This window comes from Bacillus mobilis (assembly GCF_001884045.1).
Lineage (GTDB): Bacteria > Bacillota > Bacilli > Bacillales > Bacillaceae_G > Bacillus_A > Bacillus_A mobilis.
Window position 1 is genome coordinate 173,015 of sequence record NZ_MACF01000025.1, and the last position, 57,671, is coordinate 230,685.

The window sequence follows — 57,671 nt, forward strand, 5'->3', positions numbered from 1 at the left end:
GAAAGTATATCCGTTTAATAGAAAAAGTGCAGGAGGTGTAACGTATGTTAAGATTAGATCTTCAGTTTTTCGCATCTAAGAAAGGTGTAGGTAGTACAAAGAACGGTCGTGACTCTCAGTCAAAACGTCTTGGTGCTAAACGCGCAGATGGTCAAACGGTTTCAGGTGGTTCAATTCTTTACCGTCAACGCGGTACAAAAATTTATCCAGGTGTTAACGTTGGTCGTGGTGGCGATGACACTTTATACGCGAAAGTTGACGGCGTAGTACGCTTTGAGCGTCTTGGCCGTGACCGCAAACAAGTGAGCGTATATCCTGTTGCTCAAGAAGCATAAGAACTCACGGAAAACTCTAACCTGAGTGCAGGTTAGAGTTTTTCTATATTAAGGGGTATCTAAATGAATAAAAAATGGACAATTATAGATGCATTGCGCCATTCAAGACATGATTGGCTCAATCGTATGCAGATGGTGAAAGGAAACCTTTCCCTTGGAAAAGTGGAAGAGATTCATAGTCTCATCGATCGTTTTGTCCAAGAAGCGAGACAAGAATCCAATCTGATAGGGCTATCAATGCCTTTATTTTCAGAGTGGATTTTAACATATAATTGGAAACAGCAGCCGTGCTTATTGGAGTACGAAGTATTAGGGAAATTACATAACTTATCTCACTTAGATGAGACTGTATGTACATGGACGAATCAATTTTTCTCAATGCTTCAGCATAGTTTAGACGTATATGTTGAAAATTATGTTTGTATCACAATTGAATGTGACGCGGAGAATGCTCGTTTCTTTTTTGATTTTCGTGGTAAGCTAACGAGTGTAGAAGAACTACAGAATTGGCTTGCGACCCAAAACAATAAATGGTATTCCATTTCTTATACAGTACGAGACGAAGAAGTCTCAGTTATATTACAACCAATTGAAAAAAGTGTGGTGAAATAATGTTTGTAGATCAGGTCAAGATATATGTAAAAGGTGGCGACGGTGGTAACGGAATGGTTGCGTATCGTCGTGAGAAATATGTACCTAAAGGTGGCCCAGCAGGTGGCGACGGTGGTAAAGGTGCAGATGTTGTTTTCGTTGTTGAGGAAGGCTTACGTACATTAATGGATTTCCGCTACCAACGTCATTTCAAAGCTGATCGTGGTCAGCACGGAATGAGTAAAGGTCAGCACGGTCGTAAATCTGAAGATTTAATTGTAAAGGTTCCACCAGGAACAATAGTAAAAGATGAAAAAACAGGACAAATTCTTGCCGATTTAGTAACGCATGAGCAAACAGCTGTAATCGCAAGAGGTGGTCGTGGTGGCCGTGGTAACTCACGTTTCGCAACAGCAACGAATCCAGCGCCTGAAATCGCTGAGAACGGGGAACCAGGTCAAGAACGTGATGTCATTCTAGAACTTAAAGTGCTAGCGGATGTTGGACTTGTTGGATTCCCAAGTGTAGGTAAATCTACATTATTATCTGTTGTATCATCAGCGCGTCCGAAAATTGCAGAGTATCACTTTACAACAATCGTTCCAAATCTTGGTGTTGTTGAAACGGGTGATAACCGCAGCTTCGTTATGGCTGACCTTCCTGGACTAATTGAAGGCGCACATGCCGGCGTCGGACTTGGACACCAATTCTTACGTCATATTGAGCGTACACGTGTAATCGTACACGTTATTGATATGTCTGGTTTAGAAGGCCGTGAACCATATGAAGATTACGTAACAATCAATAATGAATTAAAAGAATACAATATGCGTTTAACAGAGCGTCCACAAGTTGTTGTTGCAAACAAAATGGATATGCCAGATGCAGAAGAAAACTTACAAGCATTTAAAGAGAAAGTGGGAGACGAAGTAAAAATCTTCCCAATCTCAGCTGTAACGAAACAAGGTGTTCGTGACTTATTATTTGAAGTAGCGAACTTATTAGAAACAACACCAGAATTCCCAATGTACGATGTTGTCGAAGAGTCTGAAGCAAGTGTAATGTACAAATTTGATGCTGAAAGCCTTAAATTTGAAATTACACGTGAAAGTGACGGCACGTTTGTTATTTCTGGTTACGATATTGAGAAGACATTCAAAATGACAGACTTCTCACGTGATGAATCTATACGTCGTTTCGCTCGCCAAATGCGCGGAATGGGTATTGATGAAGCGCTTCGTGCACGTGGTGCAAAAGATGGAGATATTGTAAAAATTCTTGAATATGAATTTGAATTTATCGACTAAGACTGCCGAAATATGGCAGTCTTTTTTTATGTAAATGTCTGATTCGTATAGGAAAAAATACCCACTAATTAAATTTTCAATTTATAATAGAACAAGGAGTGGTGTTGGAAGAATTTTTTTATGGGGAGAAAACGAACATGTATAAAATATTAATTGTAGAAGACGATGAAAAAATAGCGGGAATATTAGAGGAGCATTTAGAAAGGTATGGGTATCAATCATTTAGAGCAAGTGATTTACGTCATATAAAAGATGAGTTCGTGAAAATAAATCCGCATCTCGTATTACTGGATATTAATTTACCATACTTTGATGGGTTTTATTGGTGTCGTCAAATTCGTACTGTATCGAATGCGCCGATTATTTTTGTTTCTGCAAGAACAGGGGAAATGGATCAAGTAATGGCGATCGAAAATGGCGGTGATGATTACATTACGAAGCCTTTCCATTTAGATATCGTAATGGCAAAGGTGAAAAGTGCACTTCGCCGTGGGTATGGTGAGTATGCCTCTGTTGCGGAGAGTGATTGTTTAGGTGTAAATGGACTGTTGTTATTCCCGTCACAACACATTGTTGAGTGGCAGGGGCAACAAACGGAGCTGACAAAAAATGAATTTTACTTATTAGAGTGTTTAATGAAACAAGCAAATCAATATGTAACGCGCGAAGAACTGTTAGAAGCCCTGTGGGATGAGGTAGCTTTTGTTGATGATAATACATTAACCGTTAATGTAAAACGCGTAAGGAAGAAACTAGAGGAGCTAGGCATTAAGAATGCAATTGTAACGAAACGTGGATATGGTTATGCGCTTCTTACAGAGTGGGGCGAAGGGCATGAAGGTTAAAAATTACCTCGTGGACCGCTTTTCTTTACTTCTTTCTTATATTGTTAGCCTTTGTTTATTTGGGCTTGTAATGCAGTTGCAAAGTCTTTTAGAAAAGCGATCCATTGATTGGAGTACGTGGTTATATGGGCTTTTATTAGGGACAGTTGTATTTACTGTATACCTCATTTACGATTATCGAAAACGAAGTGTGTTTTTAAAAAGAATTGAAAAATATGTTGCCGGCGGAAATACATTACACGATTCTTTACTTATTGATACTTCTTATACGTCAGAGCAAGAGATGGTCGTTGAATCGTTTACGCTATTAAGGCAGCAATATATGAATGAAATTCATAAACAACATGCGAAAGAACAACAGCAAATGATATTTATGAACCAGTGGATTCATCAAATGAAAACACCAGTATCGGTTATAGAATTACTATTACAGAAATTTGGTAAAGAGCATCGTGAAGCAAGAGCAACAGTTGAAAGTATTCGTGAAGAAAATAACCGTATACTAAATGGTTTAGATTTAGCGTTACATATGGCAAGGTTAGAGCAGTTTGCGAAAGATTATAAAGTAGAAGTAGTAAATGTAGTAGATATTATTCGAGGTATTATTAATGAAAACAGAAAGTCGTTTATTCAATCGTCTGTATTTCCGAAAGTAATGTTTGATGAAGATACTTGTATGGTTGCATCTGATAGAAAATGGCTCAGTATTGCTATAGGACAAATTGTTGTAAATGCAATTAAGTATACAAAAATTTCAGAAGTAGAGAAAAAGGAAATTCATTTTCAAATTGAAGAGAAGGATCAAAAGGTGTTACTACATATTAAGGACAATGGAATTGGTATTCCAGAGCAAGATGTAAAGCGAGTATTTGATCCGTTCTTTACAGGAATAAATGGCCGCAAAACGAGAGAAGCGACTGGAATGGGTTTATATATTACAAAGGAAATTTGTGATAATTTACACCACGGTATTTATGTGCAATCGGCTGAAGGGGAAGGGACAACATTCACGTTCCAATTTGCAAAAGATGAAGAATATCATACATTAATGAGAAAAATGACAAAACTGTAAGATAACAAAACGTTTTGTAAGGGAAATCACTCGTTTCTATTTCTTATTTTTCTTATAGTAAATGTAAGAAGAAAACACATAGGGGGATTAGAAATGAGTGTTCTTGAAGTAAAAGGATTAACGAAGGTGTACCAATCAAAAGGTTCAGTAGCGACGACTGCTTTAAATGATATAAATTTTAAAATAGAAGAAGGCGAATTTGTAGGGATTATGGGTCCTTCAGGAAGCGGGAAAACAACGCTTTTAAATTTATTAGCAACAATTGATAAGCAAACTTCAGGTCATGTGCTTGTAAATGGCGAAGAAATTAATCAAATGCGTGCTGCAAAATTAGCGGAGTTTCGCCGTACACATTTAGGGTTCATTTTCCAAGATTTTAACTTACTTGATACGTTATCGATTAAAGAAAATATCATTTTACCACTTGTCATGGCGAAGAAATCTGTAAATGAAATCGATGCAAAGGTGCTTGAGATTGCAAAGTTTTTAAATATCGAAGAAATTTTAAATAAAAAAGTATATGAAGTATCAGGCGGACAACAACAACGTGCAGCAGCAGCGAGAGCAATTATTCATGAGCCTACGTTAATTTTAGCGGATGAACCAACTGGAAACTTAGATTCGAAGTCAGCAAAATCATTAATGAGCGCGTTGCAAGACTTACATGAACAAAAGAAAGTAACAATTGCAATGGTAACGCATGATCCGGTAGCGGCGAGTTATTGCGAACGTATTCTATTCATTCGCGACGGAGAAATTTTCTCAGAAATACATAAAGGAAGAACGAAACAAGCCTTTTTCCAAGAAATTCTGGACGTACTTGCGATGCTAGGAGGAGAATATCATGAACTTTCGCCAGCTCGCGCTTAATAACGTAAAAGGGAATTGGCGTAATTATAAAGCCTTTCTTATTAGTAGTTGTTTATCAATCGTAGTATTTTTCATGTATGCTTCCTTCATTTATCATCCAGATGTCGTAAGCGGTAATATTAGTATGAGGGATATGATCTCAAAAGGGCTAGAATCGATGAATTATATTGTAGTCATCTTCTCAGCACTCTTTATTTTATATGCAAATTCAACATTTTTACGAGCAAGGAAAAAAGAGTTTGGTCTACTAACATTAATAGGCGGAACAAAATCTCAACTTGGACGAATGATTATATTAGAGCAGCTTATGTTAGGTAGTATTGCAATTGTAGTAGGTATTGGGCTTGGTATGCTTTGTTCCAAATTATTTTTCCAAGCATTAAGTGTAATATTGAAAATAGATAAAACACTTCCACTCGTATGGAATAGTAAAGCAGTTTTGATTACAGCGGGTGTATACTTTATTCTATTTTTAATCTTATCATTGTTTAGCGTTTGGACAGTAGGACGCTTGCAAATTATTGATTTATTAAGAGAAGCAAGAAAACAAAAAGTAGAACCTTTTGCATTTACATGGTTATGTATAGCGGGGATAGGATGTATTATTGTTGCATATGTACTTAGTTTCCAAGTGACATTTATGAATTTTATCATTCTATTTTTACCGATTGTAGGGCTGACGATAGGCGGAACGTATTTACTGTTTACACAAGGCAGTACAGTCGTATTAAAGGCGTTACAAAAACGAAAAAAATCTTTTTATACATATCCAAATATGTTCGTACTTAGCAATCTGATTTATAAAATGAAAGATAATGCTCGTTTTCTATTTGTAATTTCTATCATTACGGCCGTTGTATCTTCAGCAGTTGGTACACTATACGTATTCTTTGAGGATATGAGTTATAAGGCAGTAACTAGTACCCCGCATGCTATTTCGTATGAGGAAAAAGGAATAAATACGCATAATGTCATAAAAGAAGGAAAAACAAAAGAATTAATAAAAAAACACGGATTTGAAGAAGCGCGAGAAGTAACGTACGTAAAACTCCCTGGAACTCAAAAAATCACGATGTTTAACGGTGAACATGAAGTACCAATGGCGATTGTTTCAGAAAAAGAATATAACGCTGAAGTACGTAAACAAAAGAGAGAGCAAGTTAGAGAAGTTCATAATGCACCAGGTAGTACAACGATGGTCATAATGGATATGGCGAAAGATATGATGAAGATAGATCTTGCGAAACCATATGAATTTAAAGTGAATGGGCAAATGCAGTCTGTTCAATTAAATGAGCCAACTTCATTTTCTGTTTTTAATGATAGTGAATATCTCATTGTGAATGATCAAGATTTTGAGAAATACGCAAAGCTCGTACCAGATGAAGAAAAGACGAAATATTACGGTTATTATATAGAAGATTGGAAAAGTACCGAAGATCTTGTGTTAGATTTGAAAAAGGAAATTGCACCAGAAAAGCAAGGTGAATTGAGAAACTCAGTGTTTGCTTATAAAGATATAAGAGAAGGTGGAGCAATTACAATGTTCATCGGTTTCTTTGTAGCTGTACTGTTCTTCTTCTTCGCTTGTAGTATGACATACTTTAAATGGTTTAACGATAAAGAACAAGATCGTATTCAATTTAAGTCGTTAAAGAGAATCGGTATGACAGATAAAGAAATACGTAAAATTGCAATTCGACAAATGGGTGTTATCTTCTTTATCCCAATTTTAATCGGTGCCATTCATAGTGGATTTGCTCTTCATACGTTAGGGAAAATGCTTTATCTCGATTTATGGAAATCAGGTGCGATTGTAATTGGGGCATACATTGTAGCTTCTGCGATTTACTTTATGATTGCACAAAGAGGATATTTGAAACACGTGCAAAGCTAGAGAAACCTCTAGCTTTTTGCCTATGTAGTAAGTTATAGGAGGACGATAGATGAACATTCGGCAACTAGCGCTACAAAATATAAAAGGAAATTGGCGTAATTATAAAGTGTTTTTCTTAAGTAGTTGTTTCGCAATATTTGCGTCTTTTGCATATATGTCTGTCATTGTACATCCGTATATGCAGGAGACGATGTGGTATCAAAACGTACGCTGGGGACTTATCATATGTAATGTTATAATCATTTCTTTTTTCGTCATATTTATTTTGTATGCTACTTCTATTTTCATAGAGGCACGTAAGAAAGAATTAGGATTATATATGTTAATGGGAGCAACGAAATCTAACGTAATAGGAGTGATTATGACCGAGCAAATATTGATCGGGGTATTTGCTAATATTTTCGGTATAGGGATTGGCATGATCTTTTTGAAACTCTTTTTTATGGTGTTTAGCATGCTAATGCGTCTTCCAAAAGAACTCCCTGTCATATTTGACGTGAAAGCGATTGGGGTAACGTTTATTACATATATGGTTGTTTTTATTCTGTTATCTTTTATCAGTGCTTTACGTATATGGAATATAAAAATCATTCGGTTATTGAAAGAATTTCGAACTGATAAAAAAGAGAAGAAACCATCAATGTGGCTTTGTATATTCGGTTTTATTTGTTTAGGGATAGGGTATACGTTAGCGTTACAGGCGACGATGCCAACGATAGCATTCTATTTTTTCCCTGTGTCTATACTTGTCTTTTTCGGAACGTATTTTTCTTTTACACACGGAACTGCTCAAATATTAGAAATGATAAAACGAAATAAAAAGATTATGTATACATATCCGTATTTATTTATAGTGAATCAATTGTCACATCGAATGAAGGAAAATGGTCGCTTTTTCTTTATGCTTTCTATGGCAACGACATTTGTAGTTACGGCAACAGGTACGGTGTTCTTATATTTTTCTAGCATGCAAGATATGTGGCGGGATGGGGGCGCACACTCATTTTCATACATAGAAAAAGGTATTTCTACCCATGAAGTCTTTGAGGAAGGTACGGTTGAAAAATTATTGCACCAATATGGGTATGATGATTTTCAAACTATGAGTTTTGTTGGAGTGTATGCATCTTTTCAGTCCAATAAAGGAGAAACAGAAGTAGCGCCACTCATTAAAGAAAGTGAATACAATCAGGAGGCAAGAAAACAAAAACAGAAAACGTATCATCCGAAAAAAGGAACAGTTACACTTGTTTATTATAATAAAAGTAAGTATCCGAATGTATATAATCAAACAGAGATTCAATTACAAGTAATGAATCAAACGTATCAATTCGTATTTAACGGTCAGAAAGAAGGGGCGCAATTTAATTATCATCTCGCGCACATTAACGGTTTGTTTTTCGTTATGAATGATGAAGATTTTGACAGTATAGCAAATAAGATTCCTGATTCTGAAAAAATGATGTATCGAGGATACACATTATCAAATATCGAAAATACGAAAAAATTAAATGAAGATTTACGGAAACATATGAAACAAGATGATAATAACGCATTTCGAAGTAATATGGAGTTATATGTGAATATGAAAGAGTTCGGCAATATTACTCTATTTATAGGCTCATTCATTAGTATATTATTTTTCCTTACATCATGTAGTATCGTATATTTTAAATGGTTTCATAATATTTCATCGGATAGAAAGCAGTACGGGGCACTCTCTAAACTGGGAATGACGAAGGAAGAAGTATGGAAGATTTCTCGCTGGCAATTGTGTATGCTATTTTTTGCGCCAATTATAGTAGGGAGTATGCATAGTGCAGTTGCGTTATATACGTTTCATAATACGCTCTTTATGGATGGCTCATTAAGAAAAGTAGGCTTGTTTATTCTATTTTATATCGCTGCATGCATCATGTATTTCTTTTTCGCTCAAAGAGAATATAGGAAACATTTAGACTAGCAAATGCTAGTCTTTTTTTAATATTCGAAATTTACATAGAAGAATATAAAAAAGTATGGTATAACAGTAAGAAAATGAAAAAGAGGGGAAAAGACGATGATTCGAGTAGGATATTTAGGACCAGAAGCAACATTTACAAATATGGCGGTGAGTCGTTTTTTTCCGGAAGCAGAGCATGTACCGTATCGCACGATTCCAGATTGTATTGATGCAGCTGCAAATGGAAATGTAGACTATGCAGTGGTACCACTAGAAAACGCCATAGAAGGTTCAGTGAATATAACAGTTGATTACCTTGTACATGAACAACCACTTTCTATTGTAGGAGAAATTACAGTACCCATTCAGCAACATTTACTTGTACATCCGCAGTATGCAGAAGTGTGGGAAGAAGTATATGCAGTGCATTCTCATCCGCACGCTATTGCGCAATGTCATAAGTTTTTAAATGAAGAATTAAAAGGGGTCACTGTCCGAGATATGACATCAACAAGTGCTGCTGCGCAATATGTGAAAGAACATCCTGAAGAAAAAATCGCTGCTATTGCAAATGAAGCAGCTGCAGAAAAATACGGATTAACGATTGTAAGACGTAGTATTCATACGCATAAAAATAATCATACACGCTTCCTCGTGCTCCATAAGAAAAAGAAAGCGATACTCCCAAATAACGGAGAAAACCGCGGAGAGAAAACGACGCTTATGATAACGTTACCTGCTGATTATGCAGGGGCACTATACCAAGTGTTATCAGCTTTCGCATGGAGAAAATTAAATCTATCAAAAATTGAATCTCGCCCGATGAAAACAGGTCTTGGAAATTACTTTTTCTTAATCGATGTCGATAAAGCATACGATGATGTATTATTGCCAGGCGTAACGATGGAACTTGAAGCACTCGGTTTTTCTGTTACTGTGCTGGGGAGTTATTCTTCTTATTGGTTGTAAGGGGGAGTTAGGTTATACCGTCTGATAGATAAATAAAGTCCCACCTATAAATGGTGGGATTCTTTATTTTAACTTCGCAAGACGGTCTTCTAACTGACCACGCCAAATATCAGCTAGTTCTGGAACGGCAAGAATCCTTTCAATGCCATCTTTATCTTTTCTATTATGAAAATAAATTTCGTTAGAAAATAAAACAGATACATTGCTCGGTTGACGTTCTAGTAATGTAATTTTTGAATCTTTACGTACAGTACCTTCTTGAAGAACACGGCATAAGTAGCCAGTAAATCCAGTTGCTACGATGCGCGGCAAAATGCCAGGGATGCCAAGACGTTTTGAAATTGTGCTACAAGGTACGCGGGCTTGCGTCACTTGAATGATTGCTTCACCTAGTTGATATGTATCTCCGATGCAAACATCACGCTCTAACATATTTGTTACGGTAATGTTTTCACCAAATGTGGAAGCTGGAAGCGTTGTTTGAAATTCCTCTTCCCATAGTGCGTAATGCTCATGTGGGTATACACAAACGGCGCGATCAGGCCCACCGTGATGTTTTAAATCTGCTACGTCATCACCAAGGAAGCCATCTTTTGAGAGAAAAGCTTCTTCTGTAGAATCTTTACATATACCTGTTATCATTTCTTTATCTTCGCCATATTTCATTTGTTTCGGTTTGCCAATGCTAAAGTGAACGAGTTCAATTCCCATATGTGATCTCCTTTACGATTGATTACAATATTATAGCACTAAAAAAGCACAGAGAATGATAAAAACTCTGTGCTTTGCATGAATTAATAAACGAGAAATCCTGCTTTATCTAGCGCCTCACAAGCAGCGTCTAGCTTTTCTTTAGAATCTGCTTCAATTGTATGTAAGTGAATACCATCTGTTAGTTGCGAAAGATAGGAAGCATTTGTGTTTTCGATTTTTTGTAAATATTGCTCTACATCAAAGCGATTACTTACCATGATGGATGCTGTTAAGTCACCGTATACAGGATGCTCAACTTTTACATCTTTAATCGTAACGCCGTGGTCAACAAGCATTGTAAGTTCCTGACGTACTTCCGCTGGTTTATGTTGGCATACGATTACGCGTTCGAAAGCTTGTTGTTTCTCTTGTGGTTTTAAATATAAATATCCTTGAGCAGTTGCAATAATCGGTTCGTTTCGTGCTTTGAGTAAGGAAATATCTTGCACGATCACTTGTCGACTTACGTTTGTCTTTTTCGATAGTTCATTCCCAGATAACGGTTCATTTGCAGCAAGAAGCCACTGAAGGATAAGCTGTCGTCTTTCTTCGCCTAAAATCTTTTTTTGTTCATTTTGTTTCATTATGATTTAACACCTCTATAAAATTGATTTCCAATTGTGTGTAGTGCATGAATAGTAGTATCAATTTGATCTTTCGTTGTTTGTTGCCCGAAAGAGAAGCGGACATATTGTTTCGCCTCTTCATACGTTTTTCCAATTGCAAGCATTGTTTTCGAAGGTTCTTGTTTACCGACTTGGCAAGCACTTCCGGTGGAAATGGCAATACCATGGCGATTACATTCTAGCATTGTATATTGACCTTCTATTTCTTTTATTGTAACCCCAATAATATGTGGTAAACAAGAAGTAGAATGACCTTCCACTTGAATTTCTAGAGGAAGTGTTTGTAATCGCTCTAAAAAGTAGGATCGTAACTCTTTAAAACGTAAGTTTTCTTCCTGTTGATTTTTTAATATATTCTCAGAAGCTGTTAAAAAAGATGCGATGCCAGGAACGTTTACTGTACCTGGGCGAAACCCTTTTTCGTGAGAAGTTCCCGGAAATATTTGTGTCCAGCGAACTTGCGGATTTATATAGCAAGCACCAACACCCTTTGGTCCGTATATTTTATGTGCTGAAACAGAAAGACTATCAATTCCCATCTCAAAAACATTGATAGGAAGTTTACCAAATGTTTGCACACAATCTGAATGAAATAAAACGTTATATTTTTTTAAAAGTGCTCCGATTTCTGCGATGTTTTGAACGGTTCCAATTTCAGAATTTCCGTGCTGTATGCTTGCTAGAACAGTATTTTCTGTAATAGCTGTTTCTAAATCATCTAAATGAATGAGCCCGCCTTCATCAACAGGAATTTCAGTAATTGTATACCCTTCTGATTGTAAGGATTGAAAATAACTTCGAATGGATGCGTGCTCCATAGGTGTTGTAATAATATGTTTCTCGCTTCTAGCCTTTAAAAGGGATTGAATCGCAAGGTAGTTGGATTCCGAACCACCGCTCGTGAAGAATACCCCTTGTTCCTTTCCACCAATCATGTCAGCAAATGTTTTTCTGCAAACTTGTAGTAAAGAAGAAGCTGTTCCTCCAATATCATGTAAACTTTGTTCATTTCCGAAGTATTGCGATGCTGCTTTCATATATGTTTGTAACGCCTCTTCACTCATAGGTGTAGTAGCTGCATAGTCAAGATATATCATCATGTAAGTTCCTCTCCCTAGTAAGAGTTACATTTCTTGTATTTTTTAATGGTAGTGAAAATAAGAATTATAAAAAAACTCTTGTCATTATTTTAAAACTATGTAAATATAGGTGTCAAGACAGTTGAAAAGTGTAAAGTAGGAGGCAACAATTATGCCAAGTGCAGATGTCTTAATTATTGGAAGTGGCGTTGCGGCACTTCGTGTTGCGAAAGAGATTTGTCACGAAAAGAATGTGATTATTATCACAAAGGAAACGAATCGTAATAATAATACATATTTAGCGCAAGGTGGAATTGCAGCAGCGGTTGCTACATATGACAATCCAAATGATCATTTTGAAGATACGTTAGTAGCAGGATGTCATTATAACAATGAAGATGTGGTCCGTTATTTAGTCGAGGAAGGGCCGAAAGAAATGAATCATCTCATCGAAAGTGGAATGGAATTTGATGGAGATGAAACGGGTCCTCATCTTGGAAAAGAAGGCGCACATCGAAAGCGCCGTATTTTACATGCAGGTGGCGATGCAACAGGAAAGAATTTATTAGAGCATTTCATTCAAGAAGTAGCTCCGCACGTTACGGTAGTGGAACAGGAAATGGTGCTCGATTTTATTATAGAAAATGATAAATGTGTTGGAGTTTTAACAAGAACTAGTGAAGGGAAGTTGAAGCGTTACGTTGCAGATTATACGGTGTTAGCAACAGGTGGGATTGGCGGTTTATACGCCTTTACTTCTAACGATAAGACAATTACGGGTGATGGACTTGCGATGGTATACCGCGCAGGCGGGGAGCTCGTGGATTTAGAGTTTGTACAATTTCATCCAACAATGTTATATGCAAACGGGAGATGCTGCGGCCTCGTCTCTGAAGCTGTCCGTGGTGAAGGAGCTGTCCTTATAAATGGAAAAGGGCAGCGTTTTATGATGGATATACACCCTAATCACGATCTCGCGCCGCGCGATGTAGTAGCAAGAGCGATTCATGAGCAGCTTTTGGCGGGTGAAAAGGTGTATGTAAATATCGAGTCTATCCAAAATTTCGAAGAACGTTTTCCGACTGTAGCATCATTGTGTAAAAAGAATGGTGTCGATATAAATGAAAAACGCATTCCGGTCGTACCCGGTGCTCATTTTCATATGGGTGGCGTGAAAACGAACTGTGATGGAGAGACGTCCATTCCAAATTTATATGCGGTCGGTGAAGTAGCTTGTAATGGTGTTCACGGTGCAAATAGGTTAGCAAGTAATTCATTATTAGAAGGTCTTGTGTTTGGAAAAAGAATAGGACAACATATTTTAACGAAAGCGGCAAAAGACAGATTGAACACCCTAGCTGAGAAGGAAAAGAAGTTTATCGTTTTGAATCATTTGCCGGCGAAGGAAGAAATAAAAGAATGCATGATGAAATATGTTGGGATTGTGCGAACAGAGCAAAGTTTATCTTCTGCAAAGAGATGGCTTAGTAAGTACGGTGTTCGAAATATGATCTTACAACATGAGGCACTTACAAATGAAGAGATAACGCTCATTAATATGTTAACAGTCTGTGAGCTTATAGTCGTATCAGCTTTGCAAAGAGAAGAAAGCATTGGTGGTCATTATCGAAGTGATTATCCGGATAGAAATAGAGTAAAAAAAGAAATCGTTCGAGTGAAAAGAAAACTACAACTTGTGTGATGAAGGGAAGAGGGGCTTTATGAACACGATAAAGGTTAAAGAAGCATTAAATCGATTTTTTCTAGAAGATATAGGAGAACGAGATGTAACATCTCAGCTTATTTTTCCAGACAATTTACTTTCAAAAGGAACGTTTCTTGCGAAGGATACAGGGGTCTTTGCAGGGCGTTTAGTAATTGAAGAAGGATTTAAATTAATTGATGAAAGAATTGAAGTGGAGCTTCATAAAAAAGATGGAGATCTTGTAGAAAAGGGCGAAATAATAGCAACTGCGCAAGGACCAATTGCTTCTTTATTAACGGCAGAGCGCGTTATATTAAACGTTATCCAGCGTATGAGCGGGATAGCTACGATGACACATAAAGCTGTGCTTGCTTTAGATAGCGGCCATACACGTATTTGTGATACGCGAAAAACGATGCCAGGGCTACGTATGTTTGATAAGTATGCAGTCGTGTGCGGAGGCGGATTTAATCACCGTTTCGGTTTATATGATGGTGTCATGATTAAAGACAATCATATTGCTTTTGCTGGTTCTATTACGAAAGCTGTTACATCGGTGAAAGAAAAATTAGGACATATGGTGAAAGTAGAAGTGGAAACAGAAACAGAGGAACAAGTGAGAGAAGCTGTAGCTGCTGGTGCGGATATCATTATGTTTGATAATCGTACGCCAGATGAGATTCGGGAGTTTTCAAAGATTGTACCAAGTGCCATCGTTACGGAAGCATCAGGAGGCATTACAATTGAAGATTTATCGAAATACGGAAAAACAGGGGTAGATTATATTTCACTTGGAGCGTTAACACATTCAGTGAAAGCACTTGATATTAGTTTCAATATTGAGGCGTAAGGAAAGTGGCTTAGAGGGGGAGAAAGGGATATGAGTATTTTAGAAAAAGTACAACCGATTGAAACGATGTTACCAGAGCGTTATTACACGATGTCAACAGAAGATATGGAAAAGCGTGTTCGTGAAATTAAAGAAAAAATGGGGAAAACACTATTTATTCCAGGACATCATTACCAAAAAGATGAAGTGGTACAATTTTCTGATGCAGCAGGAGATTCACTTCAGCTTGCGCAAGTTGCAGCGAGCAATAAAGAAGCGAAATATATTGTATTTTGCGGCGTACACTTTATGGCAGAAACAGCAGATATGTTAACGACAGACGATCAAATCGTTATTTTGCCAGATATGCGTGCAGGCTGTTCGATGGCAGATATGGCAGATATTGAACAGACAGAAAGAGCGTGGAAAGGGCTCACGAAGTTATTTGGAGATACGATGATTCCGTTAACGTATGTTAACTCTACAGCTGCAATTAAAGCGTTTTGCGGTCGTAATGGCGGAGCGACAGTAACTTCTTCTAATGCAAAACAAATGGTATCTTGGGCGTTTACACAAAAAGAGCGTCTTGTCTTTTTACCGGATCAACATTTAGGAAGAAATACAGCATACGATTTAGGTATCCCGTTAGATAAAATGGCAGTATGGGACCCGCATACAGATTCATTAGAGTACGATGGAGATATAGAAGAAATTCAAGTGATTTTATGGAAAGGGCATTGTTCGGTTCATCAAAACTTTACGGTGAAAAACATTGAGAATGTACGGAAGAATCATCCGGATATGAATATTATTGTACATCCAGAATGCTGTTATGAGGTTGTTGATGCTTCGGATTACGCAGGATCAACGAAATATATTATTGATATGATTGAAGCAGCGCCACCTGGAAGTAAATGGGCAATTGGTACAGAGATGAATTTAGTGAACCGAATTATTCAGCAATATCCAGATAAAGAAATTGTTTCACTTAATCCATTTATGTGTCCGTGTTTAACGATGAACCGAATTGATCTGCCGCACTTATTATGGGTGCTTGAAACGGTAGAAAGAGGAGAAGGAATTAACGTTATTAGCGTAGATAAACAAGTGACCGAAGAAGCGGTTCTTGCATTAAATCGTATGTTAGAGCGTGTATAAAGCAGCGGGGTTTCCGTTGCTTTTTTTCGTACATATAATCATAACGAGAATGAAATGGGCATACATTGTTGTGAAGAAATCATTGCGATTTTCTTATGCTTATTCCACTTCTAATGATATTGAAAATCGAAGAAGTGATACAAGTGAAAAGAAGTTAACGTTATTTAGAAAGGGTTACTTCATGAGATTTGTTACTTATAGATAAGTTATACAGGAGGGGGAAAATTTGAAAATTCATATCGTGCAAAAAGGGGATACCCTTTGGAAAATTGCGAAAAAGTACGGAGTGGATTTTGATACGTTGAAAAATACAAATACACAACTTAGTAATCCCGATTTAATCATGCCAGGTATGAAAATTAAAGTACCATCAAACAGCGTTCACGTAAAACAACATGCTGGGGCAGGTTCAGCGCCTCCGAAGCAATACGTAAAAGAAGTGCAACAAAAAGAGTTTGCATCAACGCCAACTCCGCTTGGAATAGAAGATGAGGAAGAAGTTACGTATCAATCAGCACCAATTACACAGCAACCTGCTATGCAACAAACACAAAAAGAAGTGCAAGTGAAACCACAAAAAGAAGTTCAAGTAAAACCACAGAAGGAAATGCAAGTGAAACCGCAAAAAGAGGTACAGGTAAAGCCACAAAAAGAAGTGCAAAAAGAAAAGCCAATTCAAATAGAAAAACCAGTTGAAAAACCGTCTGTTATTCAAAAACCACCTGTTATAGAAAAACAAAAACCAGCAGAAAAAGAAAACACAAAGTTTTCGGTAAATGTGTTACCACAGCCTCCGCAACCACCAATCAAAGCGAAAAAAGAGTATAAAATTTCAGATGTAATTAAAAAAGGAAGCGAGTTAATTGCTCCTCAAATTACTAAAATGAAACCTAATAACATCATTTCTCCGAAAACGAAAAAAGATAATATCGTGTCACCACAAGTGAAGAAAGAAAACGTAGGAAATATCGTGTCACCGCAAGTGAAGAAAGAAAATGTAGGAAATATCGTGTCACCGCAAGTAAAGAAAGAGAACGTAGGAAATATCGTGTCACCGCAAGTAAAGAAAGAAAATGTAGGGAATATCGTATCGCCGCAAGTGAAGAAAGAAAATGTAGGGAATATCGTGTCACCACAAGTGAAGAAAGAAAATGTAGGGAATATCGTGTCACCACAAGTGAAGAAAGAAAATGTAGGAAACATAGTGTCACCAAATGTATCGAAAGAAAATGTAGTTATTCCACAAGTCATACCGCCAAATATTCAAGTACCAAATATCATGCCAATCATGGACAATATCCAACCACCGAATATTATGCCAATCATGGATAACAATCAACCACCAAATATCATGCCAATCATGGATAACAATCAACCACCAAATATCATGCCAATCATGGATAACAATCAACCACCAAACATCATGCCAATTATGGATAATAACCCAATACCAAACATGATGCCGATAATGGATAACAATCAAATGCCAAATATGATGCCGATAATGGATAATAATCAAATGCCGAATATGATGCCGATAATGGATAATAATCAAATGCCGAATATGATGCCAATCATGGATAACAATCAAATGCCAAATATGATGCCGATAATGGATAACAATCAAATGCCAAATATGATGCCGATAATGGATAACAATCAAATGCCAAATATGATGCCAATCATGGATAATAATCAAATGCCGAACATGATGCCAATCATGGATAACAATCAACCACCGAATATGATGCCATATCAAATGCCATACCAACAGCCTATGATGCCACCAAATCCATATCAAATGCCGTATCAACAAGGAGCACCGTTTGGACCGCAATATACGTCTATGCCAAATCCAAATATGATGCCAATGGATAATAATATGCCGCCGCTCGTGCAAGGTGAGGAAGATTGTGGATGCGGAGGAGAGAGTAGGTTATATAGTCCGCAACCAGGCGGTCCGCAATATGCGAATCCTTTATATTATCAACCAACTCAATCGGCATATGCACCGCAGCCAGGAACGATGTATTATCAACCAGATCCACCAAATGTATTTGGGGAGCCGGTTCCAGAAGAAGAGGATGAAGAAGAAGTTTAAAAAAGGTGGGATTATTCCCACCTTTTTTGTATGTAGAGTCGTTCTGAAAATGGAAGATTTACATCAAATGTTAGAAAATCCCCAGTGAAATATTAACAGTGTAAAAACCTTCTCCTTTACTCATCATAAGAGGGAGCTTTTCAGAAGAGAAGTTCATTCTAACAGAGGGGGTTTTTGTATTGAATACGAAAGTAAAAGTGATTGCTGCTTCTTTGTTAGTTACCAGTGCGTTAGCTGCATGTGGTACACCAAAAGATAACAATGCAATGGATGGACGTAACTACAATTACGAGCGTACATCTTATAATGATACACATCAGTATCGTGATAATGTAACGCGTAATGATCGTTATACAGATTATGTAACATATAGAAATGGTCGTAACGATACAGGATATAACAATTATTACCGTGATGTAAATTACAACGGTCAAATTGCAAATCCGCATCCAACACGTAATATTACAATGAACAATTCATACATTAACAATGATGGTAAAACAGCAGAAAGAATTACAAATCGTGTGAAACGTATGAATAACGTAGACCGTGTGTCTACAGTTGTATATGGAAACGATGTAGCGATTGCGGTGAAACCACGTAATCCAGTATCGAATGAAACAGCGCTTGCAAATGAAGTTCGTCAAGCGGTTGTAAATGAAGTTGGAAACAGAAACGTATATGTTTCTGTAAGAAATGACATGTTTACTCGTGTCGATGCAATGAGTACACGACTACGTAACGGTACAGTTACAAACGATTTTAATCGTGACATAACAAATATGTTCCGAGATATTCGTTACGGTTTAACTGGTACTATGCGATAGCAAAACAAAAGAGGAAGGGGGAGCCCTTCCTCTTTATTCATCGTTATCGTGTAAACGACGCTTTTTAATAAAATAACTAATGGAATAAGAACCTAAAAAGCAAATGAAGAGAATACCACCTGTTAAAATGGCTTCAAATAAAGGTCTTTCTGGACTAAAAATGATATAAATAATAGCCATAACGATTCCTATAATAAGAGAGCGTAAAATAATTTTGTAATAAGGAGTTAACTTTATCTCCTTTTCACTTTCTTCTACATCGATAGAAACGCTTAACTGTAAATAACTAAGTACGATACTTGTAAGGATAAATAATAGCCATAATGGAGATTTCGTAATTTGATCTATTCCTTCAGTGAATCCGATATAGCCTAAAATGCCAATTATACCAAGTGATTGAAAAAGAAAAGCAATTCGAATGTTTTTTAACGTTTGCAGAATGAGACGTTCATCCTTAATTTTTTTCATAATATCTATCTCCTGTTTTATTATGATTTCGCTGTTATATTAATTGTAACATATATATTACATTTATCAATTTATAATTTACATATAATTTTTTTTGATGGAAGAGGAAATAAAATATTTTTATAAACATGTTGCACTTATACTTTATTAATGTTATATTAGCAAAGCGATGAGCTAATTTACGTAAGACGAGAGATATGCTTAAGTGCTAAACACGCGAATGTGGTCGCCTGGTCTCTCGCCGTAAACGCATCAAGACGCCTGCTTTGCAGGCGTCTTTCATTTTATATAAAAACAAATGCTAGTGCAGATAAGGTAAAACTTTATCTGCATTTTTTTATTTTTGATATAAATGTAATATGGTCATTATGGATAAAACCCCCATTTCCGGAAAAACTACTAATGAAAGTTTGATCTTTCCTAAAAGAGGTGAACGGAAATGAGATGGATACTGATTGCGATGCAAGCTTTCGTTATGATGTTTTGTTTCGTTTATGAAACGAATGTGAAGGCGGAAGGTCCAGTACCAGAAGTAACAGAAAAAGAGCCTGAAGTTACAATTTTATTAGAGCGAATGTATGTTGATGGAGAAGTAAGTGAGGAAATATTTACAGAAAAAGTAGCGGACTTAGAAAAGTTTTTACAGCAATATAAAGAATGGCAGCTCGTTGATCGTGATGATGTACAAATCGTATTACAAAAGAAAATTGATGATATTTCTCCGTTATTAAAGACGAGCGGTTATTTTGGTGTGTCAGAGGAAGGGATATTACAAATTTTCAAAGGTGTACCGAAAAGTGATAATGCGATTCATTCCTTCTTTCAAATTGATATGAAAAAGCTGGAGAGTTATGAGCGTGCGAAATTAAAGCGTGGTATTCGTATTAAATCAAAAGAGGGTTTTGTGAAGACGATTGAAAAAATGAAGCAATATGCAGTGCAAAATAAGAAAAAAAGCAGCTCATGGTGAGCTGCTTTTTTCTTATTTATTTTTATCTAAAATTTGTTTTGCGATTTCATCGATTAGCATGTCTTTTCCGATTGGATTGAATGCTTTCGTATTGAAGATTTCATTCGATACTTCGTATACGTGATTATTTTTAACTGCTTTGTTGTCTTTCCAAACAGCACTGTTTTTGTAGTCTTCGTAAACTTTATCAGCTTCGCCGCCGAAGTTTACAACGAACATTTGATCAGGTTGGAATGCAACAAGACCTTCTAGCGATACTTGTGCCATCGTTTGTTTTAAATCTGTACCTTTTGTTGCTGGAAGTTTTAAGTCGTTAAAGATGATGTCACCGTATCCGAAGCTACCGTATACACGGAAGTTTTGTGGTGTAACTGCGACGAACATAAAGTTCTCATCTTTTGTTTTTTCTTTAATCTTTTTAGATAAAGAGTCTGCTTTTTTATCGTAGTCTGCAATCCATTTGTCTGCTTTCTTTTCTTCGTCAAATAGTTTACCTACTTCTTTAAACTTACCACGCCAGTCTTCTAAGTTTGTTTCTAGAACAACTGTCGGTGCAACTTTTTCTAATTGATCATAAATCTTCAATTGACGATTATTTAAAATAATTAAGTCTGGTTTTAAAGCCGTAACAGCTTCTAAATCAACTTTAGGTGCCCAGTACCAACCTACTGCTTTTACACCATCTAATTTCTCTGTTAAGTGATTTTGGATTTTATCTTTATATGTATTTGCTGTACCGACAGGTTTGTGTCCAAGAAGTAATAATTCTTCTGTTGATCCAGATAAGTCAACAATTCTTTTTGGATTTACTGGAATTGTAGCTTCCCCTTTAGCGTGTTTTACAACTTTTGTTTTCGGTTGTTCTTTCGCTTTTGCTTCTTCTTTTTGAGAAGAACAGCCAACGATAGAAAGAACGACTAGCATAATAGTAAATAAAATAAATAACTTCTGTTTCATCCTGATGTAACCCCTTTAATTAATATTGATAATCATTATCGACTTCTGTATATTAAGGTGCTTCGCTCTTTCTGTCAATGGAAAATAACAGAAGTTTCTAATAGAGAACATTTGTTGGGGTAGTCTCGCTTTTCTATCATTAAATATGTTAAAATGGAATACATGATTTAAGAGGGAGAGATCGTATTTTGTTTGAATATGTTACAGGTTACGTGGACTATGTAGGACCGGAATATGTCGTAATTGACCATAATGGAATTGGGTATCAAATTTTCACACCAAATCCGTATGTATTTCAAAGAAGTAAGCAAGAAATTCGTGTCTTTACATATCATTATGTGAGAGAAGATATTATGGCACTTTACGGGTTTAAAACACGTGAAGAGCGTTTATTATTTACAAAGTTGTTAGGTGTATCTGGCATTGGACCAAAAGGCGCTCTTGCAATTTTAGCTTCTGGTCAAACAGGACAGGTCGTTCAAGCGATTGAACATGAAGACGAGAAGTTTTTAGTGAAATTCCCGGGCGTCGGAAAGAAAACAGCACGCCAAATGATTTTAGACTTAAAAGGAAAACTAGCTGACGTCGTACCAGATGCATTTGTTGATTTATTCTCAGATACAGAACGTTTTGATGAGAAGAAAGGTTCATCAGCTGAGCTTGATGAGGCGCTGGAAGCTCTGCGTGCACTTGGATACGCAGAACGAGAAGTTTCTCGCGTTGTACCAGAGTTATTAAAAGAATCATTAACGACGGATCAGTATATTAAAAAGGCACTTAGTCTTTTACTAAATGGTAAGAGGTGAGTATAATGGACGAACGTCTCCTTTCAGGGGAATCTGCATATGAAGATTCGGATTTAGAATATTCATTACGGCCACAGACGCTCCGTCAGTATATTGGCCAAGATAAAGCGAAACATAATTTAGAGGTGTTTATTGAAGCAGCGAAAATGCGTGAAGAAACGTTAGATCATGTGCTTCTATATGGACCACCAGGACTTGGTAAAACGACGCTTGCAAATATTATAGCAAATGAAATGGGCGTTAATGTTAGAACAACTTCAGGCCCAGCAATTGAAAGACCAGGAGATTTAGCAGCTGTATTAACAGCGCTTCAGCCGGGGGATGTATTATTTATTGATGAAATTCATCGTTTGCATAGATCGATTGAAGAAGTGCTATATCCTGCGATGGAAGATTTTTGCCTTGATATTGTAATTGGGAAAGGACCGTCAGCACGATCTGTACGTTTAGATTTACCTCCATTTACATTAGTTGGAGCAACGACACGGGCAGGGGCATTATCAGCACCACTTCGTGACCGTTTCGGTGTACTTTCAAGATTAGAGTACTATACAGTAGATCAGTTGTCTGAGATTGTAGAACGTACAGCAGAAGTATTTGAAGTTGAAATTGATTCGTTAGCTGCACTAGAAATTGCAAGACGTGCTCGTGGTACACCTCGTATTGCGAATCGTTTATTACGACGTGTACGAGATTTCGCACAAGTTCGTGGTAACGGAACAGTTACAATCGAAATTACACAAATGGCGTTAGAACTACTGCAAGTAGATAAATTAGGTCTAGATCATATCGATCATAAATTATTGCTTGGTATTATTGAGAAATTCCGTGGTGGCCCAGTCGGGTTAGAAACGGTTTCGGCAACGATCGGAGAAGAATCGCATACGATTGAAGATGTGTATGAGCCGTATTTATTACAAATTGGCTTTTTACAACGAACACCAAGGGGCCGAATTGTAACGCCGCTTGCATATGAGCATTTCGGAATGGAGATGCCAAAAGTATGACGGAGATGCCAAAATTGCTTATTACAGCAGGTATCTTACTCATTGTTGTCGGATTAGCTTGGAAGTTCATTGGAAGACTTCCAGGCGATATTTTTGTGAAAAAAGGAAACGTTACCTTTTATTTTCCTATCATTACATGTATTGTGTTAAGTATTGTATTATCTTTTATTATGTATATAATAAATCGATTCAAATAAGAAATAGGTGGATATAGTTATGGATATAAATCTGTTTGATTTTCATTTACCAGAAGAACTTATTGCACAAGTCCCGTTAGAAGATCGTGAAACATCAAGATTAATGGTGTTAGACCGTGAAACAGGCGATATTGAGCATAAGCATTTTTCAGACATTCTTTCTTACTTACATGAGGGGGATTGCTTAGTTTTAAATGAAACGAAAGTTATGCCTGCTCGTTTACACGGTGTGAAAGAAGATACAGGCGCACACATTGAAGTACTTCTTTTAAAACAAGAAGAAGGTGATACGTGGGAAACGCTTGTTAAGCCAGCGAAACGTGTAAAAGAAGGAACTGTTATCTCTTTTGGCGAAGGGAAATTAAAAGCAACTTGTACAGGGACTGCAGATCAAGGTGGACGTCAGCTTGAATTTTCATATGACGGCATCTTCTATGAAATTTTAGATGAACTTGGGGAAATGCCACTTCCTCCATATATTAAAGAGACGCTAGAAGATCGCGATCGCTATCAAACAGTATATGCGAAAGAAATCGGCTCAGCAGCAGCGCCAACTGCAGGACTTCACTTTACAGAAGAGTTACTGGAGAAGTTAAAACAAAAAGGCGTCGGGTTAGCTTTCATTACACTTCACGTAGGACTTGGAACATTTAGACCAGTTTCTGCCGATACGATTGAAGAACACCATATGCACGCAGAATATTACCATATGTCTGAAGAGACAGCGGCATTATTAAATCGTGTGAAAGAGAGTGGTGGACGTATTATTACGGTAGGTACGACTTCGACTCGTACGTTAGAAACAATTGCGACAGATCATGACGGCAAGCTTTGTGCTGCTTCTGGCTGGACAGATATTTTCATGTACCCAGGTTATGAATTTAAAGCAATTGATGGTTTAATTACAAACTTCCATTTACCGAAATCAACATTAATTATGCTTGTAAGTGCATTTGCAAACAGAGATAATGTACTTCATGCTTATAATGAAGCAGTAAAAGAAAAATATCGTTTCTTTAGCTTTGGTGATGCAATGTTCGTTGCATCTCACGCTAAAATGGGAAACAAATAAAAGGAGTAAATTATGACAGCAATTCGTTATGAATTTATTAAAACTTGTAAACAAACAGGTGCCCGTTTAGGACGCGTACATACGCCGCACGGTTCATTTGATACACCAACATTCATGCCAGTTGGTACACTTGCAACAGTTAAAACAATGTCACCAGAAGAATTAAAAGCAATGGATTCTGGCATTATTTTAAGTAATACGTATCATTTATGGCTACGCCCAGGTCACGAAATTATTCGTGAAGCAGGCGGGTTGCATAAATTTATGAACTGGGATCGTGCAATTTTAACGGATTCTGGTGGTTTCCAAGTATTCAGTTTAAGTGACTTCCGTCGTATTGAAGAGGAAGGTGTTCACTTCCGTAATCACTTAAATGGAGATAAATTATTCTTATCACCAGAAAAAGCGATGGAAATTCAAAATGCATTAGGATCAGATATTATGATGGCATTTGATGAGTGTCCACCATTCCCAGCTACTTTTGAATATATGAAGAAGTCTGTAGAGCGTACAAGCCGCTGGGCAGAACGTTGTTTAAAAGCGCATGAGCGTCCGCAAGATCAAGGTTTATTCGGTATCGTACAAGGTGGAGAGTTCGAAGAGCTTCGTCGTCAAAGTGCAAAAGACCTTGTTTCAATGGACTTCCCTGGTTACGCTGTAGGTGGTTTATCTGTTGGGGAACCAAAAGATATTATGAACCGTGTACTTGAGTTTACAACACCACTTCTTCCAGATAATAAGCCACGTTACTTAATGGGAGTAGGTTCTCCTGACTCATTAATCGACGGTGCAATTCGTGGTATTGATATGTTTGACTGTGTACTTCCAACTCGTATCGCTCGAAATGGTACATGTATGACAAGTGAAGGTCGTCTAGTTGTAAAAAATGCGAAATTCGCAAGAGACTTCGGTCCGCTTGATCCAAATTGCGATTGCTATACATGTAAAAATTACTCTCGTGCGTACATTCGTCACTTAATGAAATGTGATGAAACGTTCGGAATTCGTTTAACGTCTTATCACAACCTGCATTTTCTGTTAAACTTAATGGAGCAGGTGAGACAAGCTATTCGTGAAGACCGTCTTGGCGATTTCCGCGAAGAATTCTTTGAACAGTATGGCTTTAATAAACCGAATGCTAAAAACTTCTAATACATAATTTAAAAGGAGGAAACAAAGATGAATCCAGGTATGATGAATATCGTTATGATCGTTGCGATGTTTGCGATTTTCTATTTCTTATTAATTCGCCCGCAACAAAAGCGTCAAAAAGCAGTTGCTCAAATGCAAAGTGAGTTATCAAAAGGTGATGCTATCGTAACAATCGGTGGTTTACACGGTACAATCGAATCAGTAGATGATACGAAAATCGTTATTAAATCTGGTGGTTCACACTTAACTTTCGATCGCAATGCGATTCGTGAAGTTGTGAAAAACTAATGAGGAAGGCCCTGCATGAAATGTGCAGGGCTTTTTTTAGTTGTTTTGTTTTGACATATTTACCCCGAAAATACCACCGAGTGTACTCGCCCCCATTAATGCTAATTGATAAAGTAACTGTGAGTTCGATAAAGTTTGAGAGAAGCCTAAATAGTTAACTAGAAAAACAAGTATAGCGAATGTAAGACCTGTTGTGAAACCTACTAGCCAACCTTTCCCTTGTGCCTTTTTGCCGGCAGTAAATCCGGATATAAGCATAGATAAAAGAGCAAGTATAAAAATAGTGACGGCTAATGTTCCTTCATTCATATCTGTAAATTTTAATAAAAGAGCCATGACCATGCTAATAATTGTTGCTAGAATTAATAAGGTAATGATACCAAAGCCGATTGCAGTTGATAATTTTTTCGTTCCATCCATTTATACATTCCCCCTTTTTAATACAAGCATATTTTCTTTTTGCTGAAGTTAGACTAGTTTATTTTTTATAGGGGAGTCTATATGTAAAAAAGGAGATGTAGAAATGGAATGGGTATCAATCATTGGTCGGACGATGCTTTTGTATATCATCATATTAATTATTTTTCGTCTTATGGGTAAACGTGAAATTGGAGAGCTAAGTGTATTAGATTTAGTCGTATTCATTATGCTTGGTGAAATGGCTGTAGTTGCAATTGAAAATACCGATAAATCACTTTGGCACCAATTAGTTCCGATGACTTTTCTTATGTGTATACAAATCATTTTGTCAGTTATTTCGTTAAAGTATCAACGTTTTCGACATTTAATAGAAGGTGAGCCGGCTATTCTTGTAAATGCGGGAAAGATTGATGAAAAGAAGATGAGAAAGCAACGTTATAATATAGATGATTTAATGATGCAATTAAGGGAGCAGGGAGTCGGAGATGTAAGGGATGTAGAATACGCCATTTTAGAACCTTCAGGAAAGTTATCTGTCTTTCAAAAACAAAAAAGTAAAAAGAGTAAAAATGATACGCCGGTTTTTACACTCCCGTTAATTATTGATGGAGAAATCCAATCGAATCATTTACAAATGATTGAACATACAGATGAATGGCTGATTGAAAAATTAAAAAACTTAGGTTATAACGATATCAAACAAATTTTATACTGCAGCTTTCAAAATGGACAATTTTTTGTTGATGTGAAAGAAAACTAGAGGCTTACTATATGAAATAGTAAGCCTGTTTATTTCAAAAATGAAAGTTTTCGAATGATAGGGAGCCTACTTAACTCTTCTTTTCGAATGAGTTTGAAAGTGAAGAGGAGAACGATATACACGAGTGTTGTTAAAGTGATTTCCCATAAGGTTTGTACGCCAAGTGAATGAGAAAAAATAATGTACTTATGAAGGTAAAAACCGAAGGAGCCTGCAATACCGATGGCAAGTCCGCCGAAAATGTAATCTTTCGCGTAAATGGTAAATGTAATTTTCTTTAAAACAGTAGCGTAATGAAGGAATGTTACGGTTACTATATTTGCTGCAATTGCAAGTGCAACCCCCATCATTTGAAATTCTGGCCTTGAAGCTAGTACAAAAATAACGATTAATTTCACGATTGCGCCAATAAATGTATTCATCATCGCAGCCCGTGCTAAGTTTAAAGCTTGTAAAACAGATGTAAGTGGACTTTGAAAGTAATGAAACAAAAAGCAAGGTGCAAGAAGCTGGATGAATGCTGTTGCACTATCCGATCCATACATAAGAGTTAAAATAGGAGAAGCGAATACGTATAATATAACAACTGACCACCCGCCAGTAATTAATGAGATCCGAAGAGCTTGTTGTAAGCGGTGTTCCACTAATTGATGCTGTCTTTTCGCCATCGCTTCACTAATAGATGGAACGAGTGCTGTAGAAAGGGCGTATGTAATAAAGGCTGGCAGTGAAAGAAGTGGGAAGGCATAACCGTTTAATATACCGTATTGCTGGGTTGCGACAGAGGCAGCAACGCCGGCAATCGCTAAGCTTTGCATAACGACGATAGGCTCAAAGAAATATGAAACGGAACCGATTAAACGACTTCCTGTAGTTGGAAGAGCGATATCCATAAGCGAATAAAATGTCCCTTTGCTTTCTTTTACAGTAGTGAAAAATCCAGAGCGTATAGATAAATGTTTTTCGCGCTGAAATAAAGTGAGTAAAAATAATAACGATGCAACTTCACCGAGAACGGCTGATAACATAGCACCAGCTGCAGCGTATTCTACACCGTAAGGTAAAAATAACTGAATGCATATAGCGATAATTGTAATGCGGACAACTTGTTCTATAACTTGGGCGTAAGCACTAGGTTTCATGTTTTGTTTCCCTTGGAAATAGCCGCGTAAAACAGAAGAAACGGCAATAACAGGAACGACAGGTAAAATGGCCATTAATGGATAGTACGTTCTTTCATCAGTTAATAATGTTTTTGCTAAAATAGGTGTGAGGAGCATAATTCCAATTGTTAAAATGATACTAATAACGGATGTAACTGCTAATGATACTGTTAATATTTTTTTAACTCTTTGTTTATCATTCACAGCTTCTGCTTCTGCTACAAATTTTGCGATTGCGACAGGAAGGCCGATTTGTGTTAATGTAATTGCTAGAATGAATGTAGGAACGGCCATCATATAAAGGCCAACGCCTTCTTCTCCTAAAATACGTGCCATTACAATCCGGTTAATAAATCCAAGGATTTTGGTAATAAAGCCGGCAATCATTAAAATAAATGCGCCTTTTAAAAAGCTTTGTCTCGTCATGGTCTTCTCCTACCTTCTCAAAATCAGTGGAATGATTTACAATAATTTATATGCACGTACGAGACAAGAATGACAAGCATTTGAGAGAGTGAAGTATGATCGTGCTCTTGAAAGTAGTTATTGCTGTCCATTAGAGCGGGATTAAAAGCGACTTTTCGTGCTGAAATAAGAAGGAGATGTTATGTATGTTAGAAAAAGAGGCTTTGGTAGAATCATACCGCGGACAGTTACAAGTCGTTTTAGAAAGCAAAGTAGAAGAGTTCCACATGTTCGGTTATGACCGAGTAACAGATGATGACATTTGGAAGTTTCTTAAAGTGAAAAAGTGGAAGAAGATAGACAGCGATGTGAGGTTATATGAATTAGTAAATGATGTATTAAGAGTAAGTGCTAATGAATATATGACTTATTTAACTGTTGAAGCATATCAAGCGCCACTTTGGTCATTTGATGAATATGAAAATAAATAACCGACTGCAATTGGTTTGTTCTTCCTTTTGCAGTATAATGATAGGTATTGATAATGAGGAAATAATTATGTCTAAGATTATATATAAAGGGGGTAGTGAAGAGAAAAAATAAATAATGAAAGTGTAGGTATTGTGAAAAACTTACCGACACAGCTAGTGATGAACTAGCAAAATTATAGAAAGGAAGTCTACTAACTAGGCGTATGCACACGTGTAAAAGTGAATCGTAAGAGATTTATTTAAAGTGTTAGTAGCAGAAAGAGGGTACATATGGCAAAGCGTGGTACGAGAATTGCCGCCTTTTTCCTCATCGTTTTATTAATCGGTGGAGTAATTGGTGCGGCAGGAAAAGACATAGCAAAAGGAATTAGTCTAGGACTAGACCTTCGCGGTGGTTTTGAAATTCTGTATGAAGTAAAACCAGCCAAAAAAGGTGATAAAATCGATCGAGACGTACTTGTAAGTACAGTAGGTGCTCTGGAAAATCGTGTCAATGTTCTTGGTGTAAGCGAGCCGAACATTCAAATCGAGGGGCAAGATCGAATTCGTGTACAGCTTGCTGGTGTACAAGATCAGCAAAAAGCACGTGAAATGTTATCAACGCAAGCGAAATTAACATTCCGTGATGTAGATGACAACCTTCTTATGGACGGAACGGATTTAAAAGGCGGCGGAGCGAAGCAAACATTTGATGAGCAAGGTCGTGCGAGCGTAGGTCTTACACTAAAAAGCGCTGAAAAATTCCGTGAAGTAACTGAAAAAATTTCAAAAATGCCACCACCAACGAATTTAATGGTAATCTGGCTAGACTTTGAAGAAGGAAAAGATTCGTATAAAGCAGAATCTGCAAAACCGAATCCGAAGTTCTTATCAGCAGCAACAGTAAGCCAAGTATTTAACCAAGCTGAAGTATCTATCGTAGGTGGAAACTTCACAGTTGAAAGTGCGAAACAACTTTCATCTTTATTAAATGCAGGTGCACTTCCTGTTGATTTAAAAGAAATGTATTCAACATCAGTTGGAGCGAAATTTGGTCAACAAGCATTAGACCAAACGATTTTCGCTAGTGCGATCGGTATCGCTCTTATTTTCTTATTTATGCTTGTATATTACCGTTTACCAGGGCTTGTAGCGGTTATTATGTTAGGTCTATACATTTTTGTTACGCTACTCGTATTTAACTGGATGCATGCGGTTCTTACATTACCAGGTATTGCGGCGTTAGTGCTCGGGGTAGGTATCGCGGTTGATGCGAATATTATTACGTACGAGAGACTGAAGGAAGAGCTGAAAATTGGTAAGTCAATGATGTCAGCATTCCGTGCTGGTAACCATCGTTCATTAGCGACAATTTTAGATGCAAACGTTACGACTCTGGCAGCTGCAGGTGTGTTATTCGTATATGGTACAAGCTCAGTACAAGGGTTTGCGACAAGTTTAATTGTAAGTATTTTAGTCGGTTTCGTTACGAACGTATTCGGTACTCGTTTCTTACTAGGATTACTTGTAAAGAGTCGTTACTTCGATAAAAAACCAGGATATTTCGGTGTGAAACAAAAGGATATTATTCCATTAACAAAAGGTGTAGTACATCCACCAACGAAATTTGATCGTATTAACTTTGTAAATGTCGGTCATAAATTCCTTATCTTCTCAATGGTAGTTGTAATTGCGGGTGCAATCATTTTACCAATTTTCAAACTGAATCTTGGTATTGACTTTGCGAGTGGTACACGTATGGACTTGCAATCAAAACAAGCAGTTACCGTGTCTGATGTTCATAAAGATTTTAAAGAATTGAACATCGATGTGAAGGAAGAAAATATTGTACCGACTGGGGATGACAATAAAGGGTTCGCAGTTCGTACATTAGGTGTTCTATCAAAAGATGAAATTGCGAAAACAAAAACATTCTTCCATGATAAATATGGTACAGAGCCAAACGTAAGTACAGTTTCACCGACAATTGGTAAAGAGATTGCACGAAATGCATTTATCGCTGTACTGATTGCTTCTGCGGTTATCATCCTATACGTAAGTATTCGATTTAGATTTACGTATGCATTATCTGCAGTACTTGCATTATTACATGATGCGTTCGTTATGATTGTTATGTTTAGTATTTTCCAATTAGAGGTAGACTTAACGTTTATCGCTGCAGTGTTAACGATCATCGGTTATTCTATTAATGACTCGATTGTTACATTTGATAGAAACCGTGAGTTATACAAACAGAAAAAACGAGTTCGCGATATAAAAGACTTAGAAGAAATCGTAAATGCAAGTATTCGCCAAACGCTTGGTCGTTCGATTAACACCGTATTAACAGTGTTATTCCCGGTAATTGCGTTACTTATCTTCGGTAGTGAGTCATTACGTAACTTCTCGTTTGCTTTACTTGTCGGATTAGTTGTAGGTACGTACTCTTCTGTTTTCGTCGCTTCTCAAATTTGGTTAATGCTTGAAAACCGTCGTTTGAAAAAGGGCAAAAACAAGAAAAAGGTTGAGAAAGTAGAATCTGAACCGCAAGTATAAAAAAAGATGATGTCTCTTTATGAGGCATCTCTTTTTTCGTTTGTGGATACAATAAGATAGCAACTTTGAAATGGTTAAATGGAAGAAACTGGTGATGTTATCGCTATTTTTGCTACAATAAAGTGAAACTTTAATCAGTGGGGGTTTTCTTCATCCCCCACTGATTATTAGTTGAACCAATCGGACTTTTAGGGGCAGTTGACCCCCCACCTAACTTCTTCGCTTGCGCTGAATTTTGAGGTGGGGGTCTTACTGCCCATTAAAGTGGGATAAAAAGATAGGTTAAGAAAAGAAGGGATTTTAATTATGGAAAAAGATGAACGTTTTAAACAGGCCGAGTTTGGTGCTATTGTCGGGATCGTTGGTAATATTATATTAGCGATTGTAAAGGCGGTAATTGGTTATATTGGGAACAGTAAAGCGTTATTAGCGGATGCCGTGCATTCTGCATCAGATGTAATTGGTTCGCTAGCTGTACTGTTTGGATTGCGAGCAGCAAAGCAGCCGCCTGATGAAGATCATCCGTATGGTCATGGTAAAGCGGAATCGATTTCAGCTATTATTGTTGCAGTATTATTATTTATTGTGGGAATCGAGATAGCAATTTCGTCTATAAAAGCTTTTTCGCAAGAACTAGAACCACCGAAAGGAATTACGATTTTTGCTGTTGTTCTTTCGATTGTCGTGAAAGAAGGAATGTTTCAATATAAATTCCGATTAGGGAAGAGAGTAAATAGTGATGCAATTATTGCAAATGCATATGAGCACCGTTCGGATGTATTTTCTTCAATTGCAGCTTTAATCGGTATTTGTGCAGCGATTATTGGTGGTAAGTTTGGGATAGATTGGCTTGTATATGCCGATCCAATTGCAGGATTATTTGTTTCACTTCTTGTTGCAAAAATGGCATGGAGTATTGGGGCAGAAGCAATTCATGCAACGCTTGATCATGTTCTGCATGAGGAAGATGTTGTTCCGCTTAGAGAAGCAGTACTTCAAATAGATGGTGTGAAAAAAATCGGTTCTTTATATGCAAGGGAGCATGGCCATTACGTTATTGTTGATATTAAAGTTTCTGTAGACCCATACATTACTGTAGAAGAAGGGCACCGCATTGGAAAGCATGTGAAAGAAACGCTGATGGAACAAGATAACGTACAAAATGTGTTTGTACATATAAATCCGTATTCTCCAAATTAAACATTATTAACATTTTAGTATATAGATATTGCATCGTAGTTTGCATTATATTGTCACCCCTTAATCTGTCTTGTATAATGAACAGGTTAAGGGGTGATTTCGTGTTACAACCGAAGACGCGTTGGAAAGAAAAAGAATATAATAATGAGCGAGTGAGTGAATTAGCAAGTAAATTACAATTATCACCACTTGTCGTTTCGTTATTCCTCGGTAGAGGACTAGATACAGAAGATAAGATTTTAGATTTTTTAAATACAGAAAATCAAGAATTTCATGATCCATTTTTATTAGAAGGAATGGATAGAACGGTAGAACGTGTAAATAAGGCGGTTCAAAATGGAGAGCAAATATTAATATTTGGTGACTACGATGCGGACGGAGTAAGTAGTACGACTGTGTTATATCTTGCCTTACAAGAATTAGGTGCAGACGTAGAATTTTATATCCCAAACCGTTTTACAGAAGGGTATGGACCAAACGAAGAAGCATTTCGTTGGGCACATAGCGCAGGGTTCTCGCTAATTATAACTGTTGATACTGGTATCGCAGCAGTGCATGAAGCGAAGGTAGCGAAGGAGCTTGGAGTAGATCTAATTATTACAGATCACCATGAGCCACCACCGGAATTGCCAGAAGCACTTGCCATTATTCATCCGAAATTAGATGGCGGTGTGTATCCGTTCCACTATTTAGCTGGTGTAGGTGTTGCGTTTAAAGTTGCGCATGCATTATTGGGCCGTGTACCAGAACATTTATTAGAAATTGCAGTGATTGGTACAGTAGCCGATTTAGTATCACTTCATGGTGAGAATAGATTGTTAGTGAAGCGCGGTTTAAAACATATGCGCATGACGAAAAATATCGGACTAAAGGCGCTATTTAAAGTCGCTAACGTTTCGCAAAGTGAAATTACAGAAGAGAGTATTGGCTTCGCGATCGCACCGCGTATTAATGCAGTTGGACGTTTAGAAGATGCTACGCCGGCTGTACATCTTTTATTATCAGATGATCCAGAAGAAGCGAAAGAGCTAGCTGAAGAAATTGATGAGCTGAACAAACTGCGAAAAGATATTGTAAAGCAAATTACAGAGGAAGCTATCGCTGAAGTGGAAAATAATTTCCCGCCAGAAGACAATAAAGTACTAGTACTGGCAAAAGAAGGCTGGAATCCAGGTGTAATTGGAATTGTCGCATCTAAATTAGTTGAACGTTTTTATCGTCCAACGATTGTATTATGTATTGATCCTGTAAAAGAAACAGCAAAAGGTTCAGCACGTAGTATTGCAGGATTTGATCTATTTGCAAACTTGTCAGACTGTAGAGAGTTATTGCCACACTTCGGAGGACACCCGATGGCAGCGGGAATGACGCTACATATGAATGATGTAGCTGAATTGCGCCGCCGCTTAAATGAACAAGCAGAAGTAATTTTAACAGAAGAAGATTTTATTCCAATTACAGCTGTTGATGTTTTTTGTAAAGTGGAAGATGTAACACTTGCAGCAATTGAAGATATGCAAAAGTTGGCGCCATTTGGTGTTGGAAATCCAAAACCACGTATTGCAGTGAAGGACGCAGAGCTAGAAAGTATTCGTGCAATCGGATCAGATGGTTCACATTTGAAAATGGCTCTTCGCGATGGACAAGCGACACTGGATACAATTGGATTTGGTTTTGGTGCGTATGCGAAAGAAATTTCTCCAGTTGCAAAGGTATCTGTAATAGGGGAAGCATCTATCAATGAATGGAATAATTTTAAGAAGCCGCAATTAATGGTACAAGATATTGCTGTAGAGGCGTGGCAATTATTTGATTGGCGTAGTATGCGTAACGTAGAAGCGAATGTAGCAGAACTTCCGAAAGAAAAAATAACGATGGTGTATTTTTCTGAAGAAGTATTGAATAAATTTTCTTTAGAAGACTATAAAGAGCATATGATGCATGCATCCGAAGTCACCCAATTAGATGATCAATACATCGTGTTACTTGATTTACCAAAAGGAACAGATGAATTACGAGATTTATTTAAAGTGGGGTTCCCGTCACGAATTTATACGCTATTTTATCAAGAGAATAATCATTTATTTAGTACTGTTCCAACGAGAGAACACTTTAAATGGTACTATTCGTTCTTGAGCCAAAAAGCACCATTTTCTTTAAGACAATACGGAGCACAACTCTGTCAACATAAAGGTTGGTCAAAAGATACAGTAAATTTCATGACACAGGTGTTTTTTGAGTTAGAATTTGTTACAATAAAAGATGGCGTCATTTTTATGGCAGACAAAAAACAAAAGCGTGATTTAATTGAATCGAACACATATCGTGAGAAAATGAACCACTTACAATTAGAAAAAGAATTGGTTTATAGCACATATCAGCAACTATATACATGGTTTGAAACGATTCGTAATCATAAAGAAGTAGAACAGCTAGGGTAAAGGATTTGTATTTACAAACCTTTTAGATCTGAGGAGGATTCAGAAATATGGATTTCAAGCAACATATCGCAATTGTACCGGATTATCCAAAAGAAGGTATTGTATTTAAAGACATTACACCGTTAATGAACGACGGTAAAGCATACAAAGCAGCAACAGATGCAATCGTTGAGTATGCAAAGAAAAGAGATATTGACGTTGTAGTAGGGCCAGAAGCACGTGGCTTTATTATTGGTTGCCCAGTTTCTTATGCGTTAGAAGTAGGTTTTGCACCAGTTCGTAAATTAGGAAAATTACCACGTGAAGTAATTACAGTTGACTACGGTAAAGAATATGGTAAAGATGTTTTAACAATCCATAAAGATGCAATTAAGCCAGGTCAACGCGTATTGATTACAGATGATCTATTAGCTACAGGTGGAACAATTGAAGCGACAATTAAGCTAGTTGAAGAACTTGGCGGAGTTGTAGCTGGAATTGCATTCTTAGTAGAGCTTACTTACTTAGATGGTCGTAAAATGTTAGATGGTTACGATGTATTAGTATTAGAAAAATACTAATCACTATATAGGTAAAACTACGGTGATAAGAAGTACCCGTGAATCTCTTGGAGAGGAGCGGGTACTTTTGTATAATTGCACAAAAAAATAAGGTGAAATGTCAGTAAAATCTTTTCCTTTTCACAATTCACAATCATTAGGTTATAATGATAGAATATAATTTATTCTACTTAATTAAGATAAAGTCAATTTTCAATAAAAGGTGATTCGATGGCAAATGAGCAGGTACTAACAGCTGAACAGGTACTCGAGAAAGCAAGTCAATATTTAGCAGATGAAGATATTGAGCTAGTGGCACGTGCCTATGAATATGCACGTGATGCGCATAGCGAACAATACAGAAAATCGGGTGAACCGTACATTATTCATCCAATTCAAGTTGCAGGTATTTTAGTTGATTTACACATGGATCCAGCTACAGTATCAGCGGGTTTCTTACATGATGTAGTGGAAGATACAGAAATTACATTAGAAGATATTGAACGGGAATTTAATAAAGAAATTGCTATGCTTGTCGATGGTGTAACAAAGCTCGGAAAGATTAAATATAAATCTCATGAGCAACAACAAGCAGAAAACCATCGCAAAATGTTTATTGCAATGGCTCAAGATATTCGAGTTATTTTAATTAAACTAGCTGATCGTCTTCATAATATGCGTACATTGAAACATTTGCCTCAAGAGAAGCAGCGTCGCATTGCGAATGAAACGTTAGAAATCTTTGCACCTTTAGCACATAGACTCGGAATTAGTACTATTAAATGGGAGTTAGAGGATACGTCACTTCGCTATTTAAATCCACAGCAATACTATCGTATTGTAAATTTAATGAAGCGTAAACGTGCAGAGCGTGAAGAATATTTAGACGAAGTAATGACTGGTATTCGTGAGAAATTAAAAGAGGTTTCAATTCAACCTGAGATTTCTGGAAGACCAAAGCATATTTACAGCATTTATCGTAAGATGGCACTGCAAAATAAACAGTTCAATGAAATTTACGATTTATTAGCTGTACGTGTCGTTGTCAATAGTATTAAAGATTGTTATGCAGTGCTTGGAATTATTCATACGTGCTGGAAGCCGATGCCAGGTCGTTTTAAAGATTATATTGCGATGCCGAAAGCAAATCTATATCAATCTCTTCATACGACTGTAATTGGGCCGAAAGGTGATCCGCTTGAAGTGCAAATTCGTACGAAAGAAATGCATGAGATTGCAGAATTCGGGATCGCGGCGCACTGGGCGTATAAAGAAGGAAAAACAGCAGAAACAACAGGTACATTAGAGAAGAAACTTACTTGGTTCCGTCAAATATTAGAATGGCAAAATGAAGCTTCTAATGCAGAAGAGTTTATGGAGTCATTAAAAATTGATTTATTCTCTGACATGGTATTCGTCTTTACACCGAAAGGCGATGTAATGGAATTGCCACTTGGATCTGTTCCGATTGACTTTTCGTATCGCGTGCATTCAGAGATTGGAAATAAAACAATTGGTGCAAAAGTAAATGGGAAAATGGTGACACTTGATTATAAATTAAAAACTGGTGACATCATTGAAATTTTAACATCGAAACATTCGTATGGACCAAGTCAAGATTGGGTGAAACTTGCCCAAACATCTCATGCGAAAAACAAAATACGTCAATTCTTTAAGAAGCAACGTAGAGATGAAAATATTGAAAAAGGCCGTGAACTTGTTGAAAAAGAAGTACGTGGCTTAGAGTATGAGATGAAAGAAGTGCTAGCTCCTGACAATTTAAAACGTGTTGCTGAGAAGTTCAATTTTGCAAATGAAGAAGATATGTTTGCGGCAGTTGGATATAGCGGGATTACAGCGTCGCAAATTGTTACGCGACTAACGGACAAATTCCGTAAGCAACGTGAAGAAGAAGAGATTGTTGAAGTTAAAGAAGTTCGTAAACCGATGAAAATTCGAAAATGGGATTCTGGCGTTAAAGTAAGTGGTGCGGATAATTTATTAATTCGTTTATCAAAATGCTGTAACCCGGTTCCAGGTGATGATATCGTTGGGTATATTACGAAAGGCCGAGGTGTATCGATTCACCGCCGTGATTGTGTAAATGTTCATACAGAAGAAGCTATAGAACGTTTATTAGAAGTAGAGTGGGAAGGTAGCCCTGAAAAAGAAATTGAGTATAACGTTGATATCGAAATTTCAGGTTACGATCGCCGTGGCTTATTAAATGAAGTATTACAAGCTGTTACAGAGACGAAAACGTACATTTCGGCAGTTTCTGGTAGAAGTGACCGTAATAAGATGGCGACAATTAATATGTCAATCTCTATTCGTAACTTACAGCATTTGAAAAAAGTAGTAGAACGCATTAAACGTGTTCCAGAAATTTATGCAGTACGACGCATGATGCATTAATAGGGAGTGTAGAAAAGATGAGAGTTGTTTTACAACGATCAAAAGAAGCGTCTGTCACAGTAGACGGTGAGATCGTAGGACAAATTCCGTTCGGTTTAACATTACTAGTTGGCATTACGCATGAAGATACAGAAAAAGATGCAACTTACATTGCAGAAAAAATTGCGAACTTACGTATTTTTGAAGATGAGAGCGGAAAGATGAACCATTCTGTACTTGATGTAGAAGGACAAGTTCTATCAATTTCGCAGTTCACATTATACGGAGATTGCCGCAAGGGAAGACGTCCAAACTTTATGGATGCTGCAAAACCTGACTATGCAGAGCATTTATACGATTTCTTTAATGAGGAAGTTCGTAAACAAGGATTGCATGTAGAAACAGGGACGTTCGGAGCAATGATGGATGTTTCTTTAATCAATGATGGTCCGGTGACCTTAATTGTGGATAGTAAATAGTGTTATTTAAGAAGAGAGGGTGGTATCATCCTCTCTTTTTTATACATTGTTGTATGTTTTGTTCATTTATCACGCTATTTGTGGAAAGTGAACTCCCACGGATGAAAGGTTCACTTACTTTGGAATTAATAGCGTTTTCGTTTATGTATAACTCTCTAATCAATATGGAACAATAAAGAGTAAAACATCCATATTGAATGTGAGGGATATACGTATGCGTATGAATGAAAAAGGGCATTCTGTTACAAATGGTGCAAATCAATTGTTTAACGTGAATTTTCATGATTTTATTTCAAAAGAGCAAAACAATACTTCAATGGAGCTCGCTTCTGAGTTTGGAATTTCTCTTCAAGATGTAAAGCGTCTAAAGAAGCAGATTGAACGCTCTTAGAGTACTTGACAATCCTACTCAACAAACGTATAGTAATTTTATATTTACATATGAATATAACCGTTGATAGAGAAGAGTAAATGAGACACACATGGCAAGAGAAGAAATGTCTTAGGCTGAAAACATTTCTACATGATGACTGATTGAATGACACTCTAGAGGTTTCAACTTGAACGGCGTATATGCTTAGTAGAGATGAACGCACATTTAAGCGTTATTAAAAAAGTGGAAGCATACGTGCTTCAATTAGGGTGGCACCACGGGTATAATACTCTCGTCCCTACTGTTCAAACAGTAGAGGCGGGAGTTTTTTTATTTTTATTAAGATTAAAACAATTTGAGGAGGAACTGAATATGTCTATTCAAATCCCACGCGGAACGCAAGATATTCTTCCAGGCACTGTTGAGTTATGGCAGTATATCGAAGGGCAAGCACGCGAAATTTGCCGTCGTTACAATTATAAAGAAATTCGTACACCAATTTTTGAACACACTGAGCTATTTTTACGTGGTGTTGGTGATACGACAGATATCGTACAAAAAGAAATGTACTCATTCCAAGATCGTGGAGAGCGTAGTTTAACATTACGTCCAGAAGGTACTGCACCTGTTGTACGTTCTTACGTTGAAAACAAAATGTTCGGTGACGCAACACAACCAACGAAATTATACTATATCGGCCAAATGTTCCGTTACGAAAGACCACAAGCAGGTCGCTATCGTCAATTCGTACAATTCGGTATTGAAGCAATCGGTAGTAACGATCCTGCAATTGATGCAGAAGTAATTGCACTTGCTGTAGAGTTTTACCGCGGCATGGGCTTAAAAAATATTAAAGTTGTATTAAACAGCTTAGGTGATGCGGCGAGCCGTCAAGCACACCGTGATGCGTTAATCGCACACTTCGAGCCACGTATCGGCGAGTTCTGTTCTGACTGTCAATCTCGTTTAGAAAAGAACCCTCTTCGTATTTTAGATTGTAAGAAGGACCGTAACCATGAATTAATGGGAACAGCACCATCTATTACAGAATACTTAAACGAAGATTCAGCAGTGTACTACGACAAAGTTCAAGAACTATTAACGATGATGGATGTTCCATTTGAAAAAGATCCGAACTTAGTACGTGGTTTAGACTACTACCAACATACTGTTTTTGAAATTATGAGTGAAGCAGAAGGATTCGGTGCTATCACTACATTAAGCGGTGGTGGACGTTATAACGGACTTGTACAAGAAATCGGTGGACCAGAAATGCCAGGTATCGGTTTTGCAATGAGTATTGAACGTTTAATTATGGCACTAAAAGCTGAAAACATCGAATTACCAATTGAACATAGTATCGATTGTTACGTTGTAGCTCTTGGTGAAAAAGCAAAAGACCATGCTGCGAAAGTTGCGTTTGATCTTCGTAAAGCTGGATTATCAGTTGAAAAAGATTATTTAGATCGCAAAATGAAAGCACAATTTAAATCAGCAGATCGTCTAAAAGCGAAATTTGTAGCTGTATTAGGGGAAGATGAGCTAGATAAAGGCATCATTAACTTAAAAGATATGGCAACAGGCGAACAAGAAGAAGTAGCATTAGATGTATTTGCTTCATATGTAGCAGAGAAATTAATATAGGGGGAACTTACAGTGGCTGAAAGAACACATGCATGTGGAAAAGTAACAGTAGAAGCAGTTGGACAAACAGTTCAATTAAAAGGTTGGGTACAAAAACGCCGTGATTTAGGTGGATTAATCTTTATCGACTTACGTGACCGTACAGGTATCGTACAAGTCGTATTTAACCCAGAAACATCAAAAGAAGCGCTAGAAGTAGCAGAAACAATTCGTAGCGAGTACGTATTACACGTAGAAGGTACAGTTGTTGAGCGTGGTGAAGGCGCAATTAATGACAATATGGCAACTGGTCGTATTGAAGTACAAGCAACGAAAGTAAACGTATTAAATGCAGCGAAAACAACGCCAATCATTATTGCTGATGATACAGATGCATCAGAAGATGTGCGTTTAAAATATCGTTATTTAGACTTACGTCGTCCTGTAATGTTTAACACATTCAAAATGCGTCACGACGTAACGAAAACAATTCGTAACTTCTTAGACACAGAAGATTTCTTAGAAGTGGAAACACCAATTTTAACGAAGAGCACACCAGAAGGAGCTCGTGACTATTTAGTACCAAGTCGTGTACATGATGGTGAATTCTATGCATTACCACAGTCTCCGCAATTATTTAAACAGCTTCTTATGGTCGGCGGATTTGAGCGTTACTATCAAGTAGCACGTTGTTTCCGTGACGAAGATTTACGTGCAGACCGTCAACCAGAATTCACGCAAATCGATATCGAAGCTTCATTCTTAACACAAGATGAAATTTTAGATATGATGGAGCGCATGATGACGAAAGTTATGAAGGATGCAAAAGGTGTAGAAGTGAGTGCACCATTCCCTCGTATGAAATACGCTGATGCAATGGCTCGTTACGGTTCTGATAAGCCAGATACACGCTTTGAGATGGAACTAACAGACCTATCTGAATTTGCAGCAGGTTGTGGCTTTAAAGTATTTACAAGTGCTGTAGAAAGCGGCGGACAAGTAAAAGCAATTAATGCAAAAGGTGCTGCGAGCAAATACTCTCGTAAAGATATTGATGCATTAACTGAATTCGTAAAAGTATACGGTGCAAAAGGTCTAGCTTGGCTTAAAGTTGAAGAAGACGGCTTAAAAGGACCGATTGCGAAATTCTTCGGTGAAGAAGAAGCAAACGCGTTAATGGCTACATTAGAAGCTACTGCTGGCGATTTATTACTATTTGTAGCAGATAAGAAAAGCGTTGTTGCAGATAGCTTAGGTGCACTTCGTTTACGTCTAGGTAAAGAGCTTGAGTTAATTGACGAAAGTAAATTTAACTTCCTATGGGTAACTGATTGGCCACTTCTTGAGTACGATGAAGATGCAGATCGTTACTTCGCAGCTCACCACCCATTCACAATGCCATTCCGTGAAGATGTTGAGCTATTAGAAACAGCACCAGAAAAAGCACGTGCACAAGCATATGACCTTGTATTAAACGGTTATGAGCTTGGTGGTGGATCACTTCGTATTTACGAGCGTGACGTACAAGAAAAAATGTTCAAAGCACTTGGATTCTCACAAGAAGAAGCACAAGAGCAATTCGGATTCTTATTAGAAGCATTTGAATACGGTACGCCACCACACGGCGGTATCGCATTAGGTTTAGACCGTCTTGTTATGTTACTTGCAGGCCGTACGAACCTTCGTGATACAATTGCATTCCCGAAAACAGCAAGCGCAAGCTGCTTATTAACAGAAGCTCCAAGCCCAGTTGCAGAAGCACAGCTTGAAGAGTTGAACTTAAAATTAAGCTTAAAAGAAGAGAAGTAAGAATAAAGTCTAGATGGTTATACTATAGCCATCTAGACTTTTTTTGAGAGGTTGTTTAAAAAGTCCGGTTTAGATGGCAGTCGCATCTCGTCGTTGCTTCGCCAGTCCGGTGCTCGAGTAGTACTTCTACCTCGATCTGCTCAGTTCTCTGGATTCTCTTTTTAAAACGTGTATTTAGGAAGGAATAAAATCCGGTTTATACTATGTTTTTATGCTTGAAATATGTATTTTTAGGAATTCTATAACTTTTTCTATACAAATAGTCGGAAAAACGCTAGAATACATGGTAGACCATTTTTGTAATAGGAGTGTAGAGCTGAATGTTACATCAATTTTCACGTAATGAATTAGCCTTCGGTAAAGAAGGACTTGAAATATTAAAAAATAGTACAGTCGGTATTTTAGGAATTGGCGGCGTAGGTTCTTTTTCGGCTGAAGCGTTAGCGCGTTCTGGCGTAGGACGTCTTGTATTAGTTGATAAAGACGTTGTAGATATTACAAACGTAAACCGTCAAATTCACGCTTTAGTATCTACTGTAGGACGTTCAAAAGTAGAGTTAATGAAAGAGCGTATCGCAGACATTAACCCAGAGTGCGAAGTAATTGGACTAGAAATGTTTTATACTGATGAAACATATGAAGAGTTCTTTAAACACGGTTTAGACTTCGTAGTGGATGCATCGGACACGATCACGTTCAAAATTCATTTAATTAAACAATGTTTACGTCGTAAAATTAAAATTATCTCATGTATGGGTGCAGCAAATAAAATGGACCCAACTCGTTTCCGTATTGCAGACATCTCTAAAACACATACAGATCCAATTGCGAAAGTAATTCGTACGAAACTTCGTAAAGAGGGTATTAAAAAAGGTGTAAAAGTTGTCTTCTCTGACGAAAACCCAATCGTAATTCGTGAAGAAGTACGTAAAGAAATCGTACCAGACGAAAATGCAAAAATTCGTAAAGCGAAATTACCACCTTCATCAAATGCATTCGTACCATCTGTGGCAGGCTTAATTATGGCAAGTCACGTTGTACGTGAACGCATTAAAAACGTAGAAGTGAAACGTGTAGGGCAAGAATAAAGTAAAAGCATATATCCATTTCGGATATATGCTTTTTTTTGTATGTATTAAAGAAATAGGGATATTTGCATTATTACTAGTTCAAATGTAAGTAAGGCTAGTAAGTAATGATCATATTTATCTGATGTATAGGCGGACGTCTTTTTTAAACTGTTAATGGTGAAAAGAGCCAAAGTTAGGACGAGAACACCGAGTGTTATTTTGAAAACTATTAAAGAAATAGTAACCAGCTCCCTTTAAAAGTATATGTTTATAATAACATTTAAGTGGAAAATATCCAATTATTTCCTGGTGTTTCCTTGTGTGAACTTAAGGGTTTTTATTGTCAACTTTTGTCGGTAAGTCGATATTCTTTGTCGAATCGTCGATATATTAAAAAAATCGTTGATATAATTTCATTTACCGACACACATACATATATACTCTCCACCAAAAAAACAAAAAGGGATGTCACTCAGTCAAAAAAGTGACATCCCTTTTCTAATTCTCAGCAGAATATATAATATCTAAATTTCCATTTTGATCTGTCTTGAAAATGGGAGCAATCTGTTCTTCTTGTTCTTCAACTGAAACGAGTTTTCGAGCACGGTCCATAATTCTAACAAGCATTGCATAATCTTCTTCGATTGCTTGTTGTTTTTTTGAGAGTACCGCTAATTTTGCTTCCAGTTCATGATTCGTCTTTTTCAAAGTCGTGAGCTGAGCTTGTAATACGTCATTTTCAGTTTGTAACTTTGCGAGTGAAGGGTTATTGTGCTCTAAGTTTTGCAAAAATGAAATGACACTTTGCATTGTAAGTTCTTGTTTATTTGGCGTAATATCTTCTGAAAACTCGGCATCGATTACGAGTTGTTTCGTTTGCGTGAAATGCTCTTTTTCTATTTTAGCTTCAGAGCGTTTTAATTCTTTACGTTGTTTTTTTGCAAGTTGCACCGCATCTTCGTAATTCGGTCGTACTTCAGCATTCCATCTAAAGCCGCAAGCTGCTGAAGTGCGGTTCAATGTATCGCCGACTTCATCGAATGCTTTTATTTGTGTACTGCCGCTACGAATATGTCGTAAAACAGTTTCTGCTAAAAGGAGATCGTCTTCTTTTGTCCATGCATCTTGACGTGTTTTCATAAGCGAAGCCTCCATAATGGTGACGTTTTCGCTTATGTTACCCTTTATTTTTCGTTTTATTCGAACTTTGTAATCTTTCATATACAGTAGAAAGTGCTTGCTCAAATTTCCCTGTCGTTTTCGGTTTATAATATTGTTTGTTTTTAATTTTATCAGGTAAGTATTGTTGTTGTACCCAGCCATTTGGATTGTCGTGTGGATATAAGTATCCAATGCCTCTGCCAAGTGATTCTGCGCCTTTGTAATGACTATCTTTTAAATGACTTGGGATGTCGCCTGTTTGACCGTTACGTAAATCGTGTAGTGCAGCATCAAGTGCTTTATAAGCTGAGTTTGATTTTGGTGATAGGCAAAGCTCGATAACAGCATTTGCAAGTGGTATGCGTGCCTCTGGGAACCCAACTCGTTCAGCCGATTCTATGGCTGCTAGTGTACGCGGTCCGGCTTGTGGGCTAGCAAGTCCGATATCTTCATATGCCATAATAAGAAGCCGTCTACCAATGCTCTGTAAATCACCAGCTTCAATAAGGCGTGCTAAATAATGAAGTGCTGCATTTACATCACTTCCGCGCACCGATTTTTGAAATGCCGATAATACGTCATAATGAGCATCTCCACCTTTGTCGTGAACGAAGCTCTTTTTTTGTAAGCATTCTTCTGCGACTTCTAGCGTAATTTCCGCAGCTTTGTCATCTGTTGTAAAGCTAGATAAAACAGCTAGTTCAAGTGCATTATAAGCGGAACGCATATCTCCGCCTGATGCATTTGCAAAGTGATGTAATGCTTCAGGCATAACAGTTACATCATATTCTCCAAGACCTTTTTCTTTATCTTCAAGTGCTCGTTTTAAGCCAATTAAAAGATCATCTTCTGTTAATGCGTGTAATTCGAAGATTTGACAACGACTTCGAATAGCAGAATTAATAGCATGGAACGGATTACTCGTCGTTGCACCAATTAAGGTAAGGAGTCCACTTTCTAAATGAGGTAATAGAAAATCCTGTTTTGCTTTATCTAGACGGTGTACTTCATCTAAAATTAAAACGAGGTGTCGATGCATCTTTGCCTCTTGTACGACAACTTCCATATCTTTTTTATTATGAGTAACAGCGTTTAATAGGCGAAAAGGGGTTCCGGTACTTCCTGCAATTGCGCTCGCAATGGATGTTTTTCCAGTGCCTGGAGGGCCGTATAAAATCATAGATTGAAAATGATTTGCTTGGACCATTCGCCATAAAATTTTTCCTTCACCAACTAAATGTTGTTGTCCGATAATTTCTTGAATATTTGTAGGGCGCATTCGATGTGCGAGTGGTTGTTTCATTTTTACCGTCTCCCTTAATGTATAATCTCTTTCTATCGTATCATTTTTTTTAGTGGAATTTGAAATAGGGTGCCGTTTTGTGAGAAAAATGAATATGAATATTTTCATTTTTCTTTCAATTGTAATAATTTCCGAGTTTTTCAATGTGATTTTATGTTATCATTTTGATACACAAGTTGAAATTTCTTATAATACTATATTATGCTATAATTTCATAGGATTTTAAATTGTGTTCTTTTATAAATAAGATATAACCAATAGAAGTGAAAATTTGAAAAGAGGTGCAAAATAGATGAAGATTTCAACGAAAGGCCGCTACGGCTTAACAATTATGATCGATCTTGCAAAAAAGTTTGGTGAAGGTCCGATTTCCTTAAAATCAATTGCGCAGGCACATGACTTATCGGAACATTACTTAGAGCAATTAATTTCACCACTTCGTAACGCTCGTCTAGTAAAGAGTACGCGCGGGGCATATGGCGGATATGTATTGTCAGATCAGCCAGCTAACATTACAGCTGGGGATGTAATCCGTGTACTAGAGGGTCCAATTAGTGTTGTAGAAATGATAGAAGAAGAAGAACCAGCACAACGCCAATTATGGATGCGTGTTCGTGATGCGGTGCAAGAAGTGTTAGATAGTACAACGTTAGAAGATTTAGTACGTTATGAGGAAGAAAATCACGGGGGCTATATGTTTTACATTTAATTCCTTGTGAAACGATTTGGAAAGAAGGAGATTTAATGGAACGCATTTACTTAGATCATGCTGCGACATCTCCGACTCACCCAGAAGTGGTCGAAAAGATGATTCCATATATGACAGAGATATTCGGGAACCCGTCTAGTATTCACTTTTATGGACGTCAAACGCGCCATGCAGTAGATGAGGCGAGACGTGTGTGTGCACGTAGCATTCATGCGAATCCGAATGAAATTATATTTACGAGTGGTGGTACAGAAGCTGATAATTTAGCACTTATCGGTGTAGCACGTGCGAATCGTCATAAAGGTAACCATATTATAACGACGCAAATTGAACATCACGCAATTTTGCATACGTGTGAATTGTTAGAGCGTGAAGGGTTTGAAGTCACATATTTACCTGTTGATGAAACAGGACGCGTTCAAGTTTCTGACATACAAAAGGCATTAACAGAAGAGACAATTCTCGTATCCGTTATGTTTGGGAATAATGAAGTTGGGACGATGCAACCAATCGTGGAAATAGGGAAGTTGCTAAAAGAGCATCAAGCTTATTTCCATACAGATGCGGTACAAGCTTACGGATTAGTAGAAATAGATGTGAAAGAGTTCGGCATTGATTTATTATCGATTTCAGCTCATAAAATTAACGGGCCAAAAGGTGTAGGGTTCCTATTCGCTGGTGCAAATGTGAAATTTGAACCGTTATTAATAGGCGGGGAGCAAGAAAGAAAACGCCGTGCTGGTACTGAAAATGTACCGAGTATCGTTGGTTTGCAGCAAGCAATTTTGCTAGCTGAAAAAACTCGTGAGCAAAAAAATGCCCAATATGAAGAGTTTAAAGATATAATGGTATCTGTCTTCAAAAATGAAGACATTACTTTCGAGGTAAACGGAAACTTAGAATATCGCTTACCGCATGTGCTTAATATTAGTTTTACAGGAATGAACATTGAACCGTTCCTTGTGAACTTAGACTTAGCTGGCATTGCAGTGTCAAGTGGTTCTGCTTGTACAGCTGGTTCGATTGATCCATCACATGTATTAGTAGCGATGTTCGGCAAAGACTCCGATCAAATACGTTCATCCGTACGCTTTAGTTTCGGACTTGGAAATACGAAAGAGCAAATTGAGAAAGCGGCGTACGAAACAGTGAAAATCGTGAAGCGATTAACACAAAATTAGCATGGGAGGTGACATGATGAACAAACTACCTCAAGAAACACGCGTTGTCATCGGGATGTCCGGTGGCGTAGATTCATCTGTAGCAGCTCTTTTATTAAAAGAGCAAGGTTATGATGTAATCGGAATTTTTATGAAAAACTGGGATGATACAGATGAGAATGGTGTCTGCACAGCAACAGAAGATTACAATGATGTAATTGAAGTGTGTAACCAAATTGGCATTCCGTATTATGCAGTAAACTTTGAAAAACAATACTGGGATAAAGTATTTACGTACTTCTTAGATGAGTACCGAGCTGGTCGTACACCAAACCCAGATGTAATGTGTAATAAAGAAATTAAATTTAAAGCATTTTTAGAGCATGCAATTGCGCTTGGTGCTGATTATGTAGCGACAGGTCATTATGCACGCGTTGCTTATATGGACGGCGAATATAAAATGCTTCGCGGTGTTGATGACAATAAAGACCAAACGTACTTCTTAAATCAATTAAGCCAAGAGCAATTATCAAAAACAATGTTCCCGCTCGGTGAACTGAAGAAACCGCAAATTCGTGAAATGGCGAAAGAAGCTGGTTTAGCGACAGCGGCGAAAAAAGATAGTACTGGTATTTGCTTCATTGGTGAGCGTAACTTTAAAGATTTCTTAAGTAATTATTTACCAGCACAACCAGGTGTGATGCAAACATTATCTGGTGAAGTGAAAGGAAAGCATGACGGTTTAATGTACTATACAATTGGACAACGTCATGGCCTTGGTATTGGTGGTAACGGTGATCCGTGGTTTGCTGTTGGGAAAAACTTGAAAGAAAACATTTTATATGTTGACCAAGGATTCCATAACGAACTGCTATATGGTGATGAAGTTATTGCTACGAATATCGGTTGGGTAAGTAATGAAGCGAAAGAAAAAGAATTTAAATGTACAGCGAAATTCCGTTATCGTCAAGAAGACAATAAAGTAACGGTTCAAATCGTTGATGAAAATACAGTTCGCATTCTTTGTGACGAGCCAATTCGTGCAATTACACCAGGACAAGCAGTTGTTTTCTATGATGGAGATGAGTGCTTAGGCGGTGCTACAATTGATGAAGTGTACCGTAGCGGTAAGAAATTGGATTATTTAGGATAAAACGAGAAGCCTCTGCCGATTCGCGGTTAGAGGTTTCTTTTACATAAAGCGAATTTTCGTTCGCTTGGAAAATACATTCTTTGTTATAATTTGTTGTAGAGGTGAAGGACATGTCAAACAAACTTGAAACAGGTATTCAATATATGCAAGAAGGAAACTGGGAAGAAGCTGCTAAAAATTTCACAGAAGCAATCGAAGAAAATCCGAAAGATGCGCTTGGATACATTAATTTTGCGAACTTATTAGATGTACTAGGTGATAGTGAAAGAGCAATTTTGTTTTATAAACGTGCATTAGAGTTAGATGATAAATCTGCTGCTGCTTATTATGGATTAGGAAACGTATATTACGGTCAAGAGCAATTTGCAGAGGCTAAAGCTGTATTTGAACAGGCGATGCAAGCTGGATTACAATCAGCTGATGTAACATTTATGCTAGGTATTACACATGTGCAACTTGGAAATGATCGTCTTGCGCTGCCATTTTTACAAAGAGCAACAGAATTAGATGAAAACGATGTAGAAGCTGTGTTCCAGTGCGGACTTTGCTTTGCACGTTTAGAACATATTCAAGAGGCGAAACCTTATTTTGAAAAGGTATTAGAAATGGATGAAGAGCATGCAGATGCGTATTATAATTTAGGTGTTGCGTACGTATTTGAAGAAAATAACGAAAAGGCTCTTGCTTTATTTAAGAAAGCAACTGAAATTCAACCAGATCACTTTTTAGCGGGTAATGGTGTTCGTTTATTAGAGCAAGAAGCTGAATAAGATGAAAATATAGTTTAATGGGTAGTTATCCCTCATCTAAAAAGGTGGGGGATGTACTGCTCATTAAAGTGAAATGAAACCGGAAAGGAGAGGAAGAATGGGAAATCAACATGCAATGGATTTGTTTGAGGAAGAGAAAAAGTTTATAAAAGCGCAAGTTCTTCATACCATTTTCCACAACGAAGAAAACCTCTATTCCGTTGTCAGTATGAAAGTCATTGAAACGAATGAAACGTACGACGAAAAAAAAGTGATGATAAACGGTCATTTTCCCCGCATGCATGAAGATGAAGTGTTTACATTGACAGGGCATTTTAAAGACCATCCGAAGTATGGGAAACAATATTTGGTTGAAACGTTTAAGAAAGAATTACCGCAAACAAAAGCTGGTATGGTGCAATATTTAGCGAGTGATTTATTTAAAGGGATCGGAAAGCGTACAGCTGAAAAAATTGTGGACCATCTCGGGGAACATGCCATTTCTAAAATTATGGATGATCCTGATGCGCTAAATGGTGTTGTCAACAAACAAAAAGCTCAGGAAATATATGAGACGATTGTTGAACATCAAGGGCTAGAGAAAGTAATGAGCTTTTTAAATGGCTACGGTTTTGGAACGAAGCTTTCTATTAAGATTTACCAACAATATAAAGAGATGACATTAGAAGTGATCCGTAAGAATCCATATCAGCTTATTGAAGAAGTGGATGGTATTGGATTTGGAAGAGCGGATGATATAGGACGTGCGTTAGGGATATCCGGTAATCATGATGATCGTGTACGTGCGGGATGTTTTTATACGTTAGAAAATGTATCATTACAACTTGGTCACGTTTATATGGGGAAAGATCAACTCGTAAGAGAAACGATGTCACTTTTAAATAATCAAGAAGGAAGAGTGACAGAGGAAGATATTGTAGGTTGCGTTGAAATGATGCAAAGTGAAGGGAAAGTTATCATAGAAGAAGAACGAGTGTATTTAGCTTCGTTATTCTACTCTGAAAAAGGTGTTGTAAAGTCTATCCGCAGGCTCATGAATCAAGAGGAAACACCTTCATTTCCTGAAGCAGAAGTGTTAAAGACGTTAGGTCAAATTGAAGAACAACTGAATGTGCAGTATGCACCATTTCAGCAAGAAGCAATTCAAACGGCACTTCATAAACCGATGATGTTATTGACAGGTGGACCGGGAACAGGGAAGACAACAGTTATTAAAGGAATTGTTGAAATGTATGCATCACTTCACGGGCTATCGTTAAATCCGAATGAATACAGTGATGATAATCCATTTCCGATATTATTAACGGCTCCAACAGGAAGAGCAGCGAAGCGAATGAGTGAATCAACAGGGCTTCCAGCTTGTACAATTCACCGTTTACTTGGTTGGACGCCAGAAGGGTCTTTCCAGCGTAATGAAACGGATCCGGTACAAGGGAAATTACTCATTATTGATGAATTTTCAATGGTTGATATTTGGCTTGCAAATCAGCTGTTTAAGTCATTGCCCACTAATATTCAAGTTATCGTTGTAGGCGATGAAGATCAATTACCATCCGTAGGCCCTGGACAGGTGTTGAAAGACTTATTGAATGCAGGTGCAGTTCCGACAGTAAAGCTTACTGAAATTTATCGTCAAGCGGAAGGCTCATCTGTTATTCAACTTGCCCATGCGATAAAAAATGGAACGCTCCCGCCAGATTTAGCGCAAAATCAAAAAGATCGTTCATTTATCGGGTGTACAGGAGCTCAAATTGTTGAGGTTGTTAAGAAGGTTTGTGACAATGCTAAGACAAAAGGGTTTAGCGCAAGAGATGTACAAGTATTGGCGCCGATGTACCGTGGGCCTGCTGGTATTAATGTACTAAACGAAGCGTTGCAAGAAGTGTTTAATCCGAAAAGGGAAAAGAGTAAAGAAATTGCTTACGGTGATGTTGTATACCGAAGAGGCGATAAAGTATTGCAGCTCGTTAATCAGCCGGAGAGCCAAGTGTTTAATGGTGATATTGGAGAAATTGTTTCGGTGTTTTATGCGAAAGAAAACGTTGAGCAACAAGATATGATTATCGTTTCATTTGATGGAATTGAAGTAACGTATACAAAGCCAGACTTAAATCAAATTACACATGCCTATTGCTGTTCGATTCATAAGTCGCAAGGTAGTGAGTTCCCAATCGTAATCATGCCGATAGTAAAAAGTTACAATCGTATGTTACGTCGTAATTTAATTTATACTGGTATTACAAGAAGTAAGAAGTTCCTTATTATTTGCGGGGAGGAAGCCGCATTCCAGTCTGGTGTAAATCGCCTTGATGATGCAATGCGTCAAACGACTTTAGCGAGTCGCTTGCAAGAATCACAAGGAGAAGTACAGATGGTAACAGTTAATGGTGAAGAAATGGACGTGGAAAACATTTCACCGTATGATTTCATGTAACAAGGTGAAATTATATAGTGAAACTTTCAAACGTATAACGTTGAAAGGCTCCAGCAATGTATAAATGAATGCGGTTTGGACATAATGGCGAATAGAATCTGGGAGACTGTAAGGAGATGAAAGCCATATGTTCATTTGTCCAAATTGCAAAGGGAAAGACATTGGAAAAATAGGTGTCAACCAATTTTATTGCTGGAATTGTTATATCGAATTATCGGTTTCAAAGGGGAAAATCCATACGCATCAAGTAGAAGAAGATGGTTCATTAAGCTCACTTGATGATTTATTTGATGAGAACGAAAGAACGATCGGATAACGAAAAGGGGGATTTACTTTGAATCTACGCAATTCATTAATCGCATTAGGTGTTGGAGCGGCAGCATACCAATATGCTCGCAAGCAAGATGTATTTTCGAAACGCAATATGAAAAAAGCACGTAAGATGATTAAATCTTATCTATAAGCGCAAAAAACTCCCTTCATCATAAGGGAGTTTTTTTATGCACTTGTATGCAAATATAAAAGTCCAATTTCAGAGAAGAGATAGGATAGGCCGTAACATCCAACGCCAAGCATTCCGTAATGAAATAATTGCTTCGCTCTTTCTTTTCGTGAGGAACGAATAAAGAAACCTTTCCAAATACCAAACCCGATACAAACCCATTCAAGAATCATAAAAAGTGCTGATAATACGAGCATAAATAAAACCATTATGAACCCTCCTGATTATATTGTTTCATGATGCATTCTCAGGGGTGGTTGTCCTTTTTATGTTATGTATATGTACGTCTTTACAAAACAGTATGGTCTGGATAAAAAGATTTTAAAACTTTTGCACATAACCTACCCTATTTATTTTCAAAATAAAGGTGGAGGAGGTTTTTCGTGTGAAGAATCTTAAAATTATTTGGATATATCGTTTAGGGTTATTGTTACTCGTATTTCTTTGCTTGCTCGTCTTTTTAAAAATTAAGCCGCTATGGGCACCGATTATTTTTGTATTTAAAGTGGCCATTACACCGTTTCTTATTGCGTGTTTTATTGCGTATTTATTGCATCCTTTAATTGAAAAAATTCATAAGGAAGGGATGCCACGCACACTCGCTATTTTGCTCATTTACATCCTTTTCTTTGGTGGAATTGGTTATGGAATTTATAAAGGAACGCCAGTTGTGATTAAGCAATTACAAGAAATCAATGAACAATTCCCGCATTTTACAAAAATGTATGATTCTTGGATGGATGGCGTTACGGAACAAACAGCGAATTTTCCGTCATTTATTCATGAAAAGGTGAAACAAATTTTTGGTGGGGTAGAAACGAAGATACAGTCACTTTTGAATAAAGTGATGAGCACAGCTCGTGGTGTACTCGATTCGTTACTCATTATTTTCTTAATACCGTTCATTGTATTTTACATATTAAAAGATTACGGTGAGTTTTATCATATCTTTTGGAAACTAGTCCCGAGTAAGTGGCGGAGTACTGGACAAATGCTAGCGAAAGAAATTGATAAGTCACTCGGAAGTTATATTCGAGGACAGTTATTTGTTTGCTTAGTATTAGGGGGCGTATCTGTTCTTTCCTTTTGGTTTATCGGTATGAAATATCCATTATTACTCGGCATTATTATTGGGGTAACGGATATAATCCCGTACTTCGGTCCGATTTTAGGAGCAATCCCGACATTAATGATTGCGGCAACGGTATCAACGAGTTTACTTATTAAGGCGGGAATTACAATTGCTATTTTGCAATTTTTGGAAAGTAACATTTTGTCCCCTTACATCGTTGGTAAGTCGCTTCGTATGCATCCTGTTATTATTATGCTGGCATTACTAGTTGGAGGAGAAGTGGCAGGAATTGTAGGATTACTCATATCAGTTCCAATTTTAGCAGTCATTCGTACAGTGATCGTTCATGTAAGACCTCTTTGGAAAAAAGAAAATGTGTAATAAGAAAGCCCTCTACCTATAAAGGTAGAGGGCTTTCATTATTTTGAGAGTTGCTCGTGTATTTGTTGAACGAGAGAGCTTACATCATTTGTTTGAATATGTTTTATTTTTTTCCATTCATGATCATACATAAAGATAATTTGATTGCTGAAAAGGCGCTTTTGTTCTTTTAGGTCAGAAATTTTTTCGAAAGAGTACTCCTCAAATAATGGATTCTTACTTACATCTGGTCCATAAAAGAAGAGCCGTTTGTTCGTTAAAATTAACAGCCCTGGCCTTGTGACGGAGCGATAAATAAATATATCTAATGAACATGCTACGTAAAATAATATTGTTTCGTCAGTCATTAATATAGTTTTGGCTTTGCTTAATAAGGTTGTCATTGTAATCGCTCCTTTATTGTTGATAATTTAATTATAACAAAAATATAATATTCAGAAAAATTTGTAGAGGTAGTACAATTTGTTAATACATGCATAATATATGAAAAGGCTGTTAAGAATGACTAGTAGAATAGCTATGATTAATAAGCAATTGATATAATATAAATGATTATCTACATTGACAAACTTAAGAGAATTCTATTATATTTAGTCATATAATACATTAAATCAATGACGGAACAAGTACGTTACAGTCCATTTATAGAGAGAAGCTTCCATATGGCTGAAAGAAGCTTTAAATGAAGGGTAACAGAAAGCTAATCCTGAGAGCAGCTAATCACTGCCGTTTTGCCACGTTACGGCACCATGAGGTGATGAGTTGATTGTTATAGTAATCAATTCATAATTAGGGTGGTATCGCGAGTTAACTCTCGTCCCTTTTATAGGGGCGGGAGTTTTTTATATTTAAGGAGGAAAATACAATGAAACAACTAACAGGCGCACAAATTCGTCAAATGTTTTTAGACTTTTTCCAAGAAAAAGGACATGCAGTAGAACCTAGTGCATCACTAGTTCCACATGAGGATCCATCTCTTTTATGGATTAACAGTGGTGTAGCAACGTTAAAAAAATATTTTGATGGACGTGTAATCCCGCAAAATCCACGTATTACAAATGCTCAAAAATCAATTCGTACAAACGATATTGAAAACGTAGGGAAAACAGCTCGTCACCATACATTCTTTGAAATGTTAGGGAACTTCTCAATCGGTGATTACTTTAAAGAAGAAGCAATTACTTGGGCTTGGGAGTTCTTAACGAGCGACAAATGGATCGGATTCGATAAAGAATTACTTTCAGTTACAATCCATCCAGAAGATGAAGAAGCATTCACAATTTGGAATGAGAAAATGGGTGTTCCAAAAGAGCGCATCATCCGTTTAGAAGAAAACTTCTGGGATATCGGTGAAGGACCAAGTGGACCGAATACAGAGATTTTCTATGACCGCGGAGAAGCTTACGGTAATGACTTTAGTGACCCAGAATTATATCCAGGCGGAGAAAATGAGCGTTACTTAGAAGTATGGAACCTTGTATTCTCTCAATTTAACCATAATCCAGATGGTTCATATACACCACTCCCTAAGAAGAACATCGATACAGGGATGGGTCTAGAGCGTATGACATCTATCGTTCAAGATGTACCTACAAACTTTGACACAGACTTATTCATGCCGATGATTGGTGCAACAGAATCAATCTCTGGTGAGAAGTATCGTAATGGTGACTTAGAAAAAGATATGGCGTTTAAAGTAATTGCTGACCATATCCGTACAGTAACATTTGCTGTTGGTGACGGTGCTCTTCCATCTAACGAAGGCCGTGGTTATGTATTACGTCGTTTATTACGCCGCGCTGTTCGTTATTCGAAGAAATTAAATATCAACCGTCCATTCATGTTTGAATTAGTGCCGGTTGTTGGAGAAGTAATGAAAGACTTCTACCCAGAAGTACTTGAGAAGAAAGATTTCATCGCAAAAGTTGTGAAAAACGAAGAAGAGCGTTTCCACGAAACACTTCATGATGGTGAAGCAATTTTAGCTGAAGTTATCGCAAAAGCAAAAGAAGAAAAAACAACTGTTATTTCTGGAGTAGATGCGTTCCGTCTATATGACACATACGGTTTCCCTATTGAATTAACAGAAGAATATGCAGAAGAAGCTGGTATGACAGTTGATCAAGAAGGCTTTGAAAATGAAATGGAAAAACAACGTGAGCGCGCACGTGCTGCTCGTCAAGACGTTGACTCTATGCAAGTTCAAGGCGGTGTCCTTGGAGAAGTGAAAGTAGCGAGTGAGTTCGTTGGTTACGGTACAGTTGCAACAGAAAGTAACGTTGTTGCACTTGTGAAAAACGGCGAATACACAGACAGCTTACAAGCTGGCGAAGAAGGACAATTAATGCTTGATGTAACACCATTCTATGCTGAGAGCGGTGGACAAATTGCAGACCGTGGTTACCTTCTTGCTGACGGCGTGAAAGTTCTTGTAAAAGACGTACAAAAAGCACCAAACGGCCAAAACTTGCACAAAGTTGTTGTTGAAGAAGGTACATTAACGAAAGATGCTGCTGTGAAAGCAATCATTGATACAAAGAACCGTAGTAGCGTTGTGAAAAACCATACAGCAACTCACTTACTACACCAAGCGTTAAAAGACGTACTTGGAACGCACGTAAACCAAGCGGGTTCTCTTGTAACTTCTGAACGTTTACGCTTTGACTTCTCTCACTTCGGTCAAGTACAAGCTGACGAATTAGAAAAAATTGAGCGTATCGTAAACGAGAAAATTTGGGAAAGTATTGATGTTGAGATTTCTCAAAAAGCAATTGAAGAAGCGAAAGAAATGGGCGCAATGGCATTATTCGGTGAAAAATACGGTGATGTTGTACGCGTTGTACAAGTTGGCGATTACAGCTTAGAGCTTTGCGGTGGCTGTCACGTTGATAACACAGCTTCTATCGGTATTTTCAAAATCGTTGCTGAGTCTGGTATCGGTGCAGGAACTCGTCGTATTGAGGCGGTAACTGGTAAGTCTGCATACGAATTAATGAACGATCAAGTAGGTTTATTAAAAGAAGCAGCAGGAAAAATGAAAACAAATCCGAAAGATATTTTAACAAGAGTGGATGGTTTATTTGCTGAAGTAAAACAACTTCAAAAAGAAAACGAATCTCTTGCAGCAAAATTAAGCAATATTGAAGCTGGAAACTTAACTGATTCAGTAATGACAGTTGATGGTGTGAACGTATTAGCAGCAAAAGTAAATGTTGCAGATATGAACAACTTACGTACGATGATGGATGACCTAAAAAATAAATTAGAATCTGCAGTTGTCGTATTAGCGTCTGTAAATGATGATAAAGTAAACATCTTAGCTGGCGTAACGAAAGATTTAATTAGCCAAGGATACCATGCTGGTAAACTTGTGAAAGAAGTAGCTTCTCGCTGTGGCGGTGGCGGTGGTGGCCGTCCTGATATGGCACAAGCGGGCGGTAAAAACCCAGCGCAAGTTGAGGAAGCTTTAGCATTTGTACAAGAGTACGTTAAATCTGTTTC

53 protein-coding genes, 1 pseudogene and 2 other annotated features (2 of these 56 running past the window's edge) are annotated in these 57,671 nt (G+C 37.4%); of the genes and pseudogenes, 43 read left to right on the forward strand and 11 right to left on the reverse strand.

The features are described from left to right. From BAQ44_RS02800 to pheA, 10 genes are all read left to right on the forward strand, one after another. On the forward strand, positions 1-41 hold the end of the coding sequence (locus tag BAQ44_RS02800; RefSeq protein ID WP_061677162.1) for a ribosomal-processing cysteine protease Prp. It extends 304 nt beyond the left edge of the window; the window shows 41 of its 345 coding nt (coding positions 305-345); the start codon falls outside the window, past its left edge; it ends in the stop codon at positions 39-41. 3 nt (positions 42-44) lie between these two features. Next, complete coding sequence (gene rpmA, locus BAQ44_RS02805) at positions 45-335, forward strand: 50S ribosomal protein L27 (protein WP_000944957.1); 291 nt, start codon at positions 45-47, stop codon at positions 333-335. 63 nt (positions 336-398) lie between these two features. Next, positions 399-947, forward strand: coding sequence for a sporulation initiation phosphotransferase B (locus BAQ44_RS02810; RefSeq protein ID WP_071720624.1), 549 nt, complete (start codon positions 399-401; stop codon positions 945-947). Beyond that, positions 947-2,233 (forward strand): GTPase ObgE, encoded by a 1,287-nt coding sequence (gene obgE / locus BAQ44_RS02815; RefSeq protein ID WP_000497121.1) that lies wholly within the window; start codon positions 947-949, stop codon positions 2,231-2,233. The genes BAQ44_RS02810 and obgE overlap by 1 nt, the downstream gene beginning before the upstream one ends. A gap of 137 nt (positions 2,234-2,370) precedes the next feature. Further along, complete coding sequence (locus tag BAQ44_RS02820) at positions 2,371-3,078, forward strand: response regulator transcription factor (protein WP_063261314.1); 708 nt, start codon at positions 2,371-2,373, stop codon at positions 3,076-3,078. Continuing rightward, entirely contained in the window at positions 3,068-4,150 is a 1,083-nt protein-coding gene (locus tag BAQ44_RS02825; protein WP_071720626.1) for a HAMP domain-containing histidine kinase, read from the forward strand. Before BAQ44_RS02820 ends, BAQ44_RS02825 begins: the two co-directional genes overlap by 11 nt. A gap of 93 nt (positions 4,151-4,243) precedes the next feature. After that, positions 4,244-5,020: an ABC transporter ATP-binding protein gene (locus BAQ44_RS02830; RefSeq protein WP_000114530.1), complete on the forward strand. Its 777-nt coding sequence runs from the start codon at positions 4,244-4,246 to the stop codon at positions 5,018-5,020. Beyond that, positions 4,995-6,917 carry an ABC transporter permease gene (locus BAQ44_RS02835; RefSeq protein ID WP_071720628.1) on the forward strand — a complete coding sequence of 641 codons (1,923 nt, stop codon included), beginning with the start codon at positions 4,995-4,997 and terminating at the stop codon, positions 6,915-6,917. The genes BAQ44_RS02830 and BAQ44_RS02835 overlap by 26 nt, the downstream gene beginning before the upstream one ends. Before the next feature lie 49 nt (positions 6,918-6,966). Next, positions 6,967-8,880, forward strand: a complete 1,914-nt coding sequence (locus BAQ44_RS02840; protein WP_063261269.1) for an ABC transporter permease — start codon at positions 6,967-6,969, stop codon at positions 8,878-8,880. 96 nt (positions 8,881-8,976) lie between these two features. Next, positions 8,977-9,828, forward strand: coding sequence for a prephenate dehydratase (gene pheA / locus BAQ44_RS02845; protein ID WP_046956290.1), 852 nt, complete (start codon positions 8,977-8,979; stop codon positions 9,826-9,828). A gap of 63 nt (positions 9,829-9,891) precedes the next feature. Here the strand turns inward: pheA and BAQ44_RS02850 are convergent, their stop codons facing one another. The 3 genes from BAQ44_RS02850 to BAQ44_RS02860 form a co-directional block, all read right to left on the reverse strand. Then, complete coding sequence (locus BAQ44_RS02850; RefSeq protein ID WP_063261267.1) at positions 9,892-10,539, reverse strand: MOSC domain-containing protein; 648 nt, start codon at positions 10,537-10,539, stop codon at positions 9,892-9,894. Between the two features lie 83 nt (positions 10,540-10,622). Continuing rightward, positions 10,623-11,165 carry a transcription repressor NadR gene (locus BAQ44_RS02855; RefSeq protein ID WP_000812272.1) on the reverse strand — a complete coding sequence of 181 codons (543 nt, stop codon included), beginning with the start codon at positions 11,163-11,165 and terminating at the stop codon, positions 10,623-10,625. Beyond that, positions 11,165-12,307: an IscS subfamily cysteine desulfurase gene (locus BAQ44_RS02860; protein ID WP_063261266.1), complete on the reverse strand. Its 1,143-nt coding sequence runs from the start codon at positions 12,305-12,307 to the stop codon at positions 11,165-11,167. Before BAQ44_RS02860 ends, BAQ44_RS02855 begins: the two co-directional genes overlap by 1 nt. 151 nt (positions 12,308-12,458) lie before the next feature. Between BAQ44_RS02860 and nadB the strand changes: the two genes are divergently transcribed. From nadB to BAQ44_RS02885, 5 genes and pseudogenes are all read left to right on the forward strand, one after another. After that, on the forward strand, positions 12,459-13,988 hold the full coding sequence (gene nadB, locus BAQ44_RS02865; protein ID WP_071720631.1) for an L-aspartate oxidase: 1,530 nt from the start codon (positions 12,459-12,461) through the stop codon (positions 13,986-13,988). Between the two features lie 19 nt (positions 13,989-14,007). Beyond that, the gene (gene nadC / locus BAQ44_RS02870) at positions 14,008-14,841 is read left to right on the forward strand and encodes a carboxylating nicotinate-nucleotide diphosphorylase (protein WP_001092213.1); all 834 of its coding nucleotides are present in this window, start codon (positions 14,008-14,010) and stop codon (positions 14,839-14,841) included. A 30-nt stretch (positions 14,842-14,871) separates the two neighbouring features. After that, complete coding sequence (gene nadA, locus BAQ44_RS02875; RefSeq protein ID WP_071720633.1) at positions 14,872-15,978, forward strand: quinolinate synthase NadA; 1,107 nt, start codon at positions 14,872-14,874, stop codon at positions 15,976-15,978. 226 nt (positions 15,979-16,204) lie between these two features. Beyond that, positions 16,205-16,361 (forward strand): annotated as a pseudogene (gene safA, locus BAQ44_RS31720) (SafA/ExsA family spore coat assembly protein); the annotation flags it as partial. Between the two features lie 1,897 nt (positions 16,362-18,258). Beyond that, positions 18,259-18,906 (forward strand): YhcN/YlaJ family sporulation lipoprotein, encoded by a 648-nt coding sequence (locus BAQ44_RS02885; RefSeq protein WP_061677182.1) that lies wholly within the window; start codon positions 18,259-18,261, stop codon positions 18,904-18,906. 33 nt (positions 18,907-18,939) lie between these two features. Here BAQ44_RS02885 and BAQ44_RS02890 read toward each other — a convergent pair whose 3' ends face one another. Beyond that, positions 18,940-19,374, reverse strand: coding sequence for a hypothetical protein (locus tag BAQ44_RS02890; protein WP_063260733.1), 435 nt, complete (start codon positions 19,372-19,374; stop codon positions 18,940-18,942). Between the two features lie 439 nt (positions 19,375-19,813). On the opposite strand from BAQ44_RS02890, the gene BAQ44_RS02895 reads away from it, so the two are divergent. Then, positions 19,814-20,344, forward strand: coding sequence for a BofC C-terminal domain-containing protein (locus BAQ44_RS02895; RefSeq protein ID WP_061677189.1), 531 nt, complete (start codon positions 19,814-19,816; stop codon positions 20,342-20,344). A gap of 12 nt (positions 20,345-20,356) precedes the next feature. On the opposite strand, the gene BAQ44_RS02900 is transcribed toward BAQ44_RS02895, so the two are convergent. Beyond that, positions 20,357-21,301 carry an iron-hydroxamate ABC transporter substrate-binding protein gene (locus BAQ44_RS02900; protein WP_063260736.1) on the reverse strand — a complete coding sequence of 315 codons (945 nt, stop codon included), beginning with the start codon at positions 21,299-21,301 and terminating at the stop codon, positions 20,357-20,359. Positions 21,302-21,489: 188 nt separating this feature from the next. Here BAQ44_RS02900 and ruvA point away from each other — a divergent pair, with 188 nt between their 5' ends. From ruvA to yajC, 6 genes are read left to right on the forward strand one after another with little or no spacing between them, the layout of a single operon-like run. After that, positions 21,490-22,107 carry a Holliday junction DNA helicase RuvA gene (ruvA, locus tag BAQ44_RS02905; protein ID WP_061677193.1) on the forward strand — a complete coding sequence of 206 codons (618 nt, stop codon included), beginning with the start codon at positions 21,490-21,492 and terminating at the stop codon, positions 22,105-22,107. Positions 22,108-22,112: 5 nt separating this feature from the next. Further along, a complete protein-coding gene (ruvB, locus tag BAQ44_RS02910; protein WP_071720637.1) occupies positions 22,113-23,114 on the forward strand; it encodes a Holliday junction branch migration DNA helicase RuvB in 1,002 nt (333 codons plus the stop codon). Next, a complete protein-coding gene (locus BAQ44_RS02915) occupies positions 23,111-23,311 on the forward strand; it encodes a DUF2905 domain-containing protein (RefSeq protein ID WP_000138162.1) in 201 nt (66 codons plus the stop codon). The genes ruvB and BAQ44_RS02915 overlap by 4 nt, the downstream gene beginning before the upstream one ends. Positions 23,312-23,330: 19 nt before the next feature. Next, entirely contained in the window at positions 23,331-24,383 is a 1,053-nt protein-coding gene (queA, locus tag BAQ44_RS02920) for a tRNA preQ1(34) S-adenosylmethionine ribosyltransferase-isomerase QueA (RefSeq protein WP_061677195.1), read from the forward strand. Positions 24,384-24,395: 12 nt separating this feature from the next. Then, entirely contained in the window at positions 24,396-25,535 is a 1,140-nt protein-coding gene (tgt, locus tag BAQ44_RS02925) for a tRNA guanosine(34) transglycosylase Tgt (RefSeq protein WP_000125362.1), read from the forward strand. Between the two features lie 27 nt (positions 25,536-25,562). Further along, positions 25,563-25,823 (forward strand): preprotein translocase subunit YajC, encoded by a 261-nt coding sequence (yajC, locus tag BAQ44_RS02930; protein ID WP_001068068.1) that lies wholly within the window; start codon positions 25,563-25,565, stop codon positions 25,821-25,823. Between the two features lie 36 nt (positions 25,824-25,859). Here yajC and BAQ44_RS02935 read toward each other — a convergent pair whose 3' ends face one another. Beyond that, positions 25,860-26,243 (reverse strand): TIGR04086 family membrane protein, encoded by a 384-nt coding sequence (locus tag BAQ44_RS02935; RefSeq protein ID WP_000349143.1) that lies wholly within the window; start codon positions 26,241-26,243, stop codon positions 25,860-25,862. A gap of 103 nt (positions 26,244-26,346) precedes the next feature. On the opposite strand from BAQ44_RS02935, the gene BAQ44_RS02940 reads away from it, so the two are divergent. Beyond that, on the forward strand, positions 26,347-27,003 hold the full coding sequence (locus BAQ44_RS02940; RefSeq protein WP_061677196.1) for a DUF421 domain-containing protein: 657 nt from the start codon (positions 26,347-26,349) through the stop codon (positions 27,001-27,003). A gap of 29 nt (positions 27,004-27,032) precedes the next feature. Here the strand turns inward: BAQ44_RS02940 and spoVB are convergent, their stop codons facing one another. Beyond that, positions 27,033-28,592, reverse strand: a complete 1,560-nt coding sequence (gene spoVB, locus BAQ44_RS02945) for a stage V sporulation protein B (RefSeq protein ID WP_071720639.1) — start codon at positions 28,590-28,592, stop codon at positions 27,033-27,035. Positions 28,593-28,777: 185 nt separating this feature from the next. Here spoVB and BAQ44_RS02950 point away from each other — a divergent pair, with 185 nt between their 5' ends. From BAQ44_RS02950 to BAQ44_RS03000, 11 genes are all read left to right on the forward strand, one after another. Continuing rightward, entirely contained in the window at positions 28,778-29,062 is a 285-nt protein-coding gene (locus tag BAQ44_RS02950; protein ID WP_000890213.1) for a post-transcriptional regulator, read from the forward strand. 270 nt (positions 29,063-29,332) lie between these two features. Further along, complete coding sequence (gene secDF / locus BAQ44_RS02955; RefSeq protein ID WP_063260738.1) at positions 29,333-31,597, forward strand: protein translocase subunit SecDF; 2,265 nt, start codon at positions 29,333-29,335, stop codon at positions 31,595-31,597. A gap of 306 nt (positions 31,598-31,903) precedes the next feature. After that, positions 31,904-32,797 (forward strand): cation diffusion facilitator family transporter, encoded by an 894-nt coding sequence (locus BAQ44_RS02960; protein WP_061677200.1) that lies wholly within the window; start codon positions 31,904-31,906, stop codon positions 32,795-32,797. 101 nt (positions 32,798-32,898) lie between these two features. After that, a complete protein-coding gene (gene recJ / locus BAQ44_RS02965; RefSeq protein ID WP_071720642.1) occupies positions 32,899-35,238 on the forward strand; it encodes a single-stranded-DNA-specific exonuclease RecJ in 2,340 nt (779 codons plus the stop codon). Positions 35,239-35,285: 47 nt separating this feature from the next. Continuing rightward, positions 35,286-35,798: an adenine phosphoribosyltransferase gene (locus tag BAQ44_RS02970; protein WP_000346221.1), complete on the forward strand. Its 513-nt coding sequence runs from the start codon at positions 35,286-35,288 to the stop codon at positions 35,796-35,798. A 210-nt stretch (positions 35,799-36,008) separates the two neighbouring features. After that, positions 36,009-38,192, forward strand: a complete 2,184-nt coding sequence (relA, locus tag BAQ44_RS02975; protein ID WP_001262800.1) for a GTP diphosphokinase — start codon at positions 36,009-36,011, stop codon at positions 38,190-38,192. Positions 38,193-38,209: 17 nt separating this feature from the next. Further along, a complete protein-coding gene (locus tag BAQ44_RS02980) occupies positions 38,210-38,650 on the forward strand; it encodes a D-tyrosyl-tRNA(Tyr) deacylase (protein ID WP_063260741.1) in 441 nt (146 codons plus the stop codon). Between the two features lie 214 nt (positions 38,651-38,864). After that, positions 38,865-39,041 (forward strand): hypothetical protein, encoded by a 177-nt coding sequence (locus tag BAQ44_RS30965; protein ID WP_001242605.1) that lies wholly within the window; start codon positions 38,865-38,867, stop codon positions 39,039-39,041. A gap of 54 nt (positions 39,042-39,095) precedes the next feature. Next, positions 39,096-39,326, forward strand: a binding site (T-box leader). A gap of 69 nt (positions 39,327-39,395) precedes the next feature. Beyond that, positions 39,396-40,667: a histidine--tRNA ligase gene (gene hisS / locus BAQ44_RS02990; RefSeq protein WP_033656406.1), complete on the forward strand. Its 1,272-nt coding sequence runs from the start codon at positions 39,396-39,398 to the stop codon at positions 40,665-40,667. A gap of 12 nt (positions 40,668-40,679) precedes the next feature. Then, entirely contained in the window at positions 40,680-42,455 is a 1,776-nt protein-coding gene (aspS, locus tag BAQ44_RS02995) for an aspartate--tRNA ligase (protein WP_000840887.1), read from the forward strand. A 320-nt stretch (positions 42,456-42,775) separates the two neighbouring features. After that, the gene (locus BAQ44_RS03000; protein WP_000903182.1) at positions 42,776-43,543 is read left to right on the forward strand and encodes a tRNA threonylcarbamoyladenosine dehydratase; all 768 of its coding nucleotides are present in this window, start codon (positions 42,776-42,778) and stop codon (positions 43,541-43,543) included. 480 nt (positions 43,544-44,023) lie between these two features. Here the strand turns inward: BAQ44_RS03000 and BAQ44_RS03010 are convergent, their stop codons facing one another. Further along, positions 44,024-44,665 carry an RsfA family transcriptional regulator gene (locus BAQ44_RS03010; protein WP_071720646.1) on the reverse strand — a complete coding sequence of 214 codons (642 nt, stop codon included), beginning with the start codon at positions 44,663-44,665 and terminating at the stop codon, positions 44,024-44,026. A 37-nt stretch (positions 44,666-44,702) separates the two neighbouring features. Then, positions 44,703-45,989 carry a replication-associated recombination protein A gene (locus tag BAQ44_RS03015; protein ID WP_071720648.1) on the reverse strand — a complete coding sequence of 429 codons (1,287 nt, stop codon included), beginning with the start codon at positions 45,987-45,989 and terminating at the stop codon, positions 44,703-44,705. Positions 45,990-46,281: 292 nt separating this feature from the next. On the opposite strand from BAQ44_RS03015, the gene cymR reads away from it, so the two are divergent. From cymR to BAQ44_RS03050, 7 genes are all read left to right on the forward strand, one after another. Further along, positions 46,282-46,698 carry a cysteine metabolism transcriptional regulator CymR gene (cymR, locus tag BAQ44_RS03020; RefSeq protein ID WP_000704116.1) on the forward strand — a complete coding sequence of 139 codons (417 nt, stop codon included), beginning with the start codon at positions 46,282-46,284 and terminating at the stop codon, positions 46,696-46,698. A 35-nt stretch (positions 46,699-46,733) separates the two neighbouring features. Beyond that, positions 46,734-47,879: a cysteine desulfurase family protein gene (locus BAQ44_RS03025; RefSeq protein ID WP_063260755.1), complete on the forward strand. Its 1,146-nt coding sequence runs from the start codon at positions 46,734-46,736 to the stop codon at positions 47,877-47,879. A 16-nt stretch (positions 47,880-47,895) separates the two neighbouring features. Further along, positions 47,896-49,011, forward strand: a complete 1,116-nt coding sequence (gene mnmA, locus BAQ44_RS03030) for a tRNA 2-thiouridine(34) synthase MnmA (protein ID WP_048531354.1) — start codon at positions 47,896-47,898, stop codon at positions 49,009-49,011. A gap of 110 nt (positions 49,012-49,121) precedes the next feature. Continuing rightward, entirely contained in the window at positions 49,122-49,781 is a 660-nt protein-coding gene (locus BAQ44_RS03035) for a tetratricopeptide repeat protein (RefSeq protein WP_000066395.1), read from the forward strand. A gap of 97 nt (positions 49,782-49,878) precedes the next feature. Further along, complete coding sequence (gene recD2 / locus BAQ44_RS03040; protein WP_061677206.1) at positions 49,879-52,215, forward strand: SF1B family DNA helicase RecD2; 2,337 nt, start codon at positions 49,879-49,881, stop codon at positions 52,213-52,215. A 127-nt stretch (positions 52,216-52,342) separates the two neighbouring features. Then, positions 52,343-52,531 (forward strand): YrzR-like zinc ribbon domain, encoded by a 189-nt coding sequence (locus tag BAQ44_RS03045; RefSeq protein ID WP_000469281.1) that lies wholly within the window; start codon positions 52,343-52,345, stop codon positions 52,529-52,531. 18 nt (positions 52,532-52,549) lie between these two features. Further along, positions 52,550-52,678: a YrzQ family protein gene (locus BAQ44_RS03050; protein ID WP_001053553.1), complete on the forward strand. Its 129-nt coding sequence runs from the start codon at positions 52,550-52,552 to the stop codon at positions 52,676-52,678. Positions 52,679-52,713: 35 nt separating this feature from the next. On the opposite strand, the gene BAQ44_RS03055 is transcribed toward BAQ44_RS03050, so the two are convergent. Beyond that, entirely contained in the window at positions 52,714-52,926 is a 213-nt protein-coding gene (locus tag BAQ44_RS03055) for a hypothetical protein (RefSeq protein ID WP_000242555.1), read from the reverse strand. 176 nt (positions 52,927-53,102) lie between these two features. Here BAQ44_RS03055 and BAQ44_RS03060 point away from each other — a divergent pair, with 176 nt between their 5' ends. Then, entirely contained in the window at positions 53,103-54,170 is a 1,068-nt protein-coding gene (locus BAQ44_RS03060; protein WP_071720650.1) for an AI-2E family transporter, read from the forward strand. 38 nt (positions 54,171-54,208) lie between these two features. Here BAQ44_RS03060 and BAQ44_RS03065 read toward each other — a convergent pair whose 3' ends face one another. Beyond that, a complete protein-coding gene (locus BAQ44_RS03065; protein ID WP_061677208.1) occupies positions 54,209-54,553 on the reverse strand; it encodes a PH domain-containing protein in 345 nt (114 codons plus the stop codon). 222 nt (positions 54,554-54,775) lie between these two features. Next, positions 54,776-54,995: a binding site (T-box leader), on the forward strand. Between the two features lie 40 nt (positions 54,996-55,035). Here BAQ44_RS03065 and alaS point away from each other — a divergent pair. Beyond that, positions 55,036-57,671, forward strand: partial view of an alanine--tRNA ligase gene (gene alaS, locus BAQ44_RS03070; RefSeq protein WP_061677209.1) — the 5' portion only. 7 nt of this gene lie beyond the right edge of the window; 2,636 of the gene's 2,643 nt are visible here — the first part of the coding sequence; its start codon is at positions 55,036-55,038; the stop codon falls past the right edge of the window.

Bases quoted from the DNA above. Each gene is read 5' to 3' on its own strand.
- rpmA (WP_000944957.1), top strand. From the start codon at position 45: ATGTTAAGATTAGATCTTCAGTTTTTCGCATCTAAGAAAGGTGTAGGT.
- BAQ44_RS02810 (WP_071720624.1), top strand. From the start codon at position 399: ATGAATAAAAAATGGACAATTATAGATGCATTGCGCCATTCAAGACAT.
- obgE (WP_000497121.1), top strand. From the start codon at position 947: ATGTTTGTAGATCAGGTCAAGATATATGTAAAAGGTGGCGACGGTGGT.
- BAQ44_RS02820 (WP_063261314.1), top strand. From the start codon at position 2,371: ATGTATAAAATATTAATTGTAGAAGACGATGAAAAAATAGCGGGAATA.
- BAQ44_RS02825 (WP_071720626.1), top strand. From the start codon at position 3,068: ATGAAGGTTAAAAATTACCTCGTGGACCGCTTTTCTTTACTTCTTTCT.
- BAQ44_RS02830 (WP_000114530.1), top strand. From the start codon at position 4,244: ATGAGTGTTCTTGAAGTAAAAGGATTAACGAAGGTGTACCAATCAAAA.
- BAQ44_RS02835 (WP_071720628.1), top strand. From the start codon at position 4,995: ATGAACTTTCGCCAGCTCGCGCTTAATAACGTAAAAGGGAATTGGCGT.
- BAQ44_RS02840 (WP_063261269.1), top strand. From the start codon at position 6,967: ATGAACATTCGGCAACTAGCGCTACAAAATATAAAAGGAAATTGGCGT.
- pheA (WP_046956290.1), top strand. From the start codon at position 8,977: ATGATTCGAGTAGGATATTTAGGACCAGAAGCAACATTTACAAATATG.
- BAQ44_RS02850 (WP_063261267.1), bottom strand. From the start codon at position 10,539: ATGGGAATTGAACTCGTTCACTTTAGCATTGGCAAACCGAAACAAATG.
- BAQ44_RS02855 (WP_000812272.1), bottom strand. From the start codon at position 11,165: ATGAAACAAAATGAACAAAAAAAGATTTTAGGCGAAGAAAGACGACAG.
- BAQ44_RS02860 (WP_063261266.1), bottom strand. From the start codon at position 12,307: ATGATGATATATCTTGACTATGCAGCTACTACACCTATGAGTGAAGAG.
- nadB (WP_071720631.1), top strand. From the start codon at position 12,459: ATGCCAAGTGCAGATGTCTTAATTATTGGAAGTGGCGTTGCGGCACTT.
- nadC (WP_001092213.1), top strand. From the start codon at position 14,008: ATGAACACGATAAAGGTTAAAGAAGCATTAAATCGATTTTTTCTAGAA.
- nadA (WP_071720633.1), top strand. From the start codon at position 14,872: ATGAGTATTTTAGAAAAAGTACAACCGATTGAAACGATGTTACCAGAG.
- BAQ44_RS02890 (WP_063260733.1), bottom strand. From the start codon at position 19,374: ATGAAAAAAATTAAGGATGAACGTCTCATTCTGCAAACGTTAAAAAAC.
- BAQ44_RS02895 (WP_061677189.1), top strand. From the start codon at position 19,814: ATGAGATGGATACTGATTGCGATGCAAGCTTTCGTTATGATGTTTTGT.
- BAQ44_RS02900 (WP_063260736.1), bottom strand. From the start codon at position 21,301: ATGAAACAGAAGTTATTTATTTTATTTACTATTATGCTAGTCGTTCTT.
- ruvB (WP_071720637.1), top strand. From the start codon at position 22,113: ATGGACGAACGTCTCCTTTCAGGGGAATCTGCATATGAAGATTCGGAT.
- BAQ44_RS02915 (WP_000138162.1), top strand. From the start codon at position 23,111: ATGACGGAGATGCCAAAATTGCTTATTACAGCAGGTATCTTACTCATT.
- queA (WP_061677195.1), top strand. From the start codon at position 23,331: ATGGATATAAATCTGTTTGATTTTCATTTACCAGAAGAACTTATTGCA.
- tgt (WP_000125362.1), top strand. From the start codon at position 24,396: ATGACAGCAATTCGTTATGAATTTATTAAAACTTGTAAACAAACAGGT.
- yajC (WP_001068068.1), top strand. From the start codon at position 25,563: ATGAATCCAGGTATGATGAATATCGTTATGATCGTTGCGATGTTTGCG.
- BAQ44_RS02935 (WP_000349143.1), bottom strand. From the start codon at position 26,243: ATGGATGGAACGAAAAAATTATCAACTGCAATCGGCTTTGGTATCATT.
- BAQ44_RS02940 (WP_061677196.1), top strand. From the start codon at position 26,347: ATGGAATGGGTATCAATCATTGGTCGGACGATGCTTTTGTATATCATC.
- spoVB (WP_071720639.1), bottom strand. From the start codon at position 28,592: ATGACGAGACAAAGCTTTTTAAAAGGCGCATTTATTTTAATGATTGCC.
- BAQ44_RS02950 (WP_000890213.1), top strand. From the start codon at position 28,778: ATGTTAGAAAAAGAGGCTTTGGTAGAATCATACCGCGGACAGTTACAA.
- secDF (WP_063260738.1), top strand. From the start codon at position 29,333: ATGGCAAAGCGTGGTACGAGAATTGCCGCCTTTTTCCTCATCGTTTTA.
- BAQ44_RS02960 (WP_061677200.1), top strand. From the start codon at position 31,904: ATGGAAAAAGATGAACGTTTTAAACAGGCCGAGTTTGGTGCTATTGTC.
- BAQ44_RS02970 (WP_000346221.1), top strand. From the start codon at position 35,286: ATGGATTTCAAGCAACATATCGCAATTGTACCGGATTATCCAAAAGAA.
- relA (WP_001262800.1), top strand. From the start codon at position 36,009: ATGGCAAATGAGCAGGTACTAACAGCTGAACAGGTACTCGAGAAAGCA.
- BAQ44_RS02980 (WP_063260741.1), top strand. From the start codon at position 38,210: ATGAGAGTTGTTTTACAACGATCAAAAGAAGCGTCTGTCACAGTAGAC.
- BAQ44_RS30965 (WP_001242605.1), top strand. From the start codon at position 38,865: ATGCGTATGAATGAAAAAGGGCATTCTGTTACAAATGGTGCAAATCAA.
- hisS (WP_033656406.1), top strand. From the start codon at position 39,396: ATGTCTATTCAAATCCCACGCGGAACGCAAGATATTCTTCCAGGCACT.
- BAQ44_RS03000 (WP_000903182.1), top strand. From the start codon at position 42,776: ATGTTACATCAATTTTCACGTAATGAATTAGCCTTCGGTAAAGAAGGA.
- BAQ44_RS03010 (WP_071720646.1), bottom strand. From the start codon at position 44,665: ATGAAAACACGTCAAGATGCATGGACAAAAGAAGACGATCTCCTTTTA.
- BAQ44_RS03015 (WP_071720648.1), bottom strand. From the start codon at position 45,989: ATGAAACAACCACTCGCACATCGAATGCGCCCTACAAATATTCAAGAA.
- cymR (WP_000704116.1), top strand. From the start codon at position 46,282: ATGAAGATTTCAACGAAAGGCCGCTACGGCTTAACAATTATGATCGAT.
- BAQ44_RS03025 (WP_063260755.1), top strand. From the start codon at position 46,734: ATGGAACGCATTTACTTAGATCATGCTGCGACATCTCCGACTCACCCA.
- mnmA (WP_048531354.1), top strand. From the start codon at position 47,896: ATGAACAAACTACCTCAAGAAACACGCGTTGTCATCGGGATGTCCGGT.
- BAQ44_RS03035 (WP_000066395.1), top strand. From the start codon at position 49,122: ATGTCAAACAAACTTGAAACAGGTATTCAATATATGCAAGAAGGAAAC.
- recD2 (WP_061677206.1), top strand. From the start codon at position 49,879: ATGGGAAATCAACATGCAATGGATTTGTTTGAGGAAGAGAAAAAGTTT.
- BAQ44_RS03045 (WP_000469281.1), top strand. From the start codon at position 52,343: ATGTTCATTTGTCCAAATTGCAAAGGGAAAGACATTGGAAAAATAGGT.
- BAQ44_RS03055 (WP_000242555.1), bottom strand. From the start codon at position 52,926: ATGGTTTTATTTATGCTCGTATTATCAGCACTTTTTATGATTCTTGAA.
- BAQ44_RS03065 (WP_061677208.1), bottom strand. From the start codon at position 54,553: ATGACAACCTTATTAAGCAAAGCCAAAACTATATTAATGACTGACGAA.